General features: G+C 37.5%; 58 protein-coding genes (2 of these 58 cut by a window edge). 39 read left to right on the top strand and 19 right to left on the bottom strand.

From position 1 onward, the window contains the following. On the bottom strand, positions 1-1111 hold the 5' portion of the coding sequence (locus tag J5J05_RS03300) for an ABC-F family ATP-binding cassette domain-containing protein (RefSeq protein ID WP_208559249.1). 857 nt of this gene lie to the left of the window's left edge; the window shows 1111 of its 1968 coding nt (coding positions 1-1111); it begins with the start codon at positions 1109-1111; its stop codon lies off the left edge, out of view. Between the two features lie 408 nt (positions 1112-1519). On the opposite strand from J5J05_RS03300, the gene J5J05_RS03295 reads away from it, so the two are divergent. Continuing rightward, positions 1520-2215 (top strand): redox-sensing transcriptional repressor Rex, encoded by a 696-nt coding sequence (locus J5J05_RS03295; protein ID WP_208559248.1) that lies wholly within the window; start codon positions 1520-1522, stop codon positions 2213-2215. A 56-nt stretch (positions 2216-2271) separates the two neighbouring features. On the opposite strand, the gene J5J05_RS03290 is transcribed toward J5J05_RS03295, so the two are convergent. After that, positions 2272-2475: a DUF4305 domain-containing protein gene (locus tag J5J05_RS03290; RefSeq protein WP_208559247.1), complete on the bottom strand. Its 204-nt coding sequence runs from the start codon at positions 2473-2475 to the stop codon at positions 2272-2274. A gap of 34 nt (positions 2476-2509) precedes the next feature. Further along, complete coding sequence (locus tag J5J05_RS03285; protein WP_208559246.1) at positions 2510-3157, bottom strand: CPBP family intramembrane glutamic endopeptidase; 648 nt, start codon at positions 3155-3157, stop codon at positions 2510-2512. 226 nt (positions 3158-3383) lie between these two features. Between J5J05_RS03285 and groES the strand changes: the two genes are divergently transcribed. The 5 genes from groES (at position 3384) to J5J05_RS03260 (ending at position 8974) form a co-directional block, all read left to right on the top strand. Beyond that, on the top strand, positions 3384-3668 hold the full coding sequence (groES, locus tag J5J05_RS03280) for a co-chaperone GroES (protein WP_208559245.1): 285 nt from the start codon (positions 3384-3386) through the stop codon (positions 3666-3668). 74 nt (positions 3669-3742) lie between these two features. Further along, positions 3743-5365, top strand: coding sequence for a chaperonin GroEL (gene groL / locus J5J05_RS03275; protein WP_208559244.1), 1623 nt, complete (start codon positions 3743-3745; stop codon positions 5363-5365). A gap of 186 nt (positions 5366-5551) precedes the next feature. Next, positions 5552-6901 carry an MATE family efflux transporter gene (locus J5J05_RS03270; protein WP_208559243.1) on the top strand — a complete coding sequence of 450 codons (1350 nt, stop codon included), beginning with the start codon at positions 5552-5554 and terminating at the stop codon, positions 6899-6901. A 64-nt stretch (positions 6902-6965) separates the two neighbouring features. Further along, positions 6966-7880, top strand: a complete 915-nt coding sequence (locus tag J5J05_RS03265) for a ketopantoate reductase family protein (protein ID WP_208559242.1) — start codon at positions 6966-6968, stop codon at positions 7878-7880. 110 nt (positions 7881-7990) lie between these two features. Continuing rightward, positions 7991-8974 carry an NAD(P)H-quinone oxidoreductase gene (locus J5J05_RS03260; protein WP_208559241.1) on the top strand — a complete coding sequence of 328 codons (984 nt, stop codon included), beginning with the start codon at positions 7991-7993 and terminating at the stop codon, positions 8972-8974. 174 nt (positions 8975-9148) lie between these two features. Here J5J05_RS03260 and J5J05_RS03255 read toward each other — a convergent pair whose 3' ends face one another. The 3 genes from J5J05_RS03255 to J5J05_RS03245 form a co-directional block, all read right to left on the bottom strand. Further along, on the bottom strand, positions 9149-10075 hold the full coding sequence (locus J5J05_RS03255) for a GNAT family N-acetyltransferase (RefSeq protein ID WP_208559240.1): 927 nt from the start codon (positions 10073-10075) through the stop codon (positions 9149-9151). Positions 10076-10156: 81 nt separating this feature from the next. Further along, entirely contained in the window at positions 10157-10486 is a 330-nt protein-coding gene (locus J5J05_RS03250; RefSeq protein WP_208559239.1) for a PTS lactose/cellobiose transporter subunit IIA, read from the bottom strand. A 54-nt stretch (positions 10487-10540) separates the two neighbouring features. Next, the gene (locus J5J05_RS03245) at positions 10541-10858 is read right to left on the bottom strand and encodes a PTS sugar transporter subunit IIB (protein WP_208559238.1); all 318 of its coding nucleotides are present in this window, start codon (positions 10856-10858) and stop codon (positions 10541-10543) included. Positions 10859-11278: 420 nt separating this feature from the next. Here J5J05_RS03245 and J5J05_RS03240 point away from each other — a divergent pair, with 420 nt between their 5' ends. Continuing rightward, a complete protein-coding gene (locus tag J5J05_RS03240) occupies positions 11279-12208 on the top strand; it encodes an ROK family protein (protein WP_208559237.1) in 930 nt (309 codons plus the stop codon). 23 nt (positions 12209-12231) lie between these two features. Next, the gene (locus tag J5J05_RS03235) at positions 12232-13029 is read left to right on the top strand and encodes a carbon-nitrogen family hydrolase (protein WP_208559236.1); all 798 of its coding nucleotides are present in this window, start codon (positions 12232-12234) and stop codon (positions 13027-13029) included. A gap of 39 nt (positions 13030-13068) precedes the next feature. On the opposite strand, the gene J5J05_RS03230 is transcribed toward J5J05_RS03235, so the two are convergent. Next, a complete protein-coding gene (locus J5J05_RS03230) occupies positions 13069-13743 on the bottom strand; it encodes a CAP domain-containing protein (RefSeq protein WP_208559235.1) in 675 nt (224 codons plus the stop codon). A 237-nt stretch (positions 13744-13980) separates the two neighbouring features. Here J5J05_RS03230 and J5J05_RS03225 point away from each other — a divergent pair, with 237 nt between their 5' ends. The 7 genes from J5J05_RS03225 to J5J05_RS03195 all read left to right on the top strand — a co-directional run bounded on the left by J5J05_RS03225 (position 13981) and on the right by J5J05_RS03195 (position 21544). Then, positions 13981-15381, top strand: coding sequence for an MATE family efflux transporter (locus tag J5J05_RS03225; RefSeq protein ID WP_208559234.1), 1401 nt, complete (start codon positions 13981-13983; stop codon positions 15379-15381). A 150-nt stretch (positions 15382-15531) separates the two neighbouring features. Beyond that, positions 15532-16158, top strand: a complete 627-nt coding sequence (locus J5J05_RS03220) for a glycosyltransferase family 32 protein (RefSeq protein WP_208559233.1) — start codon at positions 15532-15534, stop codon at positions 16156-16158. A gap of 127 nt (positions 16159-16285) precedes the next feature. Then, positions 16286-17914 carry an amidohydrolase gene (locus J5J05_RS03215; protein ID WP_208559232.1) on the top strand — a complete coding sequence of 543 codons (1629 nt, stop codon included), beginning with the start codon at positions 16286-16288 and terminating at the stop codon, positions 17912-17914. Then, on the top strand, positions 17895-18794 hold the full coding sequence (locus J5J05_RS03210; protein ID WP_208559231.1) for a YitT family protein: 900 nt from the start codon (positions 17895-17897) through the stop codon (positions 18792-18794). The genes J5J05_RS03215 and J5J05_RS03210 overlap by 20 nt, the downstream gene beginning before the upstream one ends. 36 nt (positions 18795-18830) lie before the next feature. After that, positions 18831-19490: an ABC transporter ATP-binding protein gene (locus J5J05_RS03205; RefSeq protein WP_208559230.1), complete on the top strand. Its 660-nt coding sequence runs from the start codon at positions 18831-18833 to the stop codon at positions 19488-19490. Then, on the top strand, positions 19480-20247 hold the full coding sequence (locus J5J05_RS03200) for an ABC transporter permease (RefSeq protein WP_208559229.1): 768 nt from the start codon (positions 19480-19482) through the stop codon (positions 20245-20247). Before J5J05_RS03205 ends, J5J05_RS03200 begins: the two co-directional genes overlap by 11 nt. Positions 20248-20692: 445 nt before the next feature. Next, the gene (locus tag J5J05_RS03195) at positions 20693-21544 is read left to right on the top strand and encodes a 3D domain-containing protein (protein WP_208559228.1); all 852 of its coding nucleotides are present in this window, start codon (positions 20693-20695) and stop codon (positions 21542-21544) included. Between the two features lie 65 nt (positions 21545-21609). Here J5J05_RS03195 and alr read toward each other — a convergent pair whose 3' ends face one another. Further along, positions 21610-22779, bottom strand: coding sequence for an alanine racemase (gene alr, locus J5J05_RS03190; RefSeq protein ID WP_208559227.1), 1170 nt, complete (start codon positions 22777-22779; stop codon positions 21610-21612). 147 nt (positions 22780-22926) lie between these two features. Between alr and J5J05_RS03185 the strand changes: the two genes are divergently transcribed. The 3 genes from J5J05_RS03185 to J5J05_RS03175 all read left to right on the top strand — a co-directional run bounded on the left by J5J05_RS03185 (position 22927) and on the right by J5J05_RS03175 (position 25151). Then, on the top strand, positions 22927-23463 hold the full coding sequence (locus J5J05_RS03185; protein ID WP_208559226.1) for a hypothetical protein: 537 nt from the start codon (positions 22927-22929) through the stop codon (positions 23461-23463). A 116-nt stretch (positions 23464-23579) separates the two neighbouring features. Continuing rightward, positions 23580-24917, top strand: a complete 1338-nt coding sequence (locus J5J05_RS03180) for a C1 family peptidase (RefSeq protein ID WP_208559225.1) — start codon at positions 23580-23582, stop codon at positions 24915-24917. 60 nt (positions 24918-24977) lie between these two features. Next, complete coding sequence (locus J5J05_RS03175) at positions 24978-25151, top strand: hypothetical protein (RefSeq protein WP_208559224.1); 174 nt, start codon at positions 24978-24980, stop codon at positions 25149-25151. Positions 25152-25233: 82 nt separating this feature from the next. On the opposite strand, the gene J5J05_RS03170 is transcribed toward J5J05_RS03175, so the two are convergent. Continuing rightward, positions 25234-25413, bottom strand: coding sequence for a hypothetical protein (locus J5J05_RS03170; RefSeq protein WP_208559223.1), 180 nt, complete (start codon positions 25411-25413; stop codon positions 25234-25236). 231 nt (positions 25414-25644) lie between these two features. Between J5J05_RS03170 and J5J05_RS03165 the strand changes: the two genes are divergently transcribed. From J5J05_RS03165 to J5J05_RS03140, 6 genes are all read left to right on the top strand, one after another. Further along, complete coding sequence (locus tag J5J05_RS03165) at positions 25645-25962, top strand: PadR family transcriptional regulator (protein ID WP_208559222.1); 318 nt, start codon at positions 25645-25647, stop codon at positions 25960-25962. Further along, positions 25955-26548, top strand: a complete 594-nt coding sequence (locus J5J05_RS03160; protein WP_208559221.1) for a DUF1700 domain-containing protein — start codon at positions 25955-25957, stop codon at positions 26546-26548. Before J5J05_RS03165 ends, J5J05_RS03160 begins: the two co-directional genes overlap by 8 nt. Next, positions 26545-26700, top strand: a complete 156-nt coding sequence (locus J5J05_RS03155) for a hypothetical protein (RefSeq protein WP_208559220.1) — start codon at positions 26545-26547, stop codon at positions 26698-26700. Before J5J05_RS03160 ends, J5J05_RS03155 begins: the two co-directional genes overlap by 4 nt. Positions 26701-27046: 346 nt before the next feature. Further along, entirely contained in the window at positions 27047-28615 is a 1569-nt protein-coding gene (gene abc-f / locus J5J05_RS03150) for a ribosomal protection-like ABC-F family protein (protein WP_208559219.1), read from the top strand. 295 nt (positions 28616-28910) lie between these two features. Further along, positions 28911-29579, top strand: a complete 669-nt coding sequence (locus J5J05_RS03145; RefSeq protein WP_208559218.1) for a P-II family nitrogen regulator — start codon at positions 28911-28913, stop codon at positions 29577-29579. 27 nt (positions 29580-29606) lie between these two features. Beyond that, entirely contained in the window at positions 29607-31070 is a 1464-nt protein-coding gene (locus J5J05_RS03140; protein WP_208559217.1) for a DUF1538 family protein, read from the top strand. A gap of 85 nt (positions 31071-31155) precedes the next feature. On the opposite strand, the gene J5J05_RS03135 is transcribed toward J5J05_RS03140, so the two are convergent. Continuing rightward, complete coding sequence (locus tag J5J05_RS03135) at positions 31156-32688, bottom strand: AbgT family transporter (RefSeq protein ID WP_208559216.1); 1533 nt, start codon at positions 32686-32688, stop codon at positions 31156-31158. Between the two features lie 260 nt (positions 32689-32948). Here J5J05_RS03135 and J5J05_RS03130 point away from each other — a divergent pair, with 260 nt between their 5' ends. The 4 genes from J5J05_RS03130 to J5J05_RS03115 all read left to right on the top strand — a co-directional run bounded on the left by J5J05_RS03130 (position 32949) and on the right by J5J05_RS03115 (position 37753). Continuing rightward, entirely contained in the window at positions 32949-33698 is a 750-nt protein-coding gene (locus tag J5J05_RS03130) for an acyl-[acyl-carrier-protein] thioesterase (protein ID WP_208559215.1), read from the top strand. Between the two features lie 23 nt (positions 33699-33721). Beyond that, positions 33722-34711, top strand: a complete 990-nt coding sequence (locus tag J5J05_RS03125; protein ID WP_208559269.1) for a LacI family DNA-binding transcriptional regulator — start codon at positions 33722-33724, stop codon at positions 34709-34711. A gap of 171 nt (positions 34712-34882) precedes the next feature. After that, positions 34883-36265, top strand: coding sequence for a PTS transporter subunit EIIC (locus J5J05_RS03120; RefSeq protein ID WP_208559214.1), 1383 nt, complete (start codon positions 34883-34885; stop codon positions 36263-36265). A 39-nt stretch (positions 36266-36304) separates the two neighbouring features. Then, positions 36305-37753 carry a glycoside hydrolase family 32 protein gene (locus tag J5J05_RS03115; RefSeq protein ID WP_208559213.1) on the top strand — a complete coding sequence of 483 codons (1449 nt, stop codon included), beginning with the start codon at positions 36305-36307 and terminating at the stop codon, positions 37751-37753. A gap of 58 nt (positions 37754-37811) precedes the next feature. Here the strand turns inward: J5J05_RS03115 and J5J05_RS03110 are convergent, their stop codons facing one another. Together J5J05_RS03110 and J5J05_RS03105 are read right to left on the bottom strand one after the other, a co-directional pair. Continuing rightward, positions 37812-38786: an asparaginase gene (locus tag J5J05_RS03110; RefSeq protein WP_208559212.1), complete on the bottom strand. Its 975-nt coding sequence runs from the start codon at positions 38784-38786 to the stop codon at positions 37812-37814. A gap of 16 nt (positions 38787-38802) precedes the next feature. Then, positions 38803-39423: an MBL fold metallo-hydrolase gene (locus J5J05_RS03105; protein WP_208559268.1), complete on the bottom strand. Its 621-nt coding sequence runs from the start codon at positions 39421-39423 to the stop codon at positions 38803-38805. Positions 39424-39597: 174 nt separating this feature from the next. On the opposite strand from J5J05_RS03105, the gene J5J05_RS03100 reads away from it, so the two are divergent. Both J5J05_RS03100 and J5J05_RS03095 read left to right on the top strand, forming a co-directional pair. Beyond that, entirely contained in the window at positions 39598-40068 is a 471-nt protein-coding gene (locus J5J05_RS03100) for a Dps family protein (protein WP_208559211.1), read from the top strand. Between the two features lie 399 nt (positions 40069-40467). Beyond that, the gene (locus J5J05_RS03095) at positions 40468-42003 is read left to right on the top strand and encodes an IS1182 family transposase (RefSeq protein WP_208559210.1); all 1536 of its coding nucleotides are present in this window, start codon (positions 40468-40470) and stop codon (positions 42001-42003) included. Positions 42004-42109: 106 nt separating this feature from the next. On the opposite strand, the gene J5J05_RS03090 is transcribed toward J5J05_RS03095, so the two are convergent. Then, positions 42110-43576 (bottom strand): amidase, encoded by a 1467-nt coding sequence (locus tag J5J05_RS03090; RefSeq protein ID WP_208559209.1) that lies wholly within the window; start codon positions 43574-43576, stop codon positions 42110-42112. A 235-nt stretch (positions 43577-43811) separates the two neighbouring features. Between J5J05_RS03090 and tsaE the strand changes: the two genes are divergently transcribed. Beyond that, the gene (tsaE, locus tag J5J05_RS03085; protein WP_208559208.1) at positions 43812-44285 is read left to right on the top strand and encodes a tRNA (adenosine(37)-N6)-threonylcarbamoyltransferase complex ATPase subunit type 1 TsaE; all 474 of its coding nucleotides are present in this window, start codon (positions 43812-43814) and stop codon (positions 44283-44285) included. Next, complete coding sequence (locus tag J5J05_RS03080) at positions 44269-44787, top strand: GNAT family N-acetyltransferase (protein ID WP_208559207.1); 519 nt, start codon at positions 44269-44271, stop codon at positions 44785-44787. Before tsaE ends, J5J05_RS03080 begins: the two co-directional genes overlap by 17 nt. A gap of 56 nt (positions 44788-44843) precedes the next feature. On the opposite strand, the gene J5J05_RS03075 is transcribed toward J5J05_RS03080, so the two are convergent. Continuing rightward, the gene (locus J5J05_RS03075) at positions 44844-45374 is read right to left on the bottom strand and encodes a 3'-5' exonuclease (protein ID WP_208559206.1); all 531 of its coding nucleotides are present in this window, start codon (positions 45372-45374) and stop codon (positions 44844-44846) included. Positions 45375-45655: 281 nt separating this feature from the next. Here J5J05_RS03075 and J5J05_RS03070 point away from each other — a divergent pair, with 281 nt between their 5' ends. The 3 genes from J5J05_RS03070 (at position 45656) to J5J05_RS03060 (ending at position 48844) form a co-directional block, all read left to right on the top strand. Next, the gene (locus tag J5J05_RS03070) at positions 45656-46879 is read left to right on the top strand and encodes a serine hydroxymethyltransferase (protein WP_425270340.1); all 1224 of its coding nucleotides are present in this window, start codon (positions 45656-45658) and stop codon (positions 46877-46879) included. 164 nt (positions 46880-47043) lie between these two features. Further along, entirely contained in the window at positions 47044-48462 is a 1419-nt protein-coding gene (locus J5J05_RS03065; RefSeq protein WP_208559204.1) for a 6-phospho-beta-glucosidase, read from the top strand. 139 nt (positions 48463-48601) lie between these two features. Further along, positions 48602-48844, top strand: a complete 243-nt coding sequence (locus J5J05_RS03060) for a hypothetical protein (protein WP_208559203.1) — start codon at positions 48602-48604, stop codon at positions 48842-48844. 66 nt (positions 48845-48910) lie between these two features. Here J5J05_RS03060 and J5J05_RS03055 read toward each other — a convergent pair whose 3' ends face one another. From J5J05_RS03055 to J5J05_RS03045, 3 genes are all read right to left on the bottom strand, one after another. Continuing rightward, positions 48911-49216 (bottom strand): hypothetical protein, encoded by a 306-nt coding sequence (locus J5J05_RS03055; protein WP_208559202.1) that lies wholly within the window; start codon positions 49214-49216, stop codon positions 48911-48913. A gap of 199 nt (positions 49217-49415) precedes the next feature. Next, the gene (locus J5J05_RS03050; RefSeq protein ID WP_208559201.1) at positions 49416-52052 is read right to left on the bottom strand and encodes a cation-translocating P-type ATPase; all 2637 of its coding nucleotides are present in this window, start codon (positions 52050-52052) and stop codon (positions 49416-49418) included. 257 nt (positions 52053-52309) lie between these two features. Next, positions 52310-52600: a helix-turn-helix domain-containing protein gene (locus J5J05_RS03045; RefSeq protein WP_208559200.1), complete on the bottom strand. Its 291-nt coding sequence runs from the start codon at positions 52598-52600 to the stop codon at positions 52310-52312. A 199-nt stretch (positions 52601-52799) separates the two neighbouring features. Here J5J05_RS03045 and J5J05_RS03040 point away from each other — a divergent pair, with 199 nt between their 5' ends. Further along, complete coding sequence (locus J5J05_RS03040; protein WP_208559199.1) at positions 52800-54401, top strand: SulP family inorganic anion transporter; 1602 nt, start codon at positions 52800-52802, stop codon at positions 54399-54401. Positions 54402-54557: 156 nt separating this feature from the next. Here J5J05_RS03040 and J5J05_RS03035 read toward each other — a convergent pair whose 3' ends face one another. Both J5J05_RS03035 and J5J05_RS03030 read right to left on the bottom strand, forming a co-directional pair. Beyond that, complete coding sequence (locus J5J05_RS03035; protein WP_208559198.1) at positions 54558-54989, bottom strand: hypothetical protein; 432 nt, start codon at positions 54987-54989, stop codon at positions 54558-54560. Further along, complete coding sequence (locus J5J05_RS03030; protein WP_208559197.1) at positions 54976-55191, bottom strand: helix-turn-helix transcriptional regulator; 216 nt, start codon at positions 55189-55191, stop codon at positions 54976-54978. The genes J5J05_RS03035 and J5J05_RS03030 overlap by 14 nt, the downstream gene beginning before the upstream one ends. Before the next feature lie 263 nt (positions 55192-55454). Between J5J05_RS03030 and J5J05_RS03025 the strand changes: the two genes are divergently transcribed. The 3 genes from J5J05_RS03025 to J5J05_RS03015 all read left to right on the top strand — a co-directional run. Next, positions 55455-56186 (top strand): LytR/AlgR family response regulator transcription factor, encoded by a 732-nt coding sequence (locus J5J05_RS03025; protein ID WP_208559196.1) that lies wholly within the window; start codon positions 55455-55457, stop codon positions 56184-56186. Next, on the top strand, positions 56179-56901 hold the full coding sequence (locus tag J5J05_RS03020) for a sensor histidine kinase (protein ID WP_208559195.1): 723 nt from the start codon (positions 56179-56181) through the stop codon (positions 56899-56901). Before J5J05_RS03025 ends, J5J05_RS03020 begins: the two co-directional genes overlap by 8 nt. A 75-nt stretch (positions 56902-56976) precedes the next feature. After that, positions 56977-57671, top strand: the beginning of a protein-coding gene (locus J5J05_RS03015) for an ABC transporter ATP-binding protein (protein WP_208559194.1). The gene runs 1123 nt beyond the window's last position; 695 of the gene's 1818 nt are visible here — the first part of the coding sequence; it begins with the start codon at positions 56977-56979; its stop codon lies beyond the right edge, outside the window.

Genomic DNA, 57671 nt, shown 5'->3' with positions numbered 1-57671 from the left:
TAGTTTTTCCAACACCGTTCGGTCCAACAAGCGCGATGGCATCAGTCTTACGAATATCCATATTGATTGATTCTGATAATGCGGTCTCTTCATAACCAATTGCTAAATCTTCTGTTTGAAGAACAACACCACCAGATTCTCTTTCCGTGTAGAAATTAAAGCTAGCCGATTTTTCATCATCTTGTGGCTTACCCATTTTATCCATCTTATCCAGCATTTTTCTGCGAGACTGAGCTCTTTTAGTGGTAGATGCACGGACAAGGTTACGGTTAATGAAATCTTCGGTTTTTTCAATTTTCTTTTGTTGTTTCTCATATTCTTTCCACATTAGTTGAATCATTTCAGCTTTGAGTTTCAAGTAATTTGTATAGTTTCCAGTGAAATGTTGAACTTTACCATTACTGACTTCGTAAATTTCATTGACGACTTTGTCTAAAAAGTAGCGGTCATGAGATACGATCAATAGTGCACCAGTATAACTTTGTAAGTATTTCTCCAACCAGGCAAGGGTATCGATATCCAGATGGTTGGTTGGCTCATCCAGTACTAAAAGGTCTTTTTTCTCTAGTAATAACTGTGCTAAGGCCAACCTCGTTTTCTGTCCACCAGAAAGCTGTGCAACAGGAGTAGAAAAATCTGATTCGTAAAACCGGAAACCATGTAAAACAGAACGAATTTCACTTTCATAACCGTATCCGTTTAATTGCTTGAAAGTCTCTTGCATCGTATCATATCGCTTTAACACTTCATGATAATGTCCTTCATCTTCTAGTAAAGTGGGGTCGCTCATTTGAGATTCTACTGCGCGCATCTCTTTTTCAAGCTGGCGGACTGCTTCAAATACAGTCAACATCTCTTCCCAAATCGTTCTATTGGATTCTAGACCAGTATGTTGATCCAAGTATCCAATGGTCAAGTCACGTTTTTTATTGATTTTTCCAACATCAGGTTCTTCCTGTCCAGAAATCATATGGAGTAAGGTCGTTTTTCCAGCACCATTTCTTCCAACAAGTCCCACTCGAGAAGCTTCCTTGATTTCTAACGTTACATCATCAAATAAAACTTCTGCACCAAAGTGACGGGCTACTTTTTGTGTTTGTAATAAAATCATTCTAATTCCTCATTTTTAGTAGTCATTCAGCATCATCTATTTTTTAAATAGTTTATCTCATTATTAGTGTAGCATAACTGCGATCTGATATACAGGCAGGGTATGAACAAGATAAAAGGGAATGGAATTCAATCGATGTCATGGGGTGGAGAACTAAAAGAATAATTAATCCATTTTATTACAGATTTTCACAAACCTCTTCTAAATAGACTTACAACTTCATGTTGCTCTATAAGGAACGCTTACTTTTAGTACACATTAACTGTTATTTTCACAATTTCATGCTATAATAACAAGTGAAACAACAGGAATACTTGTGAAATTCAATGCAAAATAATGGTATTTACAAGACATGTTGGACTAAACTTAAGCGCTAATCAGATGAGCGAATATAAAAGGAGAAAAAATATGGTAGAAAAGAAAATCCCAAAAGCAACTGCAAGAAGGTTACCCCTTTATTATCGTTATCTACGCTTTCTCCACGAAGCGGGAAAAAGTCGTGTATCCTCTGCAAAATTAAGTGAAGCAGTAAAAGTAGATAGTGCAACCATTCGAAGAGATTTCTCTTATTTCGGTGCTTTAGGAAAAAGAGGATATGGTTATGACGTCGAGGCGTTAATGAATTTCTTCAGTAAGACACTTAACCAAGACCGCCTGACCAATGTTGCTTTGATTGGTGTCGGAAATCTTGGACAAGCATTATTAAACTATAATTTTAGACGCAGTAATAATACGAGAATCAGTGCAGGATTTGATGTAAACGAAGCATTGATCGGCACAGTTCATCAAGGCGTTCCAGTTTATCATATTGACGAAATGGTTGAACAGCTAGACTTGCAGCAAATTGATGTTGCGATATTGACTGTTCCATCGGAGATCGCTCAAGAAATGGCGAATAAACTGGTTGAAGGTGGCGTTAAAGGCATTATGAACTTTACACCGATTCGTGTAAATGTACCAGAGAACATTCGTGTACACAATGTTGATTTGACTAATGAACTACAAACATTGATTTACTTTATCAACTACTATCAAGACTTGGACGAAGCTGATGAAGATGTTGTGATTGATGAAGATACAGGAGAATTATTCGTAGAAGAATAACGCTAATTGAAAAGCAGGCGACAAATTCAGCTTACTGAATTTGTCGCCTGCTTTTTTTAAGCTTTATAATTTTTTTTCACCTTGTAGTAGACTTGCAATAAACGGGTTCCTTGCACAAAATCTCTTGTAGCTAAAAAGACAAATATTAGAGGGAATAAACCCCAACCGTTCGTTTGAACGGCGTTAATAGATAGATAAAGAAGTAAAGCGAACATAACGAATTTAAAAGTAATATAAGTGATCATTTGCTTGTTTGTCATTAAAAATTCCTTTCTATTTTAAAACCAGATAACCTTAGAATGTTTGAAGGACCACGAGAGTGTTCATCAAGCAGTGAGCTAATATAGGTGCCCAGATGTTTCCAGATTTATAGTAAACCCATGAAAATACAAGACCCATAGTCGAATAAACTAAAATCCTACCATCTATGTGAAACAACGCAAAAGCAAGTGAGCTAATGACCCCTGCACCAATACCGCCTAGTTTACCTAAAGAAAGACCAAACAATACTTTTCTGAAAACAAATTCTTCCATAATTGGACCTGCTATAGAGGTAATCATCACAAAATAGGGATACTGTCTGATGATGGCCAAAAGCGTCACTGTGTTCTGAGAATTAACCGGCGTACCGAAAAAACGTACTTCGATTTGTAGTGCAAGAAACTGAAGAATAACGGCTAAAAATACTCCTAGGATTCCCCACAATAAAATCCGACCTATTCGATGACGAAATGCTTGCTCATAGGGCAAGTTGAATTGATCTTTTCTATCTAAGTAAATCATTAGACTCGCACCAAAAATGAACAAGAAAATTTGAGATAGGATTGATCCTGTGGGTTGTATTGAAGAGGGTAAAAGTTGACTAGCCACAGAAAGTAATTGGACAATGAGATAAATCGATACAATCTTTAGTCCAGTATTGCGCATTTTTTTTATTTCCAAAGTATTCATCCTCACAATTCATGAACTTCCAATATTAGTTGACAATACTAGTAACTTAACATAAAAATAGGGTGTATTCCACTGGATATTTTTAATCATTTTTTTAACTTCAAAAGGGTTGCAAGAAATCATTGTTTTGAATATACTAAGTATTGGAGTTAGCACTCGCAATCGTCGAGTGCTAACATGAATCAAATTAACTAACTATTAGCGGAGGGATCACATTATGTTAAAACCTTTAGGAAATCGTGTTCTTCTAGAAGTTATCAAAGAAGAAGAAAAAACGGTAAGCGGACTTGTTTTACCGGAATCAGCAAAAGAAAAACCACAGACAGCTAAAGTCGTAGCAGTCGGAAGTGGTAAAGTGCTTGAGGATGGCAAACGTGCAGAAATGGATGTTTCGGTAGACGATAAAGTGATTTTTGAGAAATATACCGGTTCTGAAGTTAAGTACGAAGGAAAAGAATATCTAGTCGTTAAAGATACGGATATTATCGCGATCGTAGAATAAAATCAAACGCAATTGAGCGAAGACTAAAAAGAAATCGTAAAAAATAAAAATTAATCAAGAGGTGGATGGTAATTATGGCTAAAGATATTAAATTTTCTGAAGACGCACGTTCAGCAATGCTGCGCGGTGTAGATAAATTAGCAAACACAGTTAAAGTAACGTTAGGACCCAAAGGTAGAAACGTTATCTTAGATAAAGCATTTGGTGCGCCACAAATCACTAACGATGGTGTAACGATCGCGAAAGAAATCGAATTAGAAGATCAATTCGAAAATATGGGTGCACAATTAGTAGCAGAAGTAGCAAGTAAAACAAACGATATCGCTGGTGATGGTACAACAACAGCAACTGTATTAGCTCAAGCAATCGTCAATGAAGGTATGAAAAATGTAACTGCTGGCGCTAACCCGGTGGGTATTCGTCGCGGAATCGAAAAAGCAACAAGAAAAGCAGTAGAAGCGTTACACGCAGTTTCTACAAAAGTTGAAGGAAAAGAATCGATTGCACAAATCGCAGCAATCTCTTCAGGAGATGAAGAAATCGGTCAATTATTAGCGGATGCGATGGAAAAAGTAGGCAGCGATGGCGTTATTACGATTGAAGAATCTCAAGGTATCGAAACAGAACTAGATGTAGTAGAAGGTATGCAATTTGACCGCGGCTATTTATCACAATACATGGTAACAGATAACGAAAAAATGGAAGCAAGTTTAGATAATCCATATGTATTGATTACAGATAAAAAAATCTCTTCTGTTCAAGATATTCTACCGGTTCTTGAGAACATCATGCAACAAAACCGTTCTCTATTGATCATTGCAGATGATATCGAAGGAGAAGCGTTACCAACGCTTGTCTTAAACAAAATCAGAGGAACACTGAACGTTGTAGCGGTTAAAGCACCTGGTTTCGGTGATCGTCGTAAAGGAATGCTTGAAGATATCGCGATTCTGACAAACGGAACAGTGATCACAGATGATCTTGGACTAGACTTGAAAGACATGACGATCGATCAATTAGGTGTAGCTGGAAAAGCTGTTGTCACAAAAGATGATACAACACTCGTTGAAGGTACAGGCGACAAAGGCATGATCGAACAACGTGTTGCCATGCTTCGCGCACAATCAGAAGAAACAAATTCTGAATTTGATCGTGAAAAATTACAAGAACGTATTGCAAAACTTGCTGGTGGTGTAGCTGTCATCAAAGTTGGGGCAGCAACAGAAACTGAAATCAAAGAACGTAAACTACGTATTGAAGATGCTTTGAATGCTGCACGTGCGGCTGTAGAAGAAGGCGTGATTGCTGGTGGGGGTACTGCCTACATCAACATCTTAAGTCAACTTCAAGAAATCGAAGCAACGGGTGATGAAGCGACCGGCGTGAAAATCGTTATTCGTGCACTAGAAGAACCGGTACGTCAAATTGCATTTAATGCGGGTCTTGATGGAAGTGTAATCGTTGAACGTCTGAAACATGTTGAGCCAGGTATTGGATTCAATGCTGCAACAGGCGAAATGGTCAACATGGTAGAAGCGGGCATCATTGATCCGACTAAAGTAACCCGTTCTGCATTACAAAACGCTGCATCTGTATCTGCACTCTTACTCACAACTGAAGCTGCAGTTGCAGATATTCCTGAACCAGAAGCACCAGGCGCTGGAATGGATCCAAGCGCAATGGGCGGAATGATGTAAAGGCATAGTTTTTCGTAAAGTGAATGATGAACAATAATTGATGATTTAACTTTTCTGAGTAAGAAAATCAAAATTTTAACTGAATATATTTTTACTCGGAGGGCATATTTTAAAGTAATAGGCTGGATAAGAGAAATGGATATTATATCCATTTTCTTATCCAGCTTTTTTTTTGGAGGGAAAAGTATGAATTTATTAACAGATGATGTAAAGCAAGTTTACCGAAAATATCTCATAGCAGCCTTTGGGAGTGCTATGATTGGTTGTATATATGGTTTAGTAGATACAACAGCCGTAGGGCAATACCATGGTCCGGAAGGTGCAGCGGCTATGGCTGTGGTTGCACCAATATGGAACATACTGTATAGTCTAGGGCTTTTATCTGGTATTGGTGGAGCTGTTCTATTTAGTCGAGTATATGGACAAACTAGGAATAAGAAAAAAGCAAATGAGTATTTTTCAATTGCATTACTTGTAACGTTTATATTCGCGATTATTACGTGGGCATTATTCTGGATTTTCGAGGATCAACTTCTTATATTATTCGGCGCAGATGAAGTTTTGATCGTATTAGCTAAGCAGTATTTATTTCCGGTAAAAATACTCGTACCTATTTTTCTTATGAACAAATTCTTGATCGCATTTTTGACTAATGACTCTAATCCAGTTCTAGCAACTAAATCTGTATTGACAGGTGGCTTATTCAATGTAGTTGGAGACTATCTATTTGTTTTTGTGTTCGACATGGGAATAGCTGGAGCAGGCTTGGCAACTGTTGGAGGGGCAATTGTTACCTTAACGATGCTATCTACACACTTTTTCAGCGAAAAGAATACTTTGCGTATAGTTAAAGTACATCATATTCAAGAAAAAGGATTAGCAGTCTTGAATACTGGTTTTTCTACATTTTTCATTGATATTTCTATGGGGATCGTGACCATGCTATTCAATAGACAAATTATGATTCATTTGGGTACAAATGCTTTATCTATTTATGGAATTATTGTTAATATTAGTACCTTTGTCCAATGTTGTGGCTACGGTATCGGTCAGGCAGCTCAACCCTTGTTGTCTGTTAACTATGGCGCCAAGAAAATTAATAGAACGCTTGGTACTTTAAAACTCAGTTTAAGAACCGTAATGATTGTGAGTGTAGGCTGGGCACTCGTAGCACTATTGTTCCCAACTGCTTTTGTATATATCTTTATGGCACCTACAGAAGGTGTTCTTTCTATCGCGCCATTTATTATTAGAGTATATGGCTTATCATTTTTACTGTTACCATTTAACATATTTTCCACTTATTTTTTCCAATCGACGGAAAAGCCTAGAATTTCTTTTTTGATTTCAGTAACAAGAGGTTTATTGTTGAGTGGTGCTTTAATCATTCTATTACCAACAGTATTCAATGCAAATGCAATTTGGTTAGCAATGCCAATCACTGAATTAGTAGTAGCAATTCCTGTAGGAAAGGCTGTTTTTGAAACTTTCAAACAGAATCGTTATCCCAATATTGATGATGTAGAAGTTAAATAGTAAGTAAATATGTTATGATATGAAACAAACAAAACCAAAAAGTTTTTTTAAAAGGGGATAGCATATGGGTGGTAAGACAGTATCGATAATAGGATTAGGGGCATTAGGGATTTTATACGGACAACATTTATCTCATGCACTGGGTAAAGACCGTGTTAAAGTCATTGTAAGTAAAGAAAGAAAAGCGCGTTACGAGCGAGAAGGCGTTACGTTAAACGGGGAAGCGTGTGACTTTACTTACGTGCTGGAGACTGATCGAGGAAATCCATCAGATTTAGTGATCGTTTGTACCAAATCTTTGACCTTGGAAAGTGGAATGAATTCAATGAAGTATCAAGTGGGTCCTGAAACAGCCATTCTCTCTTTGATTAATGGTATCACGAGTGAAAATATTCTAGGTGCTAGATTTGGACAAGAAAAAGTTATTCCGACAGTAGCGATTGGAATGGACGCCACCAGAGAAGGTCAAAACGTTCTCTCTAAAGTAAAAGGCTGGCTCCAAATCGGTGCTGATGTGCCGGAAAAGCTAGATAGACTGAATAGGGTAAAAGAAATATTTGATGAAGCCGGTTTTCCATATGTGGTAGAAAAAGATATTATGCTGAAAATCTGGGAGAAATTCATCATGAATGTCGGTGTCAATCAAGTAGTAATGGTACACGAAACGACGTATGAAGGCATTCAAACGGGCGGAGCCTATCACGAACAAGCTCGAGCAGCCATGCATGAGGTAGTGGAGGTTGCTCAGGCAGAAGGGATTCCATTAGAAGAAACGCACATTCAAAATGCTTTTGATATTATTGACACCGTTGACCCTCAAGGTATGCCTTCTATGAGACAAGATGGTTTAGCAAAAAGGAAAACAGAAGTTGCTTTGTTTGCAGGCACTATTTTAGAAAAGGCTAAACAGTATGACTTAGAAACGCCTGTGAACAAAGCTCTTTACCAAAGAATAAAAGAAATGGAAAAAACTTTTTAAGCTACTGGTCGAATGAAAGTGAAAGACAACAGTTAAACTTTTTACTGGCTATTTGTAACTTGATTGATTTAAAGTAGTAGAGGAAAACTAAATCAAACGGAGTGAAAAACATGCGTGCATGGACAATAAAAGAACCAGGTTCCAGAGAACAATTAGTTATAGAGAATCGAGAAAAACCACAACCAAAAGAAGGCGAGATTTTAATTGAGGTTAAAGCAGTCAGTATCAATCGAACGGATACGCTGACAAGACAGAACCCTTCACTTTCAAAACCTTATCCTATTATAGGAATAGAGGTTAGTGGGATTGTTGTTGAAAATCATTCTTCTGATAAGAATCTTGCCCCAGGCACAAAAGTAACGGGTCTTGTCAATCAAGGTGGTTATGCAGAATATGTAACAATGCCTGCCGACCGTGCGATTATCTTCCATGATTCATTATCGATGGAAGAGGCTGTCGCCATACCTGAAGTCTTTTTAACGGCTTATCAGACATTGTACTGGCTCGGTGAGTTGCGGTCAGAACAAAAAGTACTGATTCATGCCGGAGGTAGTGGGGTCGGAACGTCGGCAATCCAGTTAGCACGTCATTTGAGTCAAGCGCAGATTTTTACGACAGCAGGCCATGAAGATAAATTAAAAGTAGCAAAAGCACTTGGTGCAGATACAGTGATTAACTATAAAGAAGAAGCTTTTGAAGAAGTCATCAGGGCCGAAACAAACGGTGAAGGTGTAGACGTTATTCTCGATTTTGTCGGCGCCTCTTACTGGGAGAAGAATATGCAAAGCGCAGGAATAGATGCGAATTGGATTTTGATCGGTACACTAGGCGGAACAGTAGTAGAAGAAGTTTCTCTTATGCAGTTATTGCAAAAAAGAATTTCTCTTAAAGGAACATTGCTAACACCAAGAAGCGACGACTACAAAGCCAAGCTGACAAAAGAATTTGTAAAACAAGCGATGCCGCTGATTGAAGATGGCATGATTCGACCAATTATTCACTCAGTCCTTCCTTTTGAAGAAGCAATAGAAGCTCACCGACAAATGGAAGAAAATGAGAATACTGGAAAGATCATTCTTAAAATCGGAAAGTGATTTCAACCCTTAATCTATACCGAATTGAGAAAATTCAAGTTGGGCTAAATGTATAGAGAACCCCAAAAATAATCTCAGCAAATGATTGTTTCTGGGGTTCTTTACTATTGAAATATAAGAAACTACACTTTAATTTCATGTGGGTTATACAATAAGTTATTAAAGAAATTCTAATTATAAATCGATTCCAAACTCGATATTCACAGCAAGCATTTCATATCCTAGTGATTTATATAACGATAGGGCTCTCCTATTTTCTCCAAATACACCCAGAGTAGCTTCTGTTTTTCCTTTATCTTTTAGGAACTTTAAAGCTTCTGTGATAAGGGTCTTCGCAATGCCTTGTTGTCTCCAGTCTGGTAGCACGAAAATATTCTCGGTAGCGCTTCTTGCCTCACCTAATCCCCAGGTCATTACACTACCAACTACTTTATCTCCATCAAATGCTGTAAAAGTATCCCATTCCGAACCCGTTTTTGTCCAATTTAGACGATTTAAACTCCAACTTACACCTTCTGAATCACCTTCGGCTTCGGCGCGTAGATACTTTTCTTGTTCGGTCTGAGTTTCCATACGCCAATTAACAATGCTTACATTATCTGGAGGAAGAACATCTGGAATTTCGCTTGTTAGGTCGCGTTTCATAATTAAATGATTTCGCTGTACTGAAAAGCCTTTAGAGAGAAAATAATCGATTTCTTCTAACTCATCAGAAGGGATAGTAATCGTAACGCATATATTTTTATCAGAATAGTGGCTTTTTAATTCATTGGCCCTTTTTAATAAAGACGAAAATAATGCATCTTGTACCTCAACTGTGTAATTGAAATGGGGATTTAAAGAGATATCTAGCGCCAACTTATATACGAAACAAGCAGGTTTATTATTCTCTTCGATAACCAACCATGTTTCATCAGGTGCTAAGTGTCCTACGCCGTATAAATGATCGTCTGAGTCAACTGCACAGAAAATATTTTCAGGGGTATAATCGGCATTGTAGCGATAAGCGAGCATCGATAAAAAGTTGAATTCAGCAATTTTATCAGCATCTTTATCTGAATAATTTCTTACCGTATAAGGATGAATAGATTTCTCGGGCATATAAATAATTTCCTTCCATCGATTAAAAATAAGCGTTTAATCATAGAGTATGATTAAACGCTTATGAATAAGATAATTTTTTTAAGCTATTTTTTTGTATAGATCAATGACTTCCACAGCAATATCTTTAAACGTAATGGCATTCATCAAGTGGTCTTGTCCATGAACCATCAAAAGAGACATTTCGATACTATCGCCAGATGCTTCTCGAGTAAGCAACCCCGTTTGCGAATGATGAGCTTTGATCAACGCATCATCAGCAAGTTTTAGTTTCTCATCTGCTGTCTTAAAGTCACCAGTTTTAGCTGCATGAATAGCTTCCATCGCATTACTTTTGGCATCTCCACCATGCATAATGAGTCCCATGATCGTCTGAAGCATTTCTTCTTGTTCCTCTGTTTTATCGGACATACTAGATTCTCCTTCGCATAAAGCACTTATTTAATGAAACGGGTATGAATCTTCTTATTCACTTAAAGCTAACGCTCTATCTAAGACACTTTTTCCGTTCATCATACCATAATCTCTCATATCAATAACTTCTACAGGAATGCCTTTATCTGCAACTTTTTCTTCCATTTGTTTTTTAAGAAACTTAACTTGTGGACCTAAGAGCAAAACATCTACCGGCTTAGAAGCAAGGTAACTATCTGCCTCGTTGGCTGATACGGCAAAAATATCTGTTTCAACGCCATCCTCTTTTGCAGCTTTTTCCATTTTGGATACAAGCATACTTGTACTCATTCCAGCGGCGCAAACTAACATAATGGTTTTCATTGACATAATAAACTTCTCCTTCTGTTTGAAAATAGATTTGTATTGTATACGATCAATGGAAGCTACTACCCTCATAAGTGAACAGATTATCTGGTAAGTGTTTTGAATGCGTTTACATTATCACGAAGTGTTCTTGCAAACATTCACCTATAAAAAGCCAAGCTTTAAATTGAAATCGTTTACTTCCTATGTATTATTTATACACTAGATGAAGGTTAAATTCAACAAAATGCTATAAATCAAATCATTCTTCGAGAATAAACGTATGTAATCGATAACATATTTAAAATAATAGAAGATAGTTTTCAAAGATAATAGTATCGGTATATTTGCAATTGGCGTTAGTTCATAAATAATGAGATTAATGCTATTCTAGAGTAGAGGAAATGAAGAAACATTCGAGAATAGTATCGTTGGAGGATAAAGATGAATAAATACTTAGTATACGATGTCGGTGGCTCAGCGATTAAATACGCAATCATGAGTGAAGAAAAGATTTTTTCCAAAGGAAAAGTGGCTACACCTAAAGAAGACTTGACTACGTTTATCAATAAAATGGAAGAGATTTATCTCAAATATGAACAGGCTATTTCTGGTATAGCCATTAGCATGCCTGGTGTAATCAATGCTGAAACAGGCTATGCTGTTCATGGAGGATCGCTAGAGTTCATCCGACAAATGAACTTGAGAGATAAGCTAGCCAAAAAACTGAAACACCCCATCGTTATCGAAAATGATGGAAAGAGCGCAGCACTAGGAGAAGTCTGGAAAGGGAATTTGCAAGGGATTGAGAACGGTATTGCACTAATATTAGGAACAGGTATCGGTGGTGGTATCATCGCAAATGGGCAGTTACTAAAAGGTCATCACTTTGCTGCAGGAGAATTTTCGACCATCAGAACCGATGGACAAAAACCTTTAGCCTATGAAACCATGCTAGCCAATACAGGGAGTTCAGTCAAATTAGTTGAACGGACAGCAACATTATTAGGAAAAGAAGCAGAACATTTCACTGGTGTTGACTTATTCAAAGAAATTAAATCAGGAAACCAAGAAGTTGAAAAGCTGTTCTTTGAATATTGTGATACGATTGCAGCACAAATCATGAATCTTCAAACAATTCTAGATCCAGAGATGATTGTAATTGGTGGCGGTATGAGTGAAGAACCTTTATTTGTAGAAGGAATACAAAAGGCAGTAAATGATTTATTCTCAGAAGACGTGATGACTGAAATCAATGGATTCAAAGCAGAGATTACACCTAGTACATTGGGAAATGAAGCGAATCTTTATGGGGCACTCTATCAGTATCTTTTAATTACTAAAGAAAATCCGATATCAGATAAGGATAATTAAACTATAAAGGAGAGGCGCATAAGATGAAAGTCAGTGCACTACAACTAGATCTTGTCTTTAATGATCCTACCCGCAACGAGAAAAATGTTGAAAAGGCAATTAGACAAGCGGTAGAAACGGATCATCCGGATACGATTGTCTTACCAGAAATGTGGAATGTCTCTTTCTATCCGAGCGATCCCAGAGAAAATGCAGATAAAGAAGGAGCGCACACTAAAGCACTACTAAGTCGATTGAGTAAACAATATCAGGTGAATATTGTTGGGGGAACCGTTGCGACACGATACGGCGATCGATTGTACAACTCTAGTTATCAGTTCAACCGAGAAGGCACATTGGTACACACCTATCATAAAGTCCACTTATTCTCACCATCGGGAGAAGATCAGGTATTTACATCAGGAAATCAGTTGGGTTTATTCGAACTGGATGGCATCAAAGTCGGTATTATTACTTGCTATGACCTAAGATTTGTGGAATGGGTTCGCTTGATGGCACTGGAAGACATTGAAGTTCTTTTTGTGCCGGCGGCCTGGCCACATCCCAGAGTTGAACACTGGCTGACATTGTTAAAAGCACGTGCAATAGAAAATCAGCTATTTGTTATCGGGGTAAATAGTGTGGGAAGTGCCAACCAATTATCTTTTTGTGGGCATTCGATCATTTTGAACCCACTAGGAGAAACGTTAGCAGAAAGCGCAGAAGAAGTGAAACGGCTGACAGCAACACTTGATTTGAAACAACGAAAAGAAGTGAAAGAACAAATCAACGTTTTTAAAGATCGAAGACCTGAATTATATACAAAGAAACAGAAACAGTGAAGGAAGCAAACGCTTCTCTTCACTGTTTCTGTTTTGACATTATAAAGGCGTACCAAATATTTGAGTAGCATATAAAAACTCTCCATCATAGTGAACACCAATACCAACTTCTTCAAATTCGGGGCGAATCATATTTTCATAATGCCCTTCACTTTCTACCCAGCCATTGAAAAGCAGCTCAGCCATTTCTTTTTCATTCAGATAATTTGTTGCCATACCTAAATTTTCTCCAACAAGTTTGTAAGGATAAGAAATGCCTTCTTCGTTAAATACGGAGAAGGTATCTGACCCATCAGGCCTTGTATGAGAGAAGGATTCTTCTGTTTCCACCGCGCGAATATTGGCCACTTCTTTCAATGTGTCATTTGATTTTAATATAGGAACTTGTTGCTTTTCACGTAATTCGTTTAATAGTGTAAAGATTCGTTGTTCAACGACTGCATAGTCAATATCCGGATTTTTTTCACGGTCTTCAGCAACAGAAGATACGACTGGATTGTCGGTTTCTGCCTTACTAGCCGTTATATTTTCTAAGGCGATTCTAGGATCTTGTAAACGAACATTCGACCACTCTTGGGGTGCGGGAATATAGTGAACGATCGTGTTCAGCCAATCTCCAGCCATGGTGCCTTGCAAAATGTTTGTCGTCGCAAGCCAAAATCCTAAGATGACAGCAAGTGATAGTACAATCAGTTTTCTGAGAAATTTAAACATCGCAGTCGACTCCTTCCTTGTAGATGTTCATATATTGTATCAGAAATCGTTGTATTTAGTGAGTAGGTTATTCGAATTATTTTCGTTTGTAACGAATAAGTGAGTGATGTTGTGCCACTTCATTTATTTTGAGAAATTGAAGCGTTCCTCTTCTTTTCGGTACATGCATTCGGTATAATTAGAAAAGTTCTGTAAAATCGAATGATTCAAACAAAAAATAGTGGGTGCATAAATAAAATGAAAAATATGAAATCAAATAAACTCGGCACAATGCCGATGAATCGACTTGTTCTTAATCTATCTCTACCAATGATTATCTCCATGTTGGTACAGTCACTTTATAACGTTGTTGATAGTATGTTCGTAGCACAAATCAGCGAAGAAGCACTGGCAGCTCTATCGCTAGCTTATCCTATTCAGATGCTGATGATTGCGATTCAAGTCGGATCTGGTGTTGGTATGAACGCTGAGTTATCGAGGAGACTGGGTGAAGACAGAAGAGATATGGCTAGTGAAACAGCAAGCAATGGTGTGTTTTTGGGATTTGTTCATTATGCTGTTTTCTTGCTACTAGGTTTGACACTCGTTCGCCCTTTCTTTGAAGCGCAAACGGATAATCCACAAATCATTCAGTACGGTATTGAGTATACGACAATCATAACGGTTTTCTCTATCGGTAAATTTATGCAGTTTGTCTATGAAAGAACATTGCAAGCTACAGGTAGAACATTCTACACAATGATTACGCAAGGAACGGGAGCCATTTTAAATATTGCTTTAGATCCTATCTTGATATTCGGGCTTTTCGGTGTGCCAGCTATGGGTGTTTATGGTGCAGCCATTGCCACGGTAGCTGCTCAAATTATTTCCGCGTTGATGGCTTTTGGATTCAATGCGAAATTTAATGATGATGTAGATATGAAATATCGAGGATTCAGACCAAACTGGAGCGTCATCAAACGAATTTATGCTATAGGGATTCCGTCAATGATCATGACATCGATCACCTCTTTAGTGACGTTCTTCTTAAACAATATACTTCTTCAGTTTACGCCTACCGCGACAGCTGTTTATGGTGTTTATATTCGATTACAAGGATTTGCGTTTATGCCAGTTTTTGGATTGAATAATGGCATGATCCCAATTGTTTCTTTCAATTACGGTGCGAGAAACAAGAAACGAATGATTCTCGCAATTAAGATTTGTCTAATCTATGCAATGAGCATGATGCTCATTGGAACGATACTATTCCAGGCATTCCCAGAACAACTACTAGCGCTATTTAATGCATCTGAGGAAATGACAGCTATTGGCGTATCGGCATTACGTACAATCAGTATTAGTTTCGTGTTAGCCGGTTTCAGTATCATTATGGGAACTGTTTTCCAAGCTTTAGGTAATGGGATGTTAAGCCTTTGGGTGAATGTAATTAGACAACTAATTGTTTTGGTTCCAGCTGCTTACTTGTTTGCTTTATCTGGAAATGTAAATGCAGTCTGGTGGGCAATCGTTCTTTCGGAAGGTGTGGCTGTGGTCTTCTCGGCAATCGTTATGCGTCATGTCTATAAGAAAAAAATCGAACCCATGCTAGACAATACAGAAATCAGTCGAGAACGATTCGCTAATGAAGCAGAATGATGTATCTATGCGTGTTTTCTTAATCAAATCAAGGCACTGAACTTGGGCTCAAATGCCTATCAGTCGATTTTTTCGGTATCTATTTGTTACAATCATATTAGAGTTTTCAAGAAACTTTCATGATAGCTGACAAAATAGAGGAGAGAGAATATGATACCTAAAATTATTCATTATGCTTGGTTTGGTGGTAACGAGCTAGGAGAATTAGAAGAGAAGTGTCTCGCAAGTTGGAAGAAATACTGTCCTGACTGGGAAATTATGCGCTGGGATGAATCTAATTTCAAGCCTGAAGATCATGGTGTATACACAAAACAAGCATATGAAAGAGAAGATTGGGCTTTTGTATCAGACGTTGCTCGCTTATATGCATTAAAAGAATACGGCGGGGTTTATTGTGATACGGACATGGAATTGATTAAACCGATTGATGACTTTAGAACATTACCAGCCTTTTTCAGTTTTGAAATTGAAACAGAAATTTCAACAGGCATTATTGGTGCTGAACCGCATCACAAATTCATCGAAGAACTATACGATGATTATGATGGTCGTGAATTTATTTTGCCAGATGGCTCAAGAGATGAAAAGACAAATGTCATTCGTATTACTGAAATCATGACAGCACGTGGATTGAAACCAGATAATACGAAACAATTAATTGAAAATTGTCATATTTTCCCTCGAGAATATTTTTCTCCAAAAGATTATTACACAAGAGAAGTGGACTCAACGGATAATACTTACGGGATTCACCAGTTCACAGGTAGCTGGTTATAAAATAGAGATAAGAGTAGGTCTAACCTCACCAGGTTAGACCTTTTTTGATTGGATAAGTGACGTTTAAAAGCAGTGTGTAAAGCCATATCTCGTGATACAATATAGAAGGTATTTAGGAGGGAAACTGTTGAAGCTGTATATAAATGGTAAAATTTACGTGGAAAGAAATCTGTTCGCAACGACAATGCTTTTAGAGGATTCGTACATAAAGGCAGTCGGGCAAGATGAGTTAAAAGAAAAATATAGCGAAAAGGCTCAAGTTATTGACTTGAAAGGTGCGACGGTGGTTCCTGGGATGAATGATTCTCATTTGCATTTTCTCATGACGGCTGAATATTTAGATATGCTCGAGATAACCGACGTCACTTCTATGAAAGAACTGATTGAACGTTCTCGCAATTATATTAAAGAAAAAAATCTTTCAGAGAATGATTTCTTGTATACAGAAGGCTGGAATCAAAATTATTTCACCGATATTCAGAAAATTCCAGACAGAGCGGATCTGGATAAAATTTCTACGACCATTCCGATCGCTATGATTAGAGTGGATCGCCACATTATGAGCTTGAATTCTAAAGCGATCAAACAACTGAAATTGACAAAAGATTCTCTATCAGAAAATGGTGGAGAAGTACTCAAAGATAAAAATGGTGAACCGACAGGCGTTTTAACGGAAGGTGCTATTGATCTTGTGCGTCCTTATCTGCCAGAGTCTAGTAAAGAAAAGAAAAAGGTATTACTGAAAAAAACCATGCGTCTGGCAAATAGCCAAGGATTGACCTCAATGCATACAAACGATGCTAAAGATGAGACGATTGAAGAAGTTCTCGATTTGTATAATGAGCTTGAACAAGAAGAGGCGCTGACTATTCGGTTTTATCAACAAATCTGGTTCAATGATGATGATTATATCCAACCATTCTTCGATAGAGGGTATACATTCGGACAAGGCAGCCTATATAACAAATTAGGTCCAGTAAAATTATTTTCTGACGGTACACTTGGTGCCAGAACAGCAGCCATGAGAGAAGGGTATACTGATGACCCAGAGAACTTTGGTGTAGAAACAAAGACGCAAAAACAGTTAAACAAAGAAGTACAGCTAGCTGTCGATCATCAATTTCAAGTCATCATTCATGGCATTGGAGATAAGGGCGTTGAACGGATACTAGATGCCTATGACGCAGCTTTGAACGGTAAGCCTAACACATTAAGACTAGGCGTGAACCACATGCAGATCACAGGGAAAGATTTGATTGAGCGTGTGATTGATAAAGGTTACCTAACCTATGTCCAACCTATATTTTTGAATGACGATATCCCTATCGTACTTTCTCGTATTGGACATGAGCGAGCAGCTACTTCATACGCATTTGGTACCCTAGCAAAAGCAGGTGTACATCAGTCATTCAGCTCGGATGCACCAATTGTCTCATTTAATCCATGGGAAAACATCTACTCCGCGGTAACCAGAAAACGATTGAATGGAGAACCAGAAACGGGCTTCTTACCAGAAGAAGCAGTGGATGTCTTTACTGCCGTAGATGCATATACCATAGAGAGCGCCTATGCTAGTTTTGAAGAAGAGATCAAAGGAAGACTGAAACCCGGATTTCTTGCAGATTTTGTCGTGATCGATAAAGACATATTTACATGTCCACCAGAACAAATCAAAGATACCCAAGTTCTTTCAACAGTCGTTGGCGGAATTGAAGTGTACAAAAAGGAGAACAAGAATGAAGACACTTGCTACTAAGGAAACCCTCAAGAACCTCACATTGATTACGATTGGTTCTTTTTTATACGCCATTAGCGTAAACACATTTACAGTTCCTAATGACCTTGCAGAAGGAGGATTAACGGGTTTTTCACTTATTTTGTTTTATTTGTCAGATATCGAACCCTCATATACGATTTTTATTTGTAATATTTTTATCATCGCAATCGGCTATCGATTTTTAGATAGAAAAACCCTCAATTATACTATCGTAGCGAATGGAATCATTTCAGTCATGCTACTACTGGTTTCGAACTGGGCTTTTATTCCAGAAACCATATTACTAGCACCGATTGGTTCTGGCGTTTTTATGGGAGCAGGCATTGGTCTCATCATGTTAGGTCATGGTACAACGGCCGGAAGCGATATTCTTGCTAAACTCATGCAAAAATATTTAGGCATCAATATACCAGTCGCATTGTTGTTGATCGATATCTTTATTGTTGTCCCGAGTGTCTTTATTATCGGTGTTGAAAATGTCTTTTTAACGATGATCAATTTGTTTATCCAGACCAAAATGATCGACTTTGTATTAGAAGGATTGAATCCACGAAAATCATTCTTTATCATTTCAGATAAATATGATGAGATTGCGCAACAAATTGAAATGCAAATTGGACGCGGCATCACGATTTTGGATGGAAAAGGCCACTTCACTGGAAATAAAAAGCAGATTCTCTATATCATTATTAGTCGTAGAGAGGTGTTAGCCATCAAGCGAATCGTGGAAGCCATTGATCCTAATGCTTTTGTGACACTCTCACATGTACAAGAGGTAACGGGTGAAGGGTTTACCTATCTTTCACAAGAAGAACAGGCAGAAAGAATTACAGAAGCTGAAGAACAGGGATTACAGTAACAAACCAATGTTCATTTAGCTAGAATGGAGCAGATAATGAATCCACCAATCTTATCACTGAAAAACGTGAGCTACCAGACAGATCAGACCAAAATCCTAGAAAACATCAGTTTTGATGTCCAAAAAGGAGAAAATATAACGATCACCGGTCCTTCAGGAAGCGGAAAAAGTACCTTATTAAAAATGATTGGAAGTTTGTTTACACCGACATCAGGCACTATAGCGTATAAAGGAGAACAGTTGGAGACGATTGATCCATTAACGTACCGAAAAGCTGTATCTTATTTCTTTCAAAATGCTTCCTTATTTGATGAGACGGTAAAAGACAACCTGGCATTTCCTTACGAAATACGTGATCAAGAAATCGATGAAAGTCAAATCAAGACCTATTTGAAGCAAGTTGAACTTCCAACGTCCTACTATGACAAACCGGTCAATGCTTTATCAGGTGGAGAAAAGCAACGAATCGCGCTAGTTAGAAACTTACTGTTCAAGCCAGAAGTCTTGTTGTTAGACGAAATAACAAGTGCGCTAGATGCCGAAAACCAAGAGATAATTTTATCTTTATTGAATGAACGTAATCAAAAAGATGGTGTGACGATATTGAAAGTGACACATGATGAAACAGAGATTGCAGAATCAACTAGAGTCATTCGTATCGTGAAAGGGAGAATGGAGGATAGTCATGGGGAATAGTTTAGAAATCAGCAACTGGTCTTTATTTTTTTCGACGGGGCTATTACTCATGGCGATATTTGTTGACTATAAACAAAAGCTTGGGCTAGGTAACGAGATTTTTATTGCCGGTTTAAGAGCAGTCGTGCAACTATTCGTGATTGGTTATGTTTTAAGCTACGTATTTAATCTAGATAATGTACTGGTCACGTTTGCTATGGTTTTATTTATCGTGTTCAATGCTTCTTACAATGCACATAAGCGAAGTGAAGGAATGCCAAATTCTCTTCGGATTTCTTTGATTTCTTTAGGCACAGGGACTACGCTGACTTTAGGGCTACTAATTGCTACAGGAACGATTGAATGGGTGCCATCACAAATCGTCCCCATTACCGGAATGATCGCGAGCAATGCGATGGTTGCCGTCGGATTAACGTATCGCGCCTTAAATGACAAGTTCAAAGATCAAAGACAACAAGTACTAGAAAAGTTGTCCTTAGGTGCGAATGAGAAACAAGCATCTATGACGATTATTCGAGAAAGTATCAAAACAGGGATGACACCGTCAATCGATAGTACCAAAACAGTCGGTCTAGTTAGTTTGCCGGGTATGATGTCAGGATTAATCTTCGCTGGGATCGAACCAACAGAAGCGATCAGATATCAAATCGTCGTCATGTTTATGTTGATTGGAGTCACGAGTATTTCCAGCGTAATTGCGAGTTTTATGTCCTATAAACAGTTTTATAATGATCAAAAACAACTGATTTCAAGGTGACTTTTAGTCGATCATGCAATTAAAAATCAAGTTAATGAGTTTAATGATATATTACAGCCAACTCGAATGAATAGTGTAATATTGGTCTAAATGAAAGAAATCATACGGTTAAGATGACAGTAAGATGTCAATGGCAGGCATGAATATACGCTTTATTCTCGTATACTGTATGAATTATTGCATAAAGCGAACAAATTTTCCTTATTACTGACAATGTCGCAATCTTAGGCATGATTGAAACACAACTGTAAAAAAGTAAGTGAAATAATACAGGAATACTAAAAAGGCATAACAACAAGCAAAACACCCTTTTATTTTAGACTAGTCGTGGTAAGATAACACTCGGTCGCAGATAGATTAAGGTTAGATGAATCTATTGAACATCAAGCGGCAGTAGTTGAGACGATATAAAAACTAGATAAAATGAAAAGGAGCACGACAAATTATGTCTACAGTGCAAAAATATTTAATCAAAGCAGGTGCAACAATCGCATTTGCATCAATGATCGCTTTTGGCGCAACAAACGAAGCAAGTGCAGAAGAAATGTCAGCAAGTAACTGGCAACCGAGAACAGTTTCTGAGATTTCTTCACAAATCGAAGAGCAAATGGCTAATCAAGACGGAGAAGAAGCCATTGAATACACCTTCCAATGGGGAGACACATTATGGGGTATTTCTGAAGCAACAGATGTCTCTGTTGATAAGCTCGTTAAAGTGAACGATATTGATAATCGTAGCATGATTCAAGTAGATACGAAGATTTACTTGAGCGGCGATTCATCAATCATCTCTGTACAAAATGATGATGAAGTTGTCAGTTATGACGTTTCTGAAGACGAAGTTGTCGAGACAGAAACACCAGACGAAGTTAAAGAAGAAGTTGCCAAAGAAGAAAAACCAGAAGCAGTACAAGAAACTAAACCTGAAGTTGAAGAAGCACCAGCTGAAGAAGCGACTGTTCCTGAAGTATCGACTTCTTCAAGTGATGAAGCGACACAAGCTAGTCAGAGTGGTAGAACAGTAGCCGTTGAAGCAACAGCTTACTCATTAAATCAGCCTGAATTAGGAAATGTTACTTTCTCAGGAATCGATTTAAGAGAAACACCAAATGTTATTGCTGTCGATCCAAGTGTTATTCCATTAGGCTCTAGAGTGAATATACCTGGATACGGTGAATTTATTGCTGGAGATACAGGTAGTGCAATCCAAGGAAACCGTATTGATATCCACATGACTGACCTTCAGCAAGCACTTCAATTTGGACGTCGTTCAATAGAAGTACAAATCATAGAATAATCGTATAAAAAAAATAGTATCAAAAAGGCTGAGAATCTTGGATTCTCAGCCTTTTTTTATGAAAATTAGTCAAGAAGTGTATTGTTTTTTACAACAACTCGACCATCAGCTAAATAGACACGTGGAATTCTTTTGCCGATACCACATAATAATTCATAGTGAAAACTATTGGTTAGTTCAGCCATTGTATAAAGTGACGGATAATGCGCACTTGGATCTCCAAAAAAGACGATTTCATCCTTTTCTGTGATATCATCGATATCACTCACATCTAGCATGATCTGATCCATACAAATGCGACCAACGATAGGCGCCTTTTTTCCATTAGCAGTTAAATACCAACGGTTAGAAAGTTGGCGCGGTATACCATCTGCATAACCAAGTAAAATTGTCGCTATGGTTCTTTCTTGATCGGCTTTGTAGGATCGACCGTAACCTACAGTATCTCCTTTAGCAATTTTTTTAATAAATGCCGCATGTGTAGTTAATTTCATAATTGGTTTTAAATCAATATAGTCGGTCATGCTTTTGTCTGGATGATAACCATAAAGAGAAATACCTGTTCGTATCATGTCTAGATGATACTCAGGAAATGCCAGTGTCGCTGCCGTATTGGTACAATGTTTTAGATTGAAAGTAATCCTTTTAGATTCGAGATAAGAAACGATAGACTGATACCGCTTGAACTGTTCTTTAGTGAAAGTAGGATCCTCTAAATTTTCAGCATCTGCAAAATGTGTAAAAATACCATCAAATACCACAAAATCAGATTGTAATGTGTTCATCACTGATAAAGCTTCTTCGTTGGTTCGTACACCAATACGTGACATCCCGGAGTCGACTTTTAAATGAATAAAAGCGGTCTTGCGCAGTTCTTCAGCAGTAACACGAATCGCTTCAGCTACTTCTTTTGTAAACACAGTCATCGTGATCTTATTCGCAATAGCTGTCGCAATCGTTTTTCTCTCAATTGGACCGAACATTAAAATCGGAATCTGAATACCCGCTTCTCTGAGCTCCATGGCCTCATCTAGTACAGCGACAGCGAGGTAATCTGTACCTAGTGATTCAAGTTTTTTACTCACTTCTACGGCACCATGACCATAAGCATCTGCTTTTACAACAGACATAAATTTCGTTTTAGGGTCTAGCTTTTTTTTCATTTGATGATAATTATACTCGAGATGATCCAGATTGATTTCTGCACGAGTAAATCGATAACTTCCATAATCCATGATTGATCAACATCCTTATCGGTTTGTACTCGTTATTTTAACATGAATGAAGAAGTACAATGAATACCAAATGCGTTAGAATCGTTATTTTTATTGAATCTTGTTACAATAAGTCAAATTAGGATCGTTAATAAGGAGATTAAATACATGAATAGACGAAGAGGGGTATTGCCTGTTATCTTGTTAAGTTTATTGCTGGGTGCATGTTCAGAGCAATCAGCACCGGAGATTGCACCAGGAGCAAATCGTGAGGTGACAGAAGGGTCAGACGAAAATACTGATGCAGCCGGTACAGATCAGCAAATGGCAGCGTTAGATGTGGATTTATACAATGGAGATTCTCAGCGAGCAGGAAATGCCATTTTTGATGAAAATGAAGGAAATGTTATGCTGACATTAAACTTGGAAGATGTATCTGCTGGTGAATTGAGTATTCAGATTCATCAAAAAGGGGTAGCAACACCCCCTAGTTTTGAGGATGCCGGGGATGATTATCAGGCTTTTGATTTGCCTGGTTTAGAAGTATCGGAAGGTGGGGCAGTCAACCAAACGTTTGAGTTAGAGGGAGTATCGCTTTTACCAGATGCTGAAGGCACGCTAGCCACCCAAGAAGGCTCATCGATCATCATTTTAAATGGGTCTGGTAACCGTATTATCGGTGGCATTGTTTTTCCACCGCAATAAATAGAATCAACTCGAGCTTTCTCAACGAGAGAGCTCTTTTTTTGTGCATTGTACCTTGTCTGTTCGTGAACACTTCGGTATGATTAGCCTATTACATTCGAAAAGGAGCAATTTAGATGACGATCAATCAATCACTGTTAACTTCATTCAAAGAAACATTCAATGCTGAACCGGCTAATCATGCGGTCAAGCAAGCAATCGCTAAAGTAGGTATTGCAGATGCTTCTATCGACAATAATCGATTAAGACGCCATTCATTCGTTTTCTCTGAAGAAACGAGCCGTGGTGAAATAACGAACCAAAAAGCTAGTGGACGTTGTTGGATGTTTGCTGCATTGAACACAGCAAGAGTAGATACAATGAAAAAACTGGATGCGAAAACCTTTGAGTTTTCACAAAACTATACTTTGTTCTGGGACAAGCTTGAAAAATCAAATTATTTACTAGAAAATATCATTGATACAGTAGAAGAACCATTGAATTCAAGACTAGTTCAGCACCTATTATTTGATCCAATCCAAGATGGTGGACAATGGGATATGTTTTCGGGTTTACTCGAAAAATATGGTGCTGTACCCAAAGCGGCTATGCCAGAAACGTATCATTCTTCTAATACAAGAGAATTGAATACAATGCTGACGGCCAAGTTGAGAGAATTTTCTGCAACGATTCGTCAAGCACATCAAAATGGCGCAACCAAAGAAGCGTTGATGAAGATCAAAGATGAATCCCTCTATTTTGTTTATAATCTACTAGTCAAATCTTTGGGAGAGATTCCTGAAACGTTTACGTACGAATATAGAGATAATCAAAAGAACTTTCATCGTATCAAAGACATCACACCGCAAGATTTCTTTAAAGAATACGTGGCTTGGGATTTAGAAGACAGAGTGAGCCTGATCAATGCGCCAACAGACGATAAGCCTTTTGGAAAAGCCTATACTGTGAAATACTTAGGTACAGTTAAAGAAGGTAAACCCGTTACCTATATCAATGTTCCAATTGATGTTTTGAAAAAAGCAGCTGTTGCAGCAATCAAAGACGGAGAACCTGTATGGTTTGGATGTGATGTCGGAAAAATGCTAGACCGAAAAGCAGGCATCATGGATCATCATACTTATGATTATGATGCCACACTAGGTGCTTCTGTAGGGTTAACAAAAGCACAAAGACTAGACTATGGTGAGAGTTTACTGACGCATGCAATGGTATTTGTCGGTGTTGATTTAGACGAAGACGGTCAACCAATCACATGGAAAGTTGAAAATAGCTGGGGAGATACTTCTGGCGATAAAGGGATTTATTCAATGAGCGATCAATGGTTTGATGAATACAATTATCAAATCACAGTCAGTAGAAAATATGTTGAGGAACAATGGTTAAAAGCTTTGAAAGAACCACTTACTGAGTTAGAACCATGGGATCCAATGGGTGCTTTGGCCATGATGCAGTAACCACCTTTGTCGGGAGTAAAGATAAAGGAGGAATAAAGTGGCTGTAGAGTATAATTTGTTTTGGTTTTCACATTGATTATTGAAGTGATGGGCGGCTATGTCGTCATGAATGCGGTCATTATCCAAAATCAACGTGAACATAAACCAAGTATTAACGGGCGCTCGATGATTACCTTATGCATCATTAGTCTGATCATCCTCGCGACGATTTCTATTAGAGTCTATTTATTTTAATAACTTGAAGCCTTAGACAGCACTCGCTAAAAATACAATAAAAGAAGAAGAGGATAGCCAATTATTGGCTATCCTCTTCTTTTTAGAATAGTTCCATGTATAGATGAACAGATGAACCGACTGCACCACCGATAACAAAATACATAATCATTTGAATGGGCACAAACCATTTGATTTCAGTTAAATCAGCTTTTTTATCTGTTGAGACGCGCGTTAATAAAAAATAACCGATCCCAACGGCGATGCCTAAAATAGGTAACATCATTTGTATCTGTTGTGGTCTCCAAATACCAAAGACGGTGCCTACTATAAAACCTAATAGTTGTAAGAGCCGTCTTTTATTTTTAGATAGTATGATAACCCCTCCTTATTTCATTGCACTCAGATTGTATCATAGATAAAAGAAATGAAGGACAAATCAAAATAAAAAGAATAAAAGCTTGTCTTTCTATACTATGCGTTGTATAGTATTGTGTATAAGGAGGTGTCGAGGGTGGACACACAATTAAAAAAAGGCCTGATTGAATATTATATTTTAGCGAACTTGAAGTATGGAGATTCTTATGGATATGAGATCGTTAAAACGATATCGGCACATATGCCCATAACAGAATCAACGTTATACCCAATTCTTAAACGATTAGAAAGCCAGGGGAAAGTGTCGACCTTTTCCAGTGCGTACAATGGAAGATTAAGGAAGTACTACAAACTTGAATCAGAAGGATTAGATAGTATTAAAAGTTTTTTGGGATCTTGGGAAAAAGTTGAAGCGATACATGACTATATAAAAAGGAGTGTAGAAAATGAATAGAATTGAATTTATCAAAACATTAAGCAGTAAATTATCTTATGTAATGAAGCCTGAAGAAGTGAGAGAGCTAGTTGATTATTATGATGAAATGATTTTAGATTTGATGGAAGAAGGTATGAGTGAAGAAAAAGCAGTTAGTCAATTGGACTCACCAGAAAGTATTATTGAATCAATTAAAGGAACGCCACTAGAGTTCAAGTTTCCAATTAGAAAAAAGGTGAGTCCGTTATGGATGGTCTTGTTGATCGCGGGATTTCCGCTGTGGGGCAGTTTAGCTTTAGCAGGCATCATGATTGTGATGAGTATATATATTCTGATTTGGTGTATACCATTTTTGGCAGGATCACTGGCATTTGCAGGTGTTTTAGGAGGGTTAGTGAGTGTTGTATTAAGTCCACTTGCAACATTTGACGGATTGCATATTGGTCTTACACAATTCGGTATTGGATTGTTCTTGTTTGGCGCAGGAATATTGTTCACAATGTTGACCCTTAGTATGAGTAAAACCTTTATTGCTTATAGTCAAAGCATGACGAATAAAATCAAAAAAATACTATTTAATCAAAGGAGTGTAGTAAGCATATGAAAATCGGGAAAAGATTTTTGATAAAATTAAGCTTAACCTTCATGTTGGTCGGGGCAATCGTTTCGTTTATCGGTTTTGCTTCTAGTGGTTTTGATATTGATCAGTATGCGGAAAATCAACACCACTGGTATAGAGTGGTACATTTCGAATAAATGAATGGTGTTTGACATCAGAATGACTGTACGGTATTCTAATAACAACTTACAAAAAGAGAGAGGTGTACTCTGGGCCAATGCGTAAATAATCCTATAACAAATCAATGAGATGTTCAGAAGTTCCATGGGAGCTTTGTTCAGCGACGTCTACACTTGATGGAATAGGATGGATACGATAGGGTGCATACAGAGATACACAGGCAAAATAGCTTGGCTATTTAGGCTTATTTATCCTTATCACAATTCGACCCTCCTATTCCCAACAATGGAATAGGAGGGTTTTTTATGTCATCTTAAATCTTGACTGATACAGAATCTAGAGATAAGAGGAGATGAAAGCATCATGGCTTGGATAGAAATCAACCAACTGACTTACTCGATTAAAGATAGAAATTTATTTTCTATTGAACATTTGAAAGTAGAGCCAGGAGACAAGATAGGCCTTGTTGGAAAAAATGGTAGTGGCAAAACGACTTTACTGAATATACTAAAAGGAACGATTCAACCGGATACCGGAACAATCAAACGGCTTCAGACCATTACCATGATTCCACAATTAAAGGAAACAATCGACACTAAAAGCGGTGGAGAAGTAACCGCAAATGCAATCATAAATAGCTTGAATGAAAAAGCGGGGATATTGTTTGCTGATGAGCCAACCACACATTTAGACGTAGAACATGTGGAGTGGTTAGAAAAAGAAATCATTGCTTACAAAGGTGCACATATTATCATTTCGCATGATCGTGATTTTCTGGACCATACGTGCAATAAAGTATGGGAATTGAGCAACGAAGAGATCAAGGAATTTACTGGTAATTATTCAGCTTATGAAGAAATAAAGCAAAAGGAACACAAACGACAACAGAATGCTTACGATTCGTATAGGAAAAAAGAAAAGCAACTACAAGAAGCAAAGGAAAAAAAGGAACAACAAGCAGACAGAGCAACGAAGAAACCAAGCAATGTATCTGGTTCAGAAGCCCGTATCGCAGGATCAGTTCCTTATTTTCAAAAGAAAGCGAAAAAATTGCATAAAACAGCTAGTTCGATTGATAAACGAATCGATCAATTAGAAGCGGTTGATCGACCAGAAGCGATCGAACCAGTCAAAATGAAATTGACGAATGCTAAAGGCTTTATCAATAAAAAAATTATACGAGCCAACGATTTTGGTATTCGTTTTGGACAGAAAATTCTTTTTAAACCAACAAGCTTTTATATCAAGGGTGGTGAGAAGGTTGCAATTGTTGGAGCCAATGGAAGCGGTAAAACAACTTTACTCAAACATATCTTAGCTGAATCAGAGGGAATAACAATCTCACCAGCAATGAAAGTGGGGTATTTCGCTCAAGATTTAAGTGTATTAAAAGAAGATCAGACGATTTTACAAAACGTACAGGAAGGTTCTAAACAATCAGAAACCTTGATTCGCATCGTTTTAGCACAATTATTATTTAAAAAAGATGATGTTTATAAACCGATTCATGTGCTCAGTGGTGGTGAACGAGTGAAAGTTGCCTTAGCGAAATTACTTGTTGGGGACTTTAATACACTTGTGCTAGATGAGCCAACCAATTTCTTGGATACACAAGCTATAGAAGCACTGGAATCGCTATTGAGAGAATATGAAGGGAGTCTTTTAGTTGTGTCTCATGACCGACGTTTTATGAACAAAGTAGCCAATCGTTTAATGATTATAGAAGAGAACCAACTGAAAACTTTCGAAGGTCGCTATGAAGACTATAAAAATACAACGAGTAGACAGAGTCCGGATAAACAAGAAGAAGAACTGATGCGCTTAGAAAATGAAATCGTTAAGGTATTGAGTCAATTGAGTATCGAGCCATCTGCTGAATTAGAGCAGACATTTCAAGAACTACTAAAAGCAAAAAAACAATTAATGAACTAGACGATAAAATCAAAAAATAAAGAAGCTTCTTTTAGCGTACTTATAGCTAGAAGAAGCTTCTTTATATAAGGTGGAGTAGAGTAAGTTCCAGCAGGTTTAACACGTTATCATAAGAAGTAGGAATATGGTAAACTTAAAGGGATAAACCATTTAGTATGGAGAAACACGAGCTTATCTGAAGTCATCGTTCATAGCATAAAAAAAATAAATAAATCAATAAAAGAAACATTAAACAGTATAAAATTAGGATCTTATTTTGAATGAAAAAAGAAACTGCTAAAAAGGAGCATACTAGATGCAAAATGAATTTGAATATGAGACAGCGATGGAATTGATCGTATGCATTACAATGCCCAAAGAGGGAGATCATATCATCAAACTAGCGAATGAAGCTGGCGTACAAGGCGGAACCATTTTTTATGGAGAAGGCACCTCTGGTAAAGGCATATTGAAAACACTTGGACTAAATTCTATCAAAAGAGAGATCGTACTGATGGTTACTTCAGAAACAAAAGCTTCACGAGCTTTAAAGCATATCGCAAAAGCTAAAGTGATGAAAAAGAAAAGTAACGGTATCGGTTTTCGATTATCTTTAAATGAAGTACGTGGTATACATGAGAATGTGGAAGAAAAAATAACGGATTTTGATGAGGAGAAGAAAAATATGCATCAGGCAATTTATGTAATCGTAAATAAAGGAGAAGCAGAAGATGTGATGGAGCATGCGCAAGAAGCAGGTGCTCAAGGTGGCACGATCATTCAAGCAAGAGGGGCTGGTAATGCAGAATCCAGAACGGTATTTCATATGGATATCGTACCAGAAAAAGAAGTAATCTTGATTATTGCTGAAAAATCTAAATCACAGTTAATCATCGATACGATTAGTGAAGAACTGAAAATCGAAGAACCCAACAAAGGTATCTTATTTGTAACAGATCTGAATGAGACGATCGGGCTGAATTGATCTAATTGAAAGGAGGTCTTCATTTAAGTGAATATTCTTAAAGAAAAATTTTTAGAAGTTATTCAAGCAGTCACCCCGATCGTCATGCTGGTTTTGATCATCAACTTCTTGTTTGTGCCATTACCGACAAGCTCACTAGTTGGCTTTATACTAGGTGCAGTGGTGATCGTGATTGGACTGACCATTTTCTTGATGGGAATAGATGTAGCTTTAGAACCCATTGGCTCACATATGGGGAAAGGAATCGCCAGGTCAAATAAAATATCAGTAGTAGTCATTATAGGGTTATTGTTGGGTTTTTTCATTTCTTCAGCGGAGCCTAGTTTAACTGTACTTGGTAATCAAATTGGACTCGTAACGGGAGGAGAAATTACAAGCTCCTTTATTGTCATCATTGTTTCCGTTGGTATAGCCGTTATGGTTGTTGTTGGCCTACTTAGAATCGTCTATAGTTTATCGATTATCCCAATTTTAACGATTGCCTATTCAATCATTTTACTACTTTCTTTCTTTACCTCTACCGAATTTTTATCTATTTCATTCGATACTTCCGGCGCAACAACGGGATCTATAACGGTTCCGTTTCTACTTGCGCTATCAACCGGTATTGCCTCACTCAAAAAAAGCAGTAAAAGCTCAAGCGAAGATAGCTTCGGGTTAGTAGCGATTGCGTCCACTGGAGCGATACTCTCAGTCATGATCGTCAATGTCTTTTCACCAACTGAAGAATTGTCAGGGTCATTAGATATTGTAATGGGAACAGAAAATGGGTTCTTTATTGATTTGATTAGAGAGATTGCAACACAACTTGGAGAAGTAATTGTAGCGATTCTACCCATCGTTATCTTATTCGGATTGTATCAGCTTTTCTGGTTGAAACTGTCTAAGGTGAAGCTAGTTAGAATTTTGGTTGGTTTATTATATGTATTTATAGGATTAGTATTATTTCTATCCGGCGTAAATGCTGGATTTATGAACGTTGGTAGCTTGATTGGTTATACACTAGCAGAACAAGAGTCTTACGGATTGTTATATATGATTGGGTTCTTGCTAGGATTCCTATCGATTCTTGCAGAACCAGCGGTCAGTGTATTAACGAAACAGATCGGTGTAGTGACCTCGGGCGCTATTAAGCCAAAGGCTGTTCTAACTACACTATCAATTGGTGTAGGTCTAGCTATTCTTTTGTCAACCATGCGACTCGTAGTGACAGATTTAGAATTATGGCACTTACTATTGCCAGGCTACGTATTGGCGATTGGATTAAGTTACATTGTGCCTAAACGATTTGTCGGTATGGCATTTGATGCCGGTGGTGTAGCGTCTGGTCCTATGACTGCAACCTTTATCCTAGCATTTATTCAAGGAGCAGCAGAAGCAATACCACATGCCAGTGTCTTGATCGATGGTTTTGGAATGATTGCTTTAGTCGCTTTAATGCCTATCCTTAGCTTGCAGATTTTTGGTCTGATCTACCATTTGAAAGAATGAGAAGCTCAGATAAACACTAAAAAATATAAAAATCCCTCAAAGATAAACATTTCTGCTTATCTTTGAGGGATTTTACTTTATAACTTTATAATGTTGCTGGTGCACCAGGACCTAACGGAAGACCGAGGTAATACCAGATAACGAGCAGGATTGACCATGTAATCAAGAAGGCGATCGTATAGTAAATCATGGTTGAGATGATTGTCCCTAATCCACTTTTTTTGTCATATCTTTGAGCAAAGACCAAAATCATGGCGAAATAGCTCATTAATGGAGAAACAACGTTTGTAGAAGAATCTGCAATACGGTAAGCCATCAAAGTCATTTCAGGAGCAATGTTCAAGTTGAACATCATCGGAGCAAAAATCGGTGCCATAATGGCCCATTTTGCACTCGCGGATCCCATGAAGAGATTAATGAATGCAGTGAACAAGATGAAAGCCAAAATAAGCGGCAAGCCTATAAAACCAATGTTTTCAAGCATAGTGGCGCCGTTACTGGCAATAATTGAACCAAGGTTCGTATAAGCAAAGTAATTGATGAATTGCGCAGCAAAGAATGCTAACACCAAATAGCCACCCATTGAGCTCATTGACTCAGACATGCCTCTTACAAAATCGTGCGAAGATTTAATTTTACCTATGGTAATACCATAAGCCAGTCCTGGAAGGACAAAAAGCAAGAAAATCATAAACAATAAGCCTGATGACAAAAAGTTACTTAAAGTCATATCACCATTTTCATCTAAAGCTCTTAGTGCGGCAGTTTGTGGCACCATGAGTAAAGCCATAATAGCTAAGAAAGCAAGAAGCGTAAGTAATGCATAAAGGAGTCCTTTATTTTCTTGAGAAGACAGGGCTTCTTGTTTTGGTTTATAATCTCCCTCGTAGGTGCCAAGTCTAGGTTCTACGAATTTGGTGGTTACGAAAGCACCTACTCCAGTCAATACAAAAGTAGAGACGATGATAAAGTACCAGTTACCAGTTGTTTCAACGGAATAGTCAATGTTAGCGGATGTTAATGCATCATTTGTGATTCCTGCAAGTAAAGCATCGGTTGGACCAAAAATCAAATTAGCAGAAAATCCCGCGGATACACCGGCAAAAGCTGCGGCTAAACCAGCAATTGGGTGACGACCGGCAGCTGCAAACATGATGGCACCCAATGGAACGACCACTACATACCCTGCATCTGAAGCGATATTTGAAATAATACCGGCAAAGACGACCATGGCTGTTAATAACCAGGTGGGTACATTACTTAATAATTTCTTTAAAGCGGAAGAAATCAATCCAGTCCATTCTGCAACACCAACACCTAACATCGCAACAAGAACCGTACCTAATGGCGCAAATCCAGTGAAGTTAGAAACGGCACTGTTGAATATGTAGGCGATACCTTCTTTATTCATCAAAGAGATGGCCTCTACTACACCTGGTTCTCCAGTTTCCGCATTGATCATTGGTGCACTTAAACCTAGACGAACCGAAATTTCTGAAATGAAAATGATACCAATCGCAAAGATAATAAAAATGACAACCGGATGAGGGAGTTTATTTCCAACACGCTCAACCATTCCAAGTAAACCTTTATTTGTATGCTCTTCAGAATAACGCATAAACTTAAATCCTCCTTATTTGATTATAAATAGCGTAACGATTTAAATAATTTAAAAAATGTTGAATAATAAAATCGTTATGCTATAGAGTTTAATATAAATATAATAAAGGATTCAAGATGAATTCGAAACAGTTGTTATTTATTTATTGTTCGACAAATAAATATCGTTGAAAGCGAATTAACTTTCAAATAATGTTTCGCTCAGAATAATCTATGCTAAAATCAGTAGTGTAGATCTAAACGAGAGTAGGGAAATGAATGGCAGTAAAAAAATTCAGTAATAAAAAAACGATTAGTTATTATATGTGTGATCGTACGCATACATTGACACTTCCAATGTTGGTCAATTTGATTCTAGAAGTTTCTGGAGAGCAATCAGATGAACTAGGCTTGGATGAACAAGTCATGGAAGAAAAGGGTTATTCATGGATTATCTTACAATATGAATTTCATATTACAAGGTTTCCTCACAATAAAGAAACGATCGAGATAGAAACATATGCAACAGAATACAATAAACTATTTTGTTATCGAGATTTCGTTGTCAGAGACGAAGAAGGTACAGAATTGATTCATGTACAGTCAACTTTTGCCTTATTCGATAGTGCTAAGCGAAAAATGGCCAGATTACCAGAAGATATCGTTACGCCGTACGAAGCGACATTCAATAAAAGAGTGAGACGAACACCTAAGCCAGTAGAAATCAATGAAGAAAAAGTATATGAGCAACCTTTTAATGTTAGATATTTTGACATTGATACGAATCAACATGTGAACAATTCAAAATACCTAGATTGGACATTAAGTACGTTAGGTGGAGAATTTCTATCCCAACACACAATGACATATGCAAACGTCAAGTTTGATAAAGAGGTATACGAAGGTAAATTAATCAACAGTTCAGTAAGTATTGATGAAACAGAAGATCACATCATTACTGCACATAAAATCAGAACAGAAGATATCATCAATTGCAGTGCAAGTTTTGAGTGGAAAAAACAATCATAGACACTAAGAAAGTAGTGGGCGCATTGGTCACCATCAAGGATATTGCCAAGCAAGCTGGCGTCGCAAAAAGTACCGTTTCACGGTATTTAAATAATGGCTCTGTCAGTGAAGCAACAAGGAAAAAGTTAGATGAAATCGTTAAAGAAACAGGCTATACCCCTAACACCTTTGCTAGAAGTCTTAAAGCAACTAAAACGAATATGATTGGCGTAATTATTCCGCGGTTAAATTCAGCTTCTACGAATGAAGTTTTGAACGGTATAGATCAAGAAGCAAGAGAACATGGCTATGAACTTATTATTACGAATGCAAATCAAGATTTAAATCGTGAGTTGGGAAATATCCAAACATTGATCAAGCAGAAAGTAGAAGGCATTATTCTGTTAGCGCGCGAGATTACAGACAATCACAGAGAATTGATTAAAAATGCTAATATTCCCTTTCTTGTATTGGGTCAAAAAACGGATGCGATTCATTCGATGTCTTATGCAGATTATGATGCTGGATATAAAACCGGTCGCTATGCTGCTGGACTTGGTCATCGATCTTTCTTGTTTTTCGGTGTTTCGGAGCAAGATCAGGCAGTTGGACTGGAAAGAAAACAAGGATTTATAGATAGCTTAAAGGACGAGTCAGATATAGAGATAAAAATAGTAGAAACAAGTTTTTCTAAGAAAGTAGCTTACCAAGATGCCTTAACGACATTACCAAAATCAACGGCAACATATGTGGTATGTGCAACAGATAATATTGCGATTGCCGTAATGAAAGCTGCGATTGAATTAAACTATTCCATTCCTGATGATTTCTCTATCAGTGGATTCGGAGGATATGAAGAAACAGATTATGTTCATCCGAGTATCACAACGATTAGTTATCCTTACTATGAAATGGGCATTAAGGCAGTCGATCAACTCACTGAGCTAATTAAAGGTACGGAAACACCTTATGAGACACTGTTATCTAACAAACTAGTGGTTAAAAACTCAACAAGAGAAAAAAAGAAAGCATAAAAGAAAATGCTTTCTTTTTTTTCTTGCAAACAGAACCGGTTCCTGATAAGATGAAATCAGTTAAAGGAACCGGTTCTGTTTCCTGAGGTATTTGGACTTTTTAAAAAGAACTTATTTTTTTACAAAACGATGGAAACGGTTACTAATGATGAGAAAAGGGGATTGAGCAGCATGAAGTATGATAACACAATTGATAAATTGATTGATGTAGTCGGTGGAGAAGAAAATATTAGAAATTTTGAGCATTGTGCTACAAGGTTAAGAATTATTTTGAAAGATGATACTAAACTTGATAAAGAACGTGTAGATGAAGTTCCAGAAAGTAAAGGGTACTTTTTTAATACGGGTCAGCACCAGTTTATCTTTGGAACAGGAAAAGTGAATGCCGTTTATGGTGAAATGGAACAGCGTTTAGGAGAGAAAACTTCTGACAGTGGATCGCAGAATTTTAAAGATGATGTGTATCAGAATCTAAGTCCTATTCAAAGAGTGGTGCGTACGCTAGCGGATATTTTGATTCCATTAATTCCAGCATTAGTGACTACTGGTTTGCTAATGGGGATCAGAGGATTTATTCTTGAGCTGGGCATAGAGATGAGTCCAGACTGGTTGACGATGTTCCAAATGTTGACAGACACTGCGTTTGCCTTTTTACCTGTACTGATTGCATTTAGTGCTACACGTAAATTTGGTGGAAATCCAATTTTAGGAATAGTCGTTGGACTGATGCTTGTTGCACCTCAATTGCCTAATGCCTATGCAGTAGCTAGCGGAGATGCAGAGCCGTTGACCTTATTAGGTATTGATATCATTGGTTATCAAGGATCAGTGATTCCAGCTATTCTTGCAGGTTGGATGATTGCTAAATTAGAAAAAATCTTCAGAAGTTTTGTACCAGCGATGATGGATCTGATTGTTACGCCATTCTTAACAATCACGATTACCGTAGCGACAATGCTTTTCTTATTGGGTCCAATCGTTCAAATCGCAGAATCAGGTGTGATCAATAGTATTATTTATCTGATTGAAGCACCATTTGGAATCGGCTATATTATTTTTGCTGGTTTACAACAAGCGATTACGATTACTGGCTTACACCACTCAATCGGTATTATTGAAATCAGCCTATTAAATGATGGGGGAACCAATGTCATACAAACACTTGGAACAGCAAGTATGGCTGGTCAGTTCGGTGCTGCTGTAGGCGCGGCCTTTTTAATGAAAGACAAACTAAAGCGGTCTAACGCATTGAGTGCCAGCGCTTCAACATTATTTGGTATTACAGAACCACTATTATTTGGTGTTAATCTTAGATCAATGAGCATATTCGGTTCAGGTATGGTCGGCGGTGCAGCAGGAGGCTTACTCACTTACTTCCTAGGAATTTCAGCATCAGGCATGGGGATTACCTTTATTCCTGGGTTATTACTTTATACAAGCAGTATCTGGAGTATGTTGCAATATATACTTGTCATAGCAGTATCTTTTGCTATAGGATTTGTATTAGTAAAAATACAAAGTCGTTCAATTCGAGCAGATCTGAACGCGAAATAATAAAAACAAACTAAAACGATAGTAAAAAGGAATGGGTACATGAATTTATTGACAGAAACTTTGCAAAAAGGCATTGAAGGTCGACAGCATTCACTGCAACAGAAAGTTGCTGCGGATCCATGGAGACTATCATTTCATCAGCAACCGCCAACAGGTTGGTTAAATGATCCAAACGGTATCCACCAAAAAGAGGGGATTTATCACGTTTATTACCAATATTCTCCTCTAGACCCTGAAGGAGGACTGAAATATTGGGGGCACAAGACGTCTAAAGATCTCGTTCATTTTAAAGAAGAAGAGATGTTTCTTTATCCCGATCAGAAATTTGATTGTCATGGTGTCTATTCTGGAAGTGCTTTTGAAAAAGAAGGTGTAACACACTTTTTCTATACAGGGAATGTCAAACATCCAGGAAAACATGATTATATTTCTAGTGGTAGAGAACAAAATACGGTTCACATGACGAGTCAAGACGGCTTTACCATTGATAGTCGTGAAGTAGTGATTGACTCAACCGATTATCCAGCAGGGTTTACCCAACATATTAGAGATCCCAAGATTATTGAAAAAAATGGGTTATTTTATATGGTTCTTGGTGGACGTACGATTGAAGATAAAGGAGCTATTTTACTTTATGTGTCTGAAGATTTATCGAAGTGGACTTATACGGGTAATCTTCTCGAGAATCAGCCAAAACTAGGTTATATGTGGGAGTGCCCAGACTTCTTTGAACTCGACGGACAAGATATCTTATTGATGTCTCCGCAAGGTGTAGAACAAAGTGGAAACGAATTTGAAAATATCTATCAGTCTGGTTCAATGATTGGAAAAACCAATTGGGAAAAGTTAACGTTTGAACCAAGTGGGCCATTTATCGAACTTGACAGAGGATTTGATTTCTATGCTCCGCAAACCTTCTTGGATGAAAAAGGTCGAAGGATTCTATGGGGATGGATGGGACTTCCAGATATTGAATCGGATTATACTAACCCAACGATCGAACGTGGCTGGCAACATGCTCTAACACTGCCAAGAGAACTGACCATTGAAGAGGGGAAACTCAAGCAGCGTCCGTTGTCTGAATATAAACGATTAAGAAAAGATGGAATAGAAACACAACTAGACTTAAGCGAACAGTATCAAAGTATGCCGGAAACGAGCACAACATACGAAATGCTTGTTAAAATGAACTCTCCAAAAGAGCCGATCACGATGCAGCTTTCGCAAGATATCGTACTGACTTTCGATGGACAGGGATTTGCCTTAACGTTAGGTAAATCAGGATTCGGAAGAAAGACAAGAAAAATTGATCTAACAGCATTAGATCAAATACAGGTGTTCGTGGATACCTCTTCGATCGAAATTTTCTTAAATGATGGTGAATATGTGTTGACTAGCAGAATGTACCCAAAGGAAAAAACAACAGCGATTCAGTTCAAAGGAAATACAAGGATCCAAGTAGAAAAATGGGATTTAAAGGAAGCCTAGTGAATAAAAAAAGCGCAAGCGATCAGTCGTTCAATTGATCACTTGCGCTTTTTGTACATTAAACTTTTTCAAATATTTCCGTAAGATAGTCTATCTCAACAGACTGTTCTAATACGACGAGTAATTTCAAACGAGCCTTAGGGCCACTCAAACCAGGGGCGAAAATAACGCCAGCATTTTTCAGCTGTTTTCCGCCACCTTCGTAATCGTAAATGTCTTGTGCAATACCATTGAACGCACGAGACGTTAATACGATAGGCACACCTTTTTCAATCAAAGCATGAATACCGTTTAATGTTGCTGGAGGCATATTTCCGGCGCCAAGGGCTTCTATGACCAATCCATCAATATCACTATTGATGAGTGAATCCATTAGAAATCCTTCCATTCCTGCGTAAGCTTTTAATAGTGGAACGACTTTATTGACACTATTAATCGGAAAGCATTCTTTTTTGATTAATTTTTGGAAAAACATGACTTCTTTTTTAGATACGATACCAATAGGTCCGAAAGTAGGCGTTCTAAAAGTGGCAACATTTGTTGTATGGGTTTTTGTTACATAGCGTGCTGCATGAATTTCTTCATTCATAACAACGAGAACCCCTTTGTCGGCAGCGTCATCGGACATAGCTGTCCAGACAGCATTTTGTAGATTTCTGACACCATCAGATCCGATTTCATTTGTTGGGCGCATCGCACCGGTCATGACAATTGGAATGGAAGAGGGAACAGTCAAATCTAAAAAATAAGCTGTTTCTTCTAAAGTATCTGTACCATGTGTAATAACGACACCATCAATATCTTTTGCTTGAATGGCTTCGAGAATTCGATTTTTGACAATAAGCATATCGGCTGGTGTCATATGAGGGGATGGTAGTTGTAAAATATCTTCCTCAGTTAATTTGACTTCTTTATCAAATACATATTTATATTGATTTAATGGATGTTCAGAACTAGGTTTCACGACGCCAGTACTTTGGTCTGTACTCATGGAAATCGTGCCACCTGTGTGCAAGATTAAAATATGTTTCATTATTGTTTCCTCACAATCATCTAAAGTACGGGTTTGTATATTTTTCATGACCAATCGTAGTATCTTTGCTATGACCAGGATAAACAGCGTAGTCCTCTGGTAAGGAAAATAGATAGTGTTTGATTGCTGGCAACAGTTTGGCTGGCTCACTGCCAGGAAGGTCTGTTCTACCGACACTGCCTCTAAATAGAGCATCCCCAGAAATCACAAATTTATCTTCGTGGAAAATAAAGCTTACACCACCAGGAGAATGTCCCGGTGTAGGAACGACATCAAAAGTAAAGTCTTCAATATCGAGTGTTTCAACTGGATCAAAAAGGTAGTCAGCAGGATTAGCGATGATACTGAATGGTTTATTGACGGAGAGGTTTCGTACAGGATCGCCTAACCACTCTTGCTCTTCAGCACTGACATAGACAGGAATGTCATAATCTACTCTAATATCTTCTAATGAACCGATGTGATCGAAGTGCGTATGCGTGAGTAAAATAGCTACTGGTCGAACGTTAAGTTCTTCAATTTCATTTTTGATTTTACTGGTCTCATCTCCTGGATCAACAATTAAAGCTTGATCGCCTTTGTATATAATATAACAGTTCTCTTCAATTGTACCGGTGATGATTTGTCTTACTTGAATCATAAATGTATCCTCCAGCTCATAAATTAATAGTCGGCGTTGAAAAAGACCGACGTTGCTTACTTATTATAACGAATAAAAAGAGTGCTGTCGAAGGGAGGGAAATGATTGGACAATCCCCTTTTTAAGGAATAAAATATAAATTAGAATGATTATAATATAGGAGGAAGATTTATGGTAAGCGAAAAATCAAAAGCATATTTGAACACATTGGTCGCGACACAAGGGCTATTTTACATCAAGCTACATCAGGCACATTGGTTCATTAAAGGACCGAATTTTTTCTCACTTCACCCTAAATTGGAAGAACTGTATGATGATTTGACGGAACAAATGGATGAAACGGCAGAAAGATTACTATCTATTGGTGGTACACCTTATTCAACATTACAAGAATTCTTAGAACATTCACTGATTTCTGAGTCAGTTGAAGAAAGAAAACTGTCTGAAGAAGAGATGATCCATAATGTGATCACTGATTATGAAGTATTAAGAGATGAGCTTGCAAACGGTATTAAGTTAACAGATGAAGAACACGATGATGTTTCAAATGATATGCTGATTGCACAAAAAACAGAAGTAGATAAAACAATCTGGATGTTACAAGCATATAGAGGACACAAAGCGTTAGACGATAAAAAATAAAGTTGGCTGGGTGTAAGTCCTATAAGCTCTTTAACGATAAGAACCCCAGAGAGAATTGTATGTTTATAATTTTCTCTGGGGTTCTTTTTGGTTAAGGGTCCCATTTTTTCTTTTATTGTGCGTTCGTAGATTAATCGTTATGAAGATCAGCGTCGTTTGACTTTCCGCGAATGGATGCATGCGGTAGCCTGTCTACTTTTGGGTGATTTCAAACGTATCCGTCAAACCGTTTAGAAACTGACCAAATGAGGCTGGGACAAAAGTCCCAGTTAAACAATAAGATCCGCCGGAAATCTCAAGTAGATTTTCCGGTGGATCTTATTCGTCTATGTAAGCAAAAGGAGCACAGCTTTGCTATAATATAATCACCACAAAAACACCATAGAAAGGGTGCTCCTTATGTATACTCAATATACCATGAACCAAACATTCTTACCATTAGAAATGGATAGCTATCTGCCAGAAAACCATATCGTCTACGCCATTCACCAAGTCGTAGAAGATCTAGATGACGCGCAGTATCAATTAATTGAAAACGACTTCGGTCGTCCAGCTTACCATCCAAAAGTTTTACTTAAAGCACTCCTGTTTGCCTACTCAGAAGGCATCTTTTCAGGTCGGAAAATAGAAAAAATGATGCAAGAAAATCTAGCCATGCAATGGTTGACCGGACAAACGCTGGTATCTTACCGTACACTCAACCGATTTAGAGTATCAGAAACGACTAAGGGTATCTTACAAGACCTCTATTGCACATTTTCTATTCGTCTGAAACAGGAAAAACTAATTGAAGGAAAAGCCCTGTTTATTGATGGTACTAAATTTGAAGCAAACGCCAATAAATATACTTTTGTCTGGAAAAAAGCTGTTGATCGATTTTATCCTCGATTGAAAGAAAAAGAAGTACAGTACTATAAAGAAGAGATCGCTCCACTAATCGACCAAGCGGTCGAAAAAGATCAGAACCAAGTATTTTCTAAAGAAGAAATTGCAGCGTTACATGGACTTATTCAGGAAGAAATCGAAAAAGTTGAGCTAGAGATCAGTGACGCAACAGAAAAAGAAAGAGTAAGTAAATTAAAGAAAAAACGTCGTTCCTTGAAAAAGCATAGAAACAGGTTAAAAAAAGACTTTATACCGAGAGAAAAGAAATATGAAGATTACTACAATACATTTAATGGTCGAAACAGCTTTTCTAAAACAGACAAAGATGCTACATTCATGCGGATGAAAGACGACCACATGATGAATGGTCAATTGAAGCCGGGCTATAATATCCAAATCGCCACTGAAAATCAGTTTGTTTTGCATACGCAAGTTTACCCTAACCCAACGGATACAAGAACACTTATCCCATTTATGCATTCTCTTCCTGAATCGGTTCAACCGTCAACTTTTATTGTCGCAGACGCGGGATACGGTAGTCAGGAAAATTTAGCTTACTTGGATCAGTCCTCTTGGACTGGCCTGGTTAAATATGGCATGTATGAGAAGGAACAGAAGAAGCGATTTATACTGTCAGATAAAAATACAGCTAACTGGCTTTACGAGGAAGAACATAATACATATACGCATCCTGATGGTACAGTTTATGCTTATAGTCATGTTAGTAAACGGAAAACAGCTACAGGTTTTATAAGATTAGCGCATATTTATCAATCAACAGACCCACAGTATAGGAATGGTAGAAAATCCTTTTCTATTAACTATGAGTATGAAGAGCAAAAATTAGATATTCGAGAAAAGCTTTCGTCAGAAGAAGGTATTCATTTTTACGGAAAACGTAAAATTGATGTAGAACCAACTTTCGGACAGGTGAAGGCCAATTTGAGGTTCACTCAATTTTCAGTTCGTGGAAAATCCAAAGTAGAAAACGAAACTAATCTGATTTTTATGGCTAATAATCTATGGAAATACAACAAGAGAAGAAAATAGTAAAGTAAATCAATGAAAAGAAACCCTAGAAAAATTGTAAAAACACAATTTTTCTAGGGTTTTCGTATTTAAAGAGTTACTGGGACTTATGTCCCAGCCTCATTTTTTAGATAAACTGACCATCTTGTTCCATTAGCTGACCAATTTGTAAAAGAAGATGCTCTTGACCTTTTGGTGCGGTCAATTGAATTCCGAGCGGAAGTCCAGCTTGTGTTAAGTGTGTAGGTAAGCTGATTGCTGGCTGCCCTGTCAAGTTTGCGTGTTGCGTAAAAGGAGTGATATCCCAACTTTGTGTAAACATATCCCAAATGATTTGTTGCGCTTCACCAGAAGTATAGCTTTGTGTTTGTTCCATTTGTTGTGTTAACGTTTCAGACCAATAGGTTCTTGTTACTTCAGGTGCAACATCTGCTGTAGCGGGTTCCAATAAAAGGTCGTATTGCTGATGGAAGTTATGATAAATTTCAGCTGCATGATCCCATTCGGCTATAGCACGCGCATAAGTTGCAGCGGGTAATTTTTTGCCGGCCTGCAGTAAAGTCCAAGTCATCAATTCCATATCCGTTAACGAAAAGGATCTTCCAAAACTGTGCTCAAGCCCTTCAAAGAAAGCAGCAGTTTCACCAGCATTCATTGCATAATAGCTCTCCATTAAGCGAAGCGTATCTATATCGGGTTTAGCCTCGGTAACTTGATGACCGTTAGCTTCAAACCAACTTGCGGCTTTTCTGACTGCTTTTTCTGCCTCTTTATCAATTGGATGAAGACTCGGAGCTGTTAAATTCATTGCGATTTTTAGCGGTCTGTTTAGCGGTTGCGCTAATATAGATTGATAGCCTTTTTCGAACAATGGCGTTTGGAATGCTGCTTGAGGTTGAACGACTTGAACCGCATCAAGTAAGGCAGCTGTATCTCGGATTGTTTTCGTTAAAGCGAAAGTGATAGAAGCACCTTGCCAACCACGACCGCTCCCAGGCCCGACAGCTGTTCGGCCACGAGTAGGTTTTAAGCCGACCAGACCGGTAAAAGAAGCAGGAATACGAATCGAGCCACCGCCATCGCTAGCACCAGCAATTGATGTCATATTAGAAGCAACTGCAGCAGCAGCCCCACCACTTGAACCACCAGGTGTCCGGTTATCGGCCCAAGGATTTCGAGCAGGACCATATAAAGTAGGATTTGTAATATTCGTAAATCCGAACTCAGGAACATTCGTGTGACCGATTGGAATGAATCCAGCTTTTTCTAAATCAGTAACAAAGTGAGCCGTTTGTTTCGCTTTAACATCTTTCAACAAACGGGCACCGGAAGTGGCGGGTTCTCCTTTGAGATCTTGCCCCAACCCTTTTAAGAGGATAGGAACCCCACCAAATGGCAAATGGTCAAAATTTCTCGATTGTGCTTCTTGTAGTGCTTTCTCTTTTCTCGTTGAAATGACAGCATTTAAACGGGGATTTTGCTGATCGATTTGTTTGAAACTCTCCATAATAAGTTCTTTAGGTGAAGCTTGTTTTGTACGGACAAGGTTTGCGTAGTACAAACCATCTTGTTTACGATCGAAAGGTGATGACATAGGGTAACCTCTTTCCTAACTTGTAAGTATCTCTAGGATACTGTACATAGCAGATTTGTTAAAGAAAATAACAAAAGATTCAAAGAGCTAGTCCAATTATTGAAGTAGCGAAAAGAATTTGACGGAAAATAAAGACAACATTGTTTTTTTAAATAGCTTTAAAACCGTGCACAATAGGATTATAGATAAAGTTATGGTAAAATAATTTCAAATTATGTAAAGGAAGAATCAGCGCATGCAAATTGTCAAAACATCGAATGAATTAGAAACGAAACAGCTAGCAGGTAGATTGGCTAAGCATGTAAAACCGGGTATGACGATTCTGCTCGAGGGTGAACTAGGTGCGGGAAAAACAACGTTTACTAAAGGGTTTGCTGAGGGACTCGGTATTGATCGAGTGATCAAAAGTCCAACGTATACGTTGATTAGAGAATATACACAAGGTAGATTACCACTTTATCATATGGATCTTTATCGACTCGAAGATACAGGAGCCGAAGAAATGGGACTGGATGAATACTTTGAAGGTGACGGCGTCTGTGTGATCGAATGGGGATCTGTCGTGAAAGAAGAACTCCCAACAGAACATTTGCTTATTGAAATAAAGACTGCTCTTGAAAATATGGACAACAGAGAACTCATGTTAACGGCTGTCGGACAGCAATATGAACAATTATTGAAGGAGTTAGAAAATGAGAGAAGAGATTGAAATCAGTATTAGAGAAGCCATTCCATCAGATGCAGCATCTTTGCTTGCGTGTCTGGAAAAAACAGCTCTTCAAACGGGTTATATGACAATGGGTGAGGAAGGTTCTGGTCTTTCAGTAGAAGAGGAAGCGCACCATATTGCTGAAATTTATGACTCTGAAATCAATTGTCTAATCGTAGCCTTGCTTGGAGAAGAAATCATCGGTATGGCGACCATTCATGCCGTAGACAAACCTAAGATCAAGCACATCGGTGAATTGGGTATAGTAGTGGATAAAACGTACTGGGGATTTAAAATCGGTACAGAGTTACTGAAAGAAGTAATGCATTGGGCAGATGAGTCTGAGGTCATAGAAAGAATTGAATTAAAAGTACAACAGCGAAATGAAAGAGCCATTCATTTATACGAAAAATATGGATTTGAACTCGAAGGAATCATGCAAAAAGGCGTTAGAGATAACGGTGAATTTTTACCAGTCTGTATGATGGCGAAACTCGTATAAAAAAACTGGCATCATTGGAAATGAAGTAAAACTTCTTCCAGTGATACCAGTTTTTTTTATGCGAATTTAATGAGACTTCTTAATGAAGTCGTGCCGTATTCTTTTTCTTGATTAATTAAAATCGTAGCACATGCGCGAGCATCTTCTAGTGCATGGTGATGATTCAAAGGAATATTATAGTGCGCTGCTACTGTATTGAGCTTGTGATTAGGTAATTGTCTGAGTAGTCTTCTAGAAGACTGGACGGTGCAAAGGGTCTGGAAACGAGGGTGATCGATTCCGTAATAATCAAGTGTACCTAAAAGTATGCGTTTATCAAAGGGCATATTATGAGCAATAACGAGTTGATCATCAGTAAAGTATTTAGACATTTCTTCCCATACTTCTGGGAAATAGGGGGCATTTAAGACGTCTCTTTCTCGAATACCATGGATACGGATATTTCCAGCATCGAACCAAGTGTCAGGGTTGATCAATGTATAGTATTCGTCAACGATTTGATTATTTCTAACGACGGTAAGTGCTACAGAGCAAGCGCTATGTGTTTTTCGATTAGCTGTTTCAAAATCTAATGCAGTAAAGTTCATGAGCATCCTACTTTCTTTTATGAGAAGCTATTTGATCTAGCTAGCGACGTCCAATAAACGAACGTGCATTCTTATAAAGTATACCATGATTATTAAGGGATTCAACTATGCAAGAAAGTTATGATACGATTTTAATGTTTTTGTTTCAGAAATTTGACGAGTCTATTGATAACCGAATGATTGGGATAGATTATGTAACAAATTTTAAAAATCGTTCTTTCGTTCGATGCTACCTGTGCTATACTCTTTCTATATCAAAGTAGTTAGAGGAGTTGTACGCATTGAATTTTGACCAAGAGGTTTTTGATGCCATTGAGCAAGAAAAGAACAGACAAGAAGAGAATATTGAACTGATCGCTTCTGAGAACTTTGTATCTGAAGCAGTTATGCAGGCACAAGGAAGCGTACTGACAAATAAATATGCAGAAGGCTATCCCGGTAAGCGGTATTATGGTGGTTGTGAGTTTGTAGATATTGTAGAAAACCTGGCTATCGAGCGAGTGAAAACATTATTTGGAGCAGAGTATGCCAATGTACAGCCACATTCTGGTTCACAAGCCAATATGGCTATTTTCCAGACATTCCTTGAACCTGGAGATACTTATATGGGGATGGATTTGAATCATGGTGGTCACTTAACACACGGCTCGCAAGTGAACTTCAGTGGTAAATTATATAATGTCGTTCCTTATGGCGTAAATAAAGAAACAGAAACAATTGATTTTGACCAAGTTCGTGCATTAGCACTTGAACATAAGCCTAAGTTGATCATCACGGGTTATAGTGCTTATCCAAGAGAAATTGATTTCCAGAAATTCAGAGAGATTGCTGACGAAGTGGGTGCGATCTTAATGGTAGATATGGCACATATCGCTGGTTTGATTGCGACAGGAGAACATCCTAATCCAGTTCCTTATGCAGACGTCGTGACGAGTACAACACATAAAACACTCAGAGGTCCTCGCGGTGGTTTGATTCTTGCAAAAGAAGCTTATGCTAAAAGACTGAATAGTGCGATTTTCCCTGGTATTCAAGGTGGACCACTTGAGCACGTTATTGCTGCAAAAGCAGTCGCGTTCAAAGAAGCCCTTCAGCCAGAATTCAAAACGTATACACAACAAATTATCAAGAATGCTAAAGCAATGGCTGATGTATTCAACACGTCAAAAGGACGCGTAATCAGTGGTGGAACAGATAACCACTTGTTATTGTTAGAAGTAACGGATTTTGAAATGAACGGAAAACAAGCAGAATCATTACTCGATCGTGTGGGCATAACCGTTAACAAGAATACGATTCCTTTCGAAACCCTTAGTCCATTCAAGACAAGTGGTATTCGTATCGGTACACCTGCCATCACAACAAGAGGATTTGACGAAGAGGCAAGTAAAAAAGTAGCCGAACTGATCGTCCAAACACTTGAAAATAAAGATGATGAAGAACAACTTGAACAAGTTAAAATAGCCGTTCGTGAGCTAACGACTCGTTTCCCACTTTATAACTAACACAATGGAAGGAATCCCATATAAGTGGGATTCCTTTTTTGTCTAAAATGAGAATATAAAGAGAAATTTTGAAAAGCTTGCATGTAAACCATTACATAGAATAAGGTTAAGGTGTTATATGAAAGCGGTACAATATAAAAGCATTTAAGGGAGGAAGCACGAAAATGGCAAAAGATGGATTAAAGATAGTAACAATAGGTGGTGGATCTAGCTATACACCAGAATTGATCGAAGGCTACATTCTTCGTAAAGATGAACTTCCAATAAAAGAAATTGTATTAGTGGACATAGAAGATGGAAAAGAGAAATTAAATACTGTAGGAGCTATGGCTAAACGAATGGTCGAAGCAGCAGGTCTAGATTGGAAAGTCACATTAACATTAGACCGTAAAACGGCCCTAGAAGATGCCGACTTTGTAACAACGCAATTCCGTGTCGGTTTACTAAACGCTCGTGTGAAAGACGAAAGAATTCCATTATCTCATGGTGTTTTGGGACAAGAAACCAATGGTGCAGGGGGAATCTTAAAAGCTTTTCGAACGATTCCAGTTATTTTAGAGATTATAGAAGATATGAAAGAAGTTTGCCCAGATGCTTGGTTAGTTAACTTCACGAATCCAGCAGGCATGGTGACAGAAGCAGCAATCAAACATGGTGGTTGGGAACGGACGGTAGGCTTATGTAATGTGCCTATTGGTCATGTTAAAACAGCTGCAGAGAAACTAGACCTTCCAGCAGACGATCTATTCTTTAAATTTGCAGGTATCAATCATTTCCATTGGCATAGAGTATGGGATAAAACAGGTGCAGAGCGGACAGATGAATTGATTGATTTAATATATGGACCAAATCAAAGTGAAGAAGATAATCATTTGAAAAACATTCATAGTGCATTATTCCATTACGAACAAATACAAGACTTGCACATGTTGCCTTGTGGGTATCACCGTTATTATTATATTGAAGATGAAATGCTTGAGCATTCTATTGAAGAGTTCAAAAATGGAGAGACACGTGCACAAGTCGTTAAGGAAACAGAAGCACGGTTGTTTGAGATGTACAAAGATCCTAATCTTGACCACAAACCAGAAGAATTATCTCAACGCGGAGGGACACATTATAGTGATGCAGCTTGTGAGATCATTGCTTCTATTCAAAATGATAAACATACTGAAATGGTGGTTTCCACTAAAAACAATGGAACGATCACAGACTTGCCATATGATTGTGCAGTAGAAGTCTCAGGGGTCGTTACGGCACATGGATTTGAACCGTATAACTGGGGTACATTTGAAAATGATGGCGCAAGAGGAATGATTCAGAATATGAAAGGGATGGAAGAAAGTGTCATTCGAACTGCCATTGAAGGGAATTATGGAGCCGCACTCCAGGCATTCACTGTTAATCCGCTGATCCCAGGTGGGCGTATAGCGAAAACACTCCTAGATGAAATGCTTTATGCACATAAAGACTATTTGCCACAATTTGCAGACAAAATAAAAGATATCGAAAAAAACCAACCAGAAACTGTTCATTATGTTGACGAATTGATGAAATCAAATGTAAAACAAGTAGTAGAATAGTACTTTGAGAAAAAGCCTGAAGTCATCTGACTTCAGGCTTTCTTAGTAGAAGATTGATTGAATAACTGAAAGAGTAGTTGCTATTATCTATTACCATAAAGTATGATAAGTTATAAGCGATTTAAGAAGGAGCGATATAATGGTGCTATTGTTAGCAGCAATGATTACACTATTACTACTATTGAATTACCTACAGCAGAGAGAAATCCAAAAGCTGAAAGGTCTTTTCGTATTTGATGAAAGTGAACTGCAGTCGTTCGCAAAAAAAACATTAGCTATTGAGAAAGACGAAGTTAAAACAATAAAATTACTTAGAGAACGTTATTATCCTTTAGATTTATTATCAGCCAAAAGCATTGTAGATAAAGTGAAAAGTACGTAAGATAAATGCTAACAGAGGTTATCTAAAAGTGGTTAGTTCGTACTCTGATTGATATTAAAAGAAGGATTATTCTACGCGGCTATAAATCTCGTAAGCAACATAGCCGATTAAAAGGCCAATAGCAGCACCAATAGGAATCGCAGATAATAAAGATATCGAAAAAAATAGACTTGATAAGATAGCAAAGAGTAAACCCAATAGCATTCCAAGAGGAATTAAACTGTCTAACAAGGTTTGTGCTTGTTGGGTACGCTTCTTACCGAGTGTGCCTTTTATAGACTTGGATTTTATTTTATGAATCACAAAAATAACCACTATACCAACAAAAATAATTGGAAAAATGATATGGACAATTTCTAAAAGCAGGGCCATCACTACATCACTCCTTTTTGCTATACTAACACATATGAAGAAGCACTTTAAGCATCATCAAAACTTCACATGTAATATAACGAAATAAATTTACTATGTTCTTTCAACTGATAATCAAATACACAAAAAGAAAGCAGAAAAGTTCTTCTGCTTTCTTTTTGTGTGGTAAAAATATTTTTTCTCTACCGACTAACTCTGCTTAGTCAGCTAGTTTTGAAGGGAAGATTAGTTTTCTAAGTTCAAGAATAACTGTTGTAGCCAGTGCTAAACCAGCAGCGATTCCCCATTGTTCTAGACCAAATGTTGCGGGTATATCAAATATTGGACGAACGATTGGCAATATTGTAATCGCATAAAGTACCATACATACTGCAAAGGCACCAACAACATATTTATTGGTCATAAATCCTGCTTGGAATACCGTTTGAGAGTTCGAACGTGCAGGGAAAACTTGCAATGTTCTGGCTAAAATCAAGGTTGTGAAGGCCATGGCTACACTTATTTCATTAGAATACCCTAGACCGATATATTGGGATATAATAACAGCAATCCCAATGGTCAATCCTCTAAAGATAACAGATTGTAACGTTTGTCCAGAGAAAATACCTTCGTTAGGATCTCTAGGTTTTTGTTTCATAACATGTGGTTCACCAGGTTCCATCCCTAAAGCAATTGCTGGAATAGAGTCGTTGACCAGATTGATAAATAATAATTGTAAGGCAGTGAAGGGATTGACCCAGTTCATGAGCAAGGCAGCAATAATCGCTACTACAGCTCCCAAGTTACCAGAAAAGAGATAAGCAATGGCCTTCTTGATGTTACTATAGACGTTACGACCAACAGATACAGCACTGACGATAGAAACGAAGTTATCATCTGTAAGGATCATGGCAGCCGCATCTTTTGATACGTCAGTTCCGCTCCCCATTGCTACTCCAATATCTGCTTGCTTCAGTGCAGGCGCATCGTTGACCCCATCACCAGTCATTGCAGTGATTTGGTCTTTATTTTGCCAAGCTTCAACGATTCTGATTTTATTTTCCGGTGTTACACGCGCATAAACTGTGATACGTTCCAGTTTTTCCATTAATTCTTCTTCCGATAAGGCATCTAGTTCTTGACCGGTTAAAGCGATATCGCCTTCTGTGAATATTTCTAAGTCACGTGCGATCGCACGAGCAGTCGTCTTGTGATCTCCCGTAATCATAACAGTTCGGATACCAGCTTCTGCGGCTTCCTTAATAGCATCATAAACTTCTTCTCTTGGCGGATCGATCATGGCAAATAATCCAACAAAAATCAAATCATTTTCATCTTCAAGATCCAAATCCTCTTTAGAAATCGGTTTATAAGCGAAAGCAAGCACGCGCATTGCTTGATCAGAAAAATGTTCGTTACTTTGATGTAAGGCTTTTAAGTGTTGATCAGTCAATTCTTCAACTTGTCCATTAACAAGGATTTTTGAACAGCGCTTGAATACAACATCGGGTCCACCTTTGGTCAAAATCAATTGTTCACCATCAATGTCATGAAGAGTCGACATTAGCTTACGTGTTGAATCAAATGGCAACTCTGACTTTCTTGGATAGGCATCACGCAATTCAGAGAAAGGTAAACCTTGTTTGTTACTGTAATCAATTAAGGCGATTTCAGTTGGATCGCCACTAGCTTCACCAGCTTCGTTGATAGAAGAGTCATTCGCTAGAACAGCGATTTGCATCAGACGCTTTTCGTCTGATGACCACTGATCAGGCTGGTTAGTGTAGGCAGCTTCTTCTCGTTCCGCTAAAAAGGTATCCACTACAGTCATTTTGTTTTGTGTAAGGGTACCTGTTTTGTCTGTACAGATGACACTAGTAGAACCAAGCGTTTCAACAGCTGGTAGTTTACGAATAATTGCATGACGTTTAGCCATTTTATTTGTTCCTACTGATAAGACGATGGTTACAATAGACTGAAGCGCTTCTGGAATGGCTGCAACAGCGACAGCTACGGCAAACATAAATGCATTTAATAGAGGGATTTGGATATCTTGGGTTCCACTAAAGAAGATACGAGCAGCTTGAATACCAAATATCAAAATACAAAGAGCTAAAATAACAAATCCTAATTTTTTACTGAAAACTTCGAGTTTACGTTGTAACGGTGTTTGTTTGGCAGAAGCATTTTGAATTAATTTTGCTACTTTACCCATTTCAGTATCTGAGCCAATACCGGTTACAACATATTTGGCACGTCCATAAGTGACTAGCGTTCCGCTGTACACCATATTCAATCTATCCGCTAACCCTGTTTCTTCTGTGATGGTTTTGGCATCTTTATCAGAAGGAACAGACTCACCTGTTAACGCACCTTCTTCAACTTGAAGAGATTCTGCCTCGAATAATCTACCGTCAGCGGGAATATTATTTCCTGCTTCTAAAATGATTACATCACCTACAACAAGTTCTCGTGCTGGCACACTTTGTGTACTCTTATCACGAATAACGGTTGCTGTTGGTGCAGCCATGTCTCTAAGTGAAGCAAGGGAATCCTCTGCTTTTCTTGTCTGTACAACACTCAAAATGGCATTGATAACGAGAACGGTAAAAATAATAATTGATTCAACCGCTTCTCCTAAAATGACTTGAACGATGGCAACGATCAGTAAGACGATAACCATGGGATCTTTAAAACTTTCTAGAAATAAAGAGAAAGTAGACTGGCGTTCTTTTTGTTCCAGCTCATTAAAGCCATTTTCCTCCTGGCGTTTTTTCACCTCGGAAGTAGATAACCCCTCCTTTGTTGTATCTAAAGAAGACAATAGGTCTTCAGGTTTTTGCTGGTAATACTGCATAAACTCAATCATCCTTTCTGTCGTGAAGGAACCTTCAATAGAAAAAAAGAGACGTATGCGGAGGCAAAAAGCTCCGCATACGTCTCACTATTTAATACAGCACCAGCAGATAAACAAGTATCTACGGTTGGTGGCACTGTAACAGCTTTCGCTGCAAGTTACTCCCGTAAGCATATTATATTGTCGAATTCATTATATAAAACTATTGAGATAAAAGCAAGAACAATCCTTTTACTGTATATAGATAGAAAAGGTGGTCAGACAAGTCCATCAAGAAACTTCAGTAGATCGTATTGTTTTTCTTCCGGCAAGGCGTGAATCACTGTACTCAATCTTTTTTCAATCGGACTCGCTTCATCTTTGAAAAACTCTGATAGACTAACGCCTAAGGCATCACAAATATGAGATAAGGTTTTTAAAGATAACTTCGTCGAATTATGTTCGATAGCAGATATGAAAGAAGGAGAAATATCGATTTTCTGCGCAAGTTCTTTTGCAGTCATGTTTGCGGATATTCTTAACGCTTTGATTTTGGGTCCAAATTCCATTGTAGGCACCTCAGTTTTTTTATTAGCATGAATATCATAGCATGTTGAAATGTGAAGTTAAAGATTAATTTTCCGAATGAAAACACTTTATCATGTAAATGTTAATCTATAAGTGAATTTTTTGTTGATTAAAATGATAAATGTGTTAATATATTTAATTGTGGCTATAAAGAGGTTTAGCTGAAGAAGGAGAGAAGAAATGAAAAATAAAGAAAATTCAGGTGATGCAACATTTCGACCGATGCAGTTAATGAAAGAAAATAAATCAGTCGTTAAAAATGAAGTGCTAGCTGGATTAACAGTTGCTTTAGCGCTGATTCCTGAATCGATCGCGTTTGCTTTTGTAGCAGGGGTTAGTCCAATATTAAGCTTACAGACTGCTGTCATGATTGGATTTATTGCAGCACTATTTACAGGAAGACCCGGAATGATCAGTTCATCAACGGCAGCTATGGCAGTGGTATTTGCATCGCTCGTTGCTATGCACGGACTAGAATATTTATTTGCGACAGTTGTATTAACAGGTATTATACAAGTTAGTATTGGTTTACTTAAGTTAGGAAAGTATGCACGCATCATTCCTTACCCAGTGATGCTCGGATTTTTGAATGGGTTATCGATTGTTATTTTTATCGCACAATTGGATCAATTTAAAATCAGTCAGATTACAGAAGTAAATGGAAATACCATAACCGAATCAACATGGATGCAAGGATTAGATTTGTTTTTGATGATTGGTTTTGTCCTTCTGACAATGGCGATTATTCATTTTGTTCCTAAATTTACCAAAGCGATCCCATCAAGTTTAATTGCAATTATTGTCATGACAGTAATAGCAGTTGTGTTGGGTAACAATGGTATTCATTTAAGAAACGTACAAGATTTCGCTGGAATGGAAATTGCCGGTGGACTTCCAGGATTTCATATCCCTCAAGTCCCCTTAAACTTTGAAACGTTGAGTATTATTTTCCCCTATGCAGTTATAGGAGGCTTAGTAGGTTTAACAGAAGCAGTGTTGACTTTACAAGTATTAGATGAAATGACGAATACAAGAGGAAGAACCAACAAAGAAATTATTGCTCAAGGTCTTGCCAATACGGTCAACGGATTCTTTGGTGGCATGGGTGGAGATGCAATGATTGGTCAGTCGATCATTAATGTTAAATCTGGCGGTAGACATCGTTTATCAGGTTTAGTAGCCGCTTCTGCATTGATGTTTTTCATTATGTTTGGTTCTAGTTTTATTAATGCGATCCCATTAGCTGGTCTAGTTGGCGTTATGTTTATGGTCGTGGTTGGTACGTTTAAATGGGAGAGCTTGCGCTACAGAGGTAAAGTACCAGCGCAAGACATTCTCGTTGTCATTATCGTTTCAGTCATTACAATCTTTGCAGATCTCGCAACAGCTGTTATTTCTGGTGTTGTTGTTTCAGCATTGATCTTCGCTTGGGAAAAAGGGAAAGTAATTTACGCAAATGTCGAGGAAACCAATGGCGAAGAAAAAACGTATAAAATCAATGGAACATTATTTTTCGGTTCTGTCTTGAACTTCAAAGAGTTGTTCGATGTACACAATGATCCAAATGAAGTGATCCTTGATCTTAAATACGCAAAAGTAACGGATTATTCAGCAGTTGAAGCAATCAGTTCTATCACGAAACGTTACGAAGAAGCTGGAAAAACTTTCAAAATCGTTCGTTTGAGTGACGAGTGTAAGCGAATGTTCCATAATGCCAATGCCTTTACATCAGTCATTATCGATGAAGGTGAAGATGAAATTATCGAATATCCTTATGTATAAATCAAAACGACTGTTAAGCTTACCTAATAGGTAGACTTGACGGTCGTTTTTATGCTTAGAGATAAGAAGCGAAATAATAAATTGATAGTATTTGGATTTTTCAAGGATTATTTAACATAAGAGATACAGCTGATTTACAGCTAAGTTAGTTTCATACTAGCCATCATTCTTTTCCAAACGCTTTTCAACTAAAGTTCTTACAAAATAGGCTAACGAAAGTGAAAGGAAAAAAATACTAGATACTAATTTCATAACATCATAAGTGAGTATGTTATTTTCTATAATTGGGAAATTAGAAGTGAAGACCAAGTACAAGTTACAAAAGCCTATTAAAGCAAAAGTAATAGCAATAAATGGCCCGTTTTGTTTTTTCTTGAAATAAGCACCGCTATAAATCATCCTTACAGCAGAATAAATAATAGCAATAAATACTAGTAACATCATTTCGAGGCTCTGGTTTTCAGCCCACTTTCTATCAGAAAATAAATGAACAGAGAAGTTAATAAATGTAAGAAAAAGAACTATAATGAACGATTCACTCCCATATTTATAGCGTAAAAATTTTTGGTACTCATCATAATTTTTCATTTGGAATTTCCTCCCAGAATAAGTCATTTAAGGTAACGTTTAAAGTTTGGCAAATCCGAATACATAAATTGATTGTAGGATTGTAATCTCCTCGTTCAATAGCAACAATCGTTTGTCTAGTCACATCCACTTGATCAGCGAGTTCTTGCTGAGATAGATTCATTTTAGCTCTTGCTGCTTTTAACTTCAGGTTTTTTGTCATAAAAAACTCCTTCTTAAAGTATACTTTATTATTCAATATGTAAAATATACCATACATTTTTTCGTTGTAAAGTAGTTGTCAAAAATAAATAAAGATTTTTCTTATAGTGAATAATCCTAGAAAATAGAATTAAATAAATTAAGATTTTTGGTATTTTCAAACAATAAATAAATTCTTAAAAATTAAAATAAAGATGATTTCTATATGATAGAATGAATTACGATAAAAATTAACAGGCCACTTAATAGTTATGGAGGTAGTGTATGACAGAAAAGTTAACAATTGCCATAGTGGATGATGAAACCATTCAAATCGAAAGCATGAAGTCATTAATTAAAAGATCCGCTGAAACGTTAAACTTATCGGTAGAACTACTCGAATTCTCAAGTGGTGAAGCTTTTCTATTTGAATTGGAAGATCACAAGGCGATAGATATTGTTTTTTTAGATATTGAGATGAACCAACTAGATGGACTGGATGTTGCAAAGAAAATCAGGGAAACAGAACAAGGGCTCACTATCGTATTTGCGACAGCTTTTGCGGAATATGCTGTTCAGGGTTACGATGTTCAAGCGATGGATTACCTACTTAAACCAATCCATGTAGATAAAATTGAAAGAGTACTGACACGCCATCTTGAAAAGAAACCGGCGATTAAAGAATCAATAATGATTGAATCCAATGGTGAAAGGATTAAGTTATTTCTGGAAAATATTCTCTTTATCGAAGTGAATCGGAGAGAATGTACGATTCATTTAAAGGAGCAGATAGTGACGACTAATCAGACTTTAAAGGAAATTTCAGAGAAATTGACAGATGACTTCATTCAAACCCATAGAAGTTATATCGTTCACGTAAAATATATCGATCGCTTATTAAAAACGGATATAAAACTCTCGAATGGAGAAAACATTCCATTATCGAGACGGTTGGCTAAAGTGGTTCAAGAAAAATTTGTGGACTTCAATAAGGGGGGGGTATTTTACCATGAATAGTGGTCTATGGATAGGAATCATAATGATGTTGGGTATAGTAGCAATCATTTTCTTATATAAACAGCAAAAGACGATTGATTTTTATAAAATTCAAGAACAAGAACTGGACCAGTATGCGATTGAGATTGAAGCCATATATAGGCAAATGAGAGGGATTCGCCATGATTATCGCAATCATTTGCAAGTAATGAATACATTAATGAAAGAGCAGCAATTTGAAGAATTAGCTAATTACATAAAACAACTGAACAATGAACTGAATCAAGTAGATACAATCATTCAGACGGGTAATACGATGGTCGACGCAATTGTAAATACAAAATTGACAAGCGCGAAACGAAATAATGTAGAACTATTCGCAACGGCAATTGCACCAAAAAATCTATCGATTGAACATGTTGATTTAGCGATCATATTGGGAAATTTGTTGAATAATGCCTTGGAAGCAACAACGAAAGGGAAAAAAGCTGGAGAGGAAAATTTTATTCGTCTTTATATTGCACCAATGAAAAACACTTTGTACATAAGCGTTACGAATACGATGATTGAAAATCCTAAGCCTTCTTTTCTTTCTTTGAAGCAAATCAATCGAAGAGGGTATGGACTATCTCGGATCGATCAAGCAGTAGAAAAATACGAGGGGATTGTCAATCGTAAATGGGAAGATGGTATTTTTGCGACAGAAGTCACCCTACCTATTTATGACCGTTCGTGACGATAATGAAACCACTCATACACTTCTAAGCCAGAAGTGTATTTTTTTAGATAAGATAGCAATGAGGTGAGGGAAATGAAAGAAAAATGGCAAAACCTAATCAAATTGATAAAAATGATGGTGAGCTATCGGCCGAGAATATTTCTAACGATCATTGGCATAGTTTTGATTCAAGTGTTGCTCCCTGTTATTCAACTTTATTTATCTGTTCAAGTAATAGAGTGGTTGATAAATGAAGAAGAAATTCAGACTTATTTAATTCATTTAGCAATATTTATTGGTGTCATTACGCTCTTAAAAATCAGTGAACATCAATTTGGCGTTACAGTGGATAAAGATACAGAGTTATTTCGAAATTATGCTAAAACCCGATTAATATCTAATTTTGTATCGCTAGATTATCCTTTACTTATAGGAAAAGAGGCACAAGAAAAATATAATAATGCGGTAGCATTGACGTGGAATCCATGGACGCTATTTGGAAGGGTCAATAAGGAATTGGTGAGTTTAGGGAGTACCTTTTTAGGTTTGATCATTTATAGTTCTATTTTGATTCAACTAGATTCTATTTTTCTGATCTATTTAGGGATCTTTATCTTTTTTGTAACGCTGTTCAATATTTTTCAAGTGAAAATGGATCAGAAAATATATGATGAAAAAGCAAAGGTAACTAAAAAATGGCAATATTTAAGAAAATTGTACGGAGAATCACGATTAGCTAAAGATGTTCGCATTTTTCAGATGCAGCACTGGTTTCAAAGAACTGAAGA

Origin of the sequence: Marinilactibacillus kalidii (assembly GCF_017599325.1) — a bacterium.
Lineage (GTDB): Bacteria > Bacillota > Bacilli > Lactobacillales > Carnobacteriaceae_A > Marinilactibacillus > Marinilactibacillus kalidii.
This window is presented reverse-complemented; position numbering and strand designations above follow the sequence as displayed.

Excerpts from the sequence above, each read along its gene's own strand:
- J5J05_RS03155 (WP_208559220.1), top strand. The coding sequence starts at position 26,545 with ATGAAAATCGGGAAAAGATTTTTGATAAAATTAAGCTTAACCTTCATG.
- J5J05_RS03260 (WP_208559241.1), top strand. The coding sequence starts at position 7,991 with ATGCGTGCATGGACAATAAAAGAACCAGGTTCCAGAGAACAATTAGTT.
- J5J05_RS03235 (WP_208559236.1), top strand. The coding sequence starts at position 12,232 with ATGAAAGTCAGTGCACTACAACTAGATCTTGTCTTTAATGATCCTACC.
- J5J05_RS03290 (WP_208559247.1), bottom strand. The coding sequence starts at position 2,475 with ATGACAAACAAGCAAATGATCACTTATATTACTTTTAAATTCGTTATG.
- J5J05_RS03255 (WP_208559240.1), bottom strand. The coding sequence starts at position 10,075 with ATGCCCGAGAAATCTATTCATCCTTATACGGTAAGAAATTATTCAGAT.
- J5J05_RS03240 (WP_208559237.1), top strand. The coding sequence starts at position 11,279 with ATGAATAAATACTTAGTATACGATGTCGGTGGCTCAGCGATTAAATAC.
- J5J05_RS03075 (WP_208559206.1), bottom strand. The coding sequence starts at position 45,374 with ATGAACTTTACTGCATTAGATTTTGAAACAGCTAATCGAAAAACACAT.
- abc-f (WP_208559219.1), top strand. The coding sequence starts at position 27,047 with ATGGCTTGGATAGAAATCAACCAACTGACTTACTCGATTAAAGATAGA.
- J5J05_RS03025 (WP_208559196.1), top strand. The coding sequence starts at position 55,455 with ATGACAGAAAAGTTAACAATTGCCATAGTGGATGATGAAACCATTCAA.
- J5J05_RS03250 (WP_208559239.1), bottom strand. The coding sequence starts at position 10,486 with ATGTCCGATAAAACAGAGGAACAAGAAGAAATGCTTCAGACGATCATG.
- J5J05_RS03220 (WP_208559233.1), top strand. The coding sequence starts at position 15,532 with ATGATACCTAAAATTATTCATTATGCTTGGTTTGGTGGTAACGAGCTA.
- J5J05_RS03145 (WP_208559218.1), top strand. The coding sequence starts at position 28,911 with ATGCAAAATGAATTTGAATATGAGACAGCGATGGAATTGATCGTATGC.
- J5J05_RS03035 (WP_208559198.1), bottom strand. The coding sequence starts at position 54,989 with ATGAAAAATTATGATGAGTACCAAAAATTTTTACGCTATAAATATGGG.
- J5J05_RS03265 (WP_208559242.1), top strand. The coding sequence starts at position 6,966 with ATGGGTGGTAAGACAGTATCGATAATAGGATTAGGGGCATTAGGGATT.
- J5J05_RS03100 (WP_208559211.1), top strand. The coding sequence starts at position 39,598 with ATGGTAAGCGAAAAATCAAAAGCATATTTGAACACATTGGTCGCGACA.
- J5J05_RS03180 (WP_208559225.1), top strand. The coding sequence starts at position 23,580 with ATGACGATCAATCAATCACTGTTAACTTCATTCAAAGAAACATTCAAT.
- J5J05_RS03200 (WP_208559229.1), top strand. The coding sequence starts at position 19,480 with ATGGGGAATAGTTTAGAAATCAGCAACTGGTCTTTATTTTTTTCGACG.
- J5J05_RS03160 (WP_208559221.1), top strand. The coding sequence starts at position 25,955 with ATGAATAGAATTGAATTTATCAAAACATTAAGCAGTAAATTATCTTAT.
- groES (WP_208559245.1), top strand. The coding sequence starts at position 3,384 with ATGTTAAAACCTTTAGGAAATCGTGTTCTTCTAGAAGTTATCAAAGAA.
- J5J05_RS03170 (WP_208559223.1), bottom strand. The coding sequence starts at position 25,413 with ATGTTACCTATTTTAGGCATCGCCGTTGGGATCGGTTATTTTTTATTA.
- J5J05_RS03185 (WP_208559226.1), top strand. The coding sequence starts at position 22,927 with ATGAATAGACGAAGAGGGGTATTGCCTGTTATCTTGTTAAGTTTATTG.
- J5J05_RS03130 (WP_208559215.1), top strand. The coding sequence starts at position 32,949 with ATGGCAGTAAAAAAATTCAGTAATAAAAAAACGATTAGTTATTATATG.
- alr (WP_208559227.1), bottom strand. The coding sequence starts at position 22,779 with ATGGATTATGGAAGTTATCGATTTACTCGTGCAGAAATCAATCTGGAT.
- J5J05_RS03030 (WP_208559197.1), bottom strand. The coding sequence starts at position 55,191 with ATGACAAAAAACCTGAAGTTAAAAGCAGCAAGAGCTAAAATGAATCTA.
- J5J05_RS03120 (WP_208559214.1), top strand. The coding sequence starts at position 34,883 with ATGAAGTATGATAACACAATTGATAAATTGATTGATGTAGTCGGTGGA.
- J5J05_RS03110 (WP_208559212.1), bottom strand. The coding sequence starts at position 38,786 with ATGAAACATATTTTAATCTTGCACACAGGTGGCACGATTTCCATGAGT.
- J5J05_RS03095 (WP_208559210.1), top strand. The coding sequence starts at position 40,468 with ATGTATACTCAATATACCATGAACCAAACATTCTTACCATTAGAAATG.
- J5J05_RS03020 (WP_208559195.1), top strand. The coding sequence starts at position 56,179 with ATGAATAGTGGTCTATGGATAGGAATCATAATGATGTTGGGTATAGTA.
- J5J05_RS03135 (WP_208559216.1), bottom strand. The coding sequence starts at position 32,688 with ATGCGTTATTCTGAAGAGCATACAAATAAAGGTTTACTTGGAATGGTT.
- J5J05_RS03205 (WP_208559230.1), top strand. The coding sequence starts at position 18,831 with ATGAATCCACCAATCTTATCACTGAAAAACGTGAGCTACCAGACAGAT.
- J5J05_RS03230 (WP_208559235.1), bottom strand. The coding sequence starts at position 13,743 with ATGTTTAAATTTCTCAGAAAACTGATTGTACTATCACTTGCTGTCATC.
- J5J05_RS03295 (WP_208559248.1), top strand. The coding sequence starts at position 1,520 with ATGGTAGAAAAGAAAATCCCAAAAGCAACTGCAAGAAGGTTACCCCTT.
- tsaE (WP_208559208.1), top strand. The coding sequence starts at position 43,812 with ATGCAAATTGTCAAAACATCGAATGAATTAGAAACGAAACAGCTAGCA.
- J5J05_RS03065 (WP_208559204.1), top strand. The coding sequence starts at position 47,044 with ATGGCAAAAGATGGATTAAAGATAGTAACAATAGGTGGTGGATCTAGC.
- J5J05_RS03040 (WP_208559199.1), top strand. The coding sequence starts at position 52,800 with ATGAAAAATAAAGAAAATTCAGGTGATGCAACATTTCGACCGATGCAG.
- groL (WP_208559244.1), top strand. The coding sequence starts at position 3,743 with ATGGCTAAAGATATTAAATTTTCTGAAGACGCACGTTCAGCAATGCTG.
- J5J05_RS03115 (WP_208559213.1), top strand. The coding sequence starts at position 36,305 with ATGAATTTATTGACAGAAACTTTGCAAAAAGGCATTGAAGGTCGACAG.
- J5J05_RS03245 (WP_208559238.1), bottom strand. The coding sequence starts at position 10,858 with ATGTCAATGAAAACCATTATGTTAGTTTGCGCCGCTGGAATGAGTACA.
- J5J05_RS03060 (WP_208559203.1), top strand. The coding sequence starts at position 48,602 with ATGGTGCTATTGTTAGCAGCAATGATTACACTATTACTACTATTGAAT.
- J5J05_RS03050 (WP_208559201.1), bottom strand. The coding sequence starts at position 52,052 with ATGCAGTATTACCAGCAAAAACCTGAAGACCTATTGTCTTCTTTAGAT.
- J5J05_RS03210 (WP_208559231.1), top strand. The coding sequence starts at position 17,895 with ATGAAGACACTTGCTACTAAGGAAACCCTCAAGAACCTCACATTGATT.
- J5J05_RS03225 (WP_208559234.1), top strand. The coding sequence starts at position 13,981 with ATGAAAAATATGAAATCAAATAAACTCGGCACAATGCCGATGAATCGA.
- J5J05_RS03090 (WP_208559209.1), bottom strand. The coding sequence starts at position 43,576 with ATGTCATCACCTTTCGATCGTAAACAAGATGGTTTGTACTACGCAAAC.
- J5J05_RS03080 (WP_208559207.1), top strand. The coding sequence starts at position 44,269 with ATGAGAGAAGAGATTGAAATCAGTATTAGAGAAGCCATTCCATCAGAT.
- J5J05_RS03195 (WP_208559228.1), top strand. The coding sequence starts at position 20,693 with ATGTCTACAGTGCAAAAATATTTAATCAAAGCAGGTGCAACAATCGCA.
- J5J05_RS03055 (WP_208559202.1), bottom strand. The coding sequence starts at position 49,216 with ATGGCCCTGCTTTTAGAAATTGTCCATATCATTTTTCCAATTATTTTT.
- J5J05_RS03270 (WP_208559243.1), top strand. The coding sequence starts at position 5,552 with ATGAATTTATTAACAGATGATGTAAAGCAAGTTTACCGAAAATATCTC.
- J5J05_RS03045 (WP_208559200.1), bottom strand. The coding sequence starts at position 52,600 with ATGGAATTTGGACCCAAAATCAAAGCGTTAAGAATATCCGCAAACATG.